Below are 54,370 nucleotides of genomic sequence, written 5' to 3' on the forward strand. Positions count from 1 at the left end.
ACCGCATCATGCTCAATGTCGACCGGGTGATGCGCACCGATTATGTCATCAGCGACCTGCAACCGACCTATTTCGTGATCGAAAGCTTCGCCGATCTCTACCGCCAGACGGTCGAGCGCGATTTCGACCGGCTCTATCGCAGCCTGCCGGCGGGGTTCACCTATGCGAACTCAGCGGTGATCGATGTCGACAATGTGCTGCACCGGGGAACGCAGGAATACCACCTGCGCGGCGGGCGCGGGAGCGGGGCGGTGCCGGTTTAAACCTTCACCCGCTTGCGCGTGAAAATCGCGTGATAGAGCACCAGCGCGGCCCCGCTCGCCGCCAAGGCCACTCCGAGGCTCAGAAACGAGAGGCTGCCGATCATGGTGCCGTCATTGGCGATCTCGCCCGCCACCACCGACACGACCATCCCCAAGGCGACCTGACGCAGGATGCTGCCCGGCGCCTCGGTCCGCGCGAGGATCGAGGCCAGCCAGCCCAGAGTTGCCCCCAACACGATCAGCACCAGCAACGCCATTGTGATTCAAGTCTCCGAGAGGTGGTCCGGCGCGCGTTGATCGCCTGCCGGTTCGACTCCCTAACCAGCGGCACGCCCGACGGTTCCAGAAAAGTGCTCTATCCGAGCGTGAGCCAAGCGAGGCCCGCCGCGCCGAGCACGATGCGGTACCAGGCGAAAGGCGCAAAGCCGATCTTCGTGACCACCGCGACGAACAGCTTCACCACCACCAGCGCGGTGACGAAGCCGACTGCCGAGCCGATGCCGATCAGCTGGAGATCGTCGCCGGTCAGCCCGCTCCCGTGCTTGTAGAGCTGGTAGACGGTCGCCCCCGACAGGGTCGGCACGGCGAGGAAGAAGCTGAATTCGGCCGCCGTCTTGCGGTCCACTCCGAAGGCCATCGCGCCAAGGATCGTCGCGCCCGAGCGGCTGACGCCGGGGATCATCGCAAGGCACTGGACGATCCCGATCAGGATCGCAGTGCGCAAGGGGACGCCCGCGACACCCGGGCCTTCCGCGGGCGGGTTGGCCCAGCGCTCGATCGCGAGGATCGCGATGCCGCCGATGATCAGCGACCAGCACACCAGCACCGCATTGCCGAGCATCGTCTCGATGATGTCGCCGAACGCAAGGCCGAGGATCACCGCCGGGAAGAACGCCACCAGCAGGTTGCGCACGAAGGCGAGCGCGCCTTTCTCGAAGCCGAACAGGCCCTTGGCCACATCCCAGAAGGTGCGCCAGTAGAGCACCACGATGGCGAGGATCGCGGCGGGCTGGATGGCGATGTTGAACACCTCCCACTCGGACTGGTCGAAGCCCAGGAACTCGGTGGCGAGGATGAGGTGCCCGGTCGAGGAGACGGGCAGAAATTCGGTCAGCCCCTCGAGGATGCCGAGCAGGATGGCGGCCAGAGTGTCGGTCATGGGCGCACCGCTTCGACGAGGGCGAGGGTCAAGTCAAACCAAAAGGCCCGCCCGATACTCCGGCGGGCCTATCGGGAGCACGCTGAACGGCCCGCCAACGGACGGGCCGCGAGCGCACGGCGCGAGCCGCAGGCGCCCGGAGCGTAGCGGAGGAACAGCGCCGAGGATGTGCCCGCGGAGGCGGGCACACAAACAAGGGGACCCGCGGCGATAACCGCGCGGGCCCTTCCCCAAATCACCAGATCCGCACGCGCTTTTCGGGCGGCAGGTACATCGCGTCGCCCGGCTTGACGCCGAAGGCCTCGTACCATTCGTCGAGCTGGCGCACGACGCCGTTGACGCGGTATTCCTCGGGGGCGTGGGGATCGGTGCGCAGGCGGTTGCGGTAGTTCTCCTCGCGCTGGGTCGAACGCCACACCTGCGCCCAGGCGAGGAAGAAGCGCTGGTCGCCGGTCAGGCCGTCGATCACCGGCACCTCCTTGCCCTTGGTCGCGAGCTTGTAGGCGCGGTAGGCCATCGACAGCCCGCCGACATCGCCGATGTTTTCGCCCAGCGTGAAGCGGCCGTTGACGCAGGTCTTGCCCTCGTCGAACGGGCAGAAGGCGTTGTATTGCGCGACCAGCGCATCGCCGAGCTTGTCGAAGGCCGCGCGGTCGGCGTCGGTCCACCAGTTGCGCAGCGCGCCCGTCGCGTCGGACTTGGAGCCCTGGTCGTCGAAGCCGTGGCCGATCTCGTGGCCGATCACCGCGCCGATCCCGCCGTAATTGACCGCGATATCGTTGGTGAGCGCGAAGAACGGCTGCTGGAGGATGCCCGCGGGGAAGACGATCTCGTTCTTCACCGAGTTGTAATAGGCGTTCACCGTCTGCGGCAGCATGCCCCATTCGGTCCGGTCGACCGGCGCGCCGAGCTTGGCGACGTTGTCGGCGCGCGCCCATTCGGCCGCCGCCATGCGGTTGGCGATCGGGTCGCCCGCGGTGATCGCGAGGCCCTCGTAGGTCTCGAGGTTGGGGCGGTAGCCGATCTTGGGATCGAAGCTCGCCAGCTTGGCGTGGGCTTCCTTCTTGGTTTCGGGGCTCATCCAGGTGATCTCGTCGATCGACTGGCCGAGTGCGGTGCGCAGGTTCGCCACCAGCTCGTCCATCGCCGCCTTGCTCTGGGGCGGGAAGTAGCGCGCGACATATTCCTTGCCGACCAGCTCGCCGATCAGGCCCTCGGTCTCGGCGATGGCGCGCTTCCAGCGGGGGCGCTGCTCGGGGGTGCCCTGGATGGTCTTGCTGTAGAATTCGAAGCGCGCATCATCGAAGCGCTTGGGGAGGACGGGCGCGTTGGCCGAGAGGAACTCCTTGGCCATCCAAGCCTGCAAGGTGGCAGGCGACGTCTCGCCGAGCAGCGCCAGCATGCCGGGCAGGCCAGTGCCGATCTTGGAGAGGGTCGCGGCATCGAGCTTCTGCGCGGCGATCTCCTCGGGCGTCGGCGGCATCAGGCTGACGAGGAAGCCCGGGCTCTTCTCGATCCCGATCTGCTTCAGCATTGCGGCGACCGGCACCTTGCCGCTGATCGCGGCGAGATCATCTGCCGAGAGCAGGTTGTAGGTGAGATCGCGGTTGCGACGCACGGTGCGGTCCCAGGCGACCTCGCGGGCGATGGTCTCCTCGAAGGCATAGACCGATTCCGCCGCGGCGGCCGGGTCCTTGTAGCCCGCCTCGCCCAGCAGGAAGGCGAGATAGGCCTTGTACTTGGCCTGGATCGCGCGGCCCTTTTCGGTGGTGTCGAGGTAGTAGTCGCGGTCGGGCAGGCCGAGTCCGCCGAAGCCGACGCTGGCGATCTGGCGGTCGGGCTGCTTGGCGTCGATGCTCACGAAGGCGCTGACGGGGCTGGCATAGCCGGGCGTGGCCCACAGCTCGGCGAGCTTCTCGAGCGAAGTCGCGCCGTAGATGCGGGTGAGATAGGGGTAGGTCGGGACCAGCCCCTTGGCCTCGATAGCTTCGGTGTCGAGGAAGGTCTGGTAGGTATCGAGGATCCGCTTCTGGTCGGCCGAAAGGCTGGCGGGGTCCTTGCCGGCGAATTCGTCGACCAGCGCCTTGACGTCGGCGGTGCTCTTCTCGCCCAACAACACGAAGGCGCCGATGCGGCTGAATTCGGGCGGGAGCGGGTTGGCGTCGATCCACTTCTTGTTGGCATAGGCGTTGAAGTCGTCGCCCGGCTTGATGTCGGTGGCGAGGTAGGCGGGGTCGTAACCCCATTCGCCGAAGCTGATGGTGGGCAGCTTGGAGCCGGTCGCTTCGGTGCTCTGGAGCGTTTCGGTGGCGTCATCGTGGACGTGGTCATCCGCGAGCGCGGGGGCGGCAAGCGCGAGCAGGCTCGCGCCGATGAGGGCGGCGGTCTTGTGGATCATGTGAAACTCGTCCCTGAGTGTTGGCGACTGGTGTCGGCTGACGGTCAAACTAACGCGGAGACCGGCAAAGGGTTGCGCTTTGTCCGGCGCGTTCGGCTCTTCGTCGATTAGGCAGCGTCGGCGGCGAATTGCAGCCGCGCGAGCCGCGCATAGAGCCCGCCCGCCTTGGTCAGCGCCTCGTGCGTGCCCTGCTCGACGATCCGGCCCTCGTCGAGCACCACGATCCGGTCGGCCGCGCGCACCGTCGCGAGGCGGTGGGCGATCACCAGGGTGGTGCGGTTCTGCATCAGGCCTTCCAAAGCCTGCTGGACGAGCTGCTCGCTCTCGGCGTCCAGAGCGCTGGTCGCTTCATCCAGCAGCAGGATCGGCGCATCGCGCAGCAGCGCGCGGGCGATGGCGACGCGTTGCTGCTGCCCGCCCGAAAGCTGGGTGCCACCCTCGCCCAGATGCGTGTCGAGGCCCTGGGGGAGCGCGCGCAGGAAGCTTTCGGCGTTGGCCGCGCGGGCAGCCTGCCAGATGTCCTCGTCGGTGGCGTCCCACTTGCCGTAGCGCAGGTTGTCGCGCGCATTGGCGCTGAACAGCACGCCGACCTGCGGGACGAGCGCGATCCTCGCGCGGATCTCGGCGGGGTCGGCGCTGGCCAGCGGCACGCCGTCGATGCGGATCGTGCCGCCTTGCGGATCGTAGAACCGCTCGACCAGCTGGAAGATCGTCGACTTGCCCGCGCCCGAGGGGCCGACGATGGCGACGGTCTCGCCCGGTTCGATCTCGAGGGTGAAGTCACGGAGCGCCGCCGCCTCGGGGCGCGCGGGGTAGCGGAAGGTGACATTGCGGAAGGAGAGGCTGCCGCGCGCAGGCTCCGGCAGACGCTCGGGCCGGGCGGGGGGCGCGATCTCGGGCTTGGCCTCGAGCAGCTCCGCCAGCCGGCTCGCCGCCCCCGCGCCGCGCAGGAGGTCGCCATAAACTTCGGTGAGCGCGCCCAGCGCGCCCGCGACCAGTCCGCCGGTCAGCACGAAGGCAGCAATGGTGCCGCCGCTGATCTCGCCCGCCGCCACGGCGAGGGCGCCGCGCCACATCACCATCACCACCCCGCCGAAGACGAGCATGATCACCACGGTCGTCATCGCCGCGCGCAGCAGGATGCGGCGCTTGGCAGTCTCGAAGGTGCCTTCGACGACATCGGCAAAGCGCTGGTTCTCGCGCCGCTCCTGTCCGAAGCTCTGGACGATCTTCATCGCCGAGAGCACCTCGGTGACATAGGCGCCGACGTCGGCGATGCGGTCCTGGCTCGAGCGCGAGACCGCGCGGATCTTGCGCCCGAAGAACACGATGGGAAGGATGATGAGTGGAATGCCGATCAGCAGGCCCAGCGTCAGCTGCGGGGCGAGGTAGACGAGGAATCCGATCCCGCCGATCCCCGTCAGGGTGTTGCGCAGCGCGACCGAGACGGTGGTGCCCACGACGTTCTCGATCACCGCCGTGTCCGAGGTCATCCGGCTCGAGATTTCCTTGGGGCTGTTCACCTCGTAGAAGCCCGGCGAGAGGCGCAGGAGGTTCTCCTGCACCTTCAACCGGATATCGGCCACCACCCGCTCGCCGATCCAGCTCACGAAATAGAACCGCATCGCCGTGCCGAGGCCGAGGATCGCGACGATCATCAGCAGATACTGGAAGGCATGGCCGATCTGCACCGGGTCCGCGCCGCCGGTGAAGGCCTTGTCGATGATGACCTTGAAGCGATAGGGGATCGCCAGCGTCGCTGCCGAGGTAATCACCAGCGCGATCAGCGCGAGGGTGATTTCGCGCGGGTATTGCAGCGCGGTGCCGAACACCATCCGCAAGGGCGCAAGGCTGCGCGACTTCGGCGCAGGTTCGGCAGGTGCCGAGAGCACCGCCGGCGCCGCCTCTGCGAGATCGTCCGGGGACGCGGTTGCGGTGTCTTGGGGAAGATCGGCGTGCATGGTCGCAAGCCTCTAGACCCGCCCGCGCCCAATTTCACGTGCAAAAAGCGAGGCCGCCTTTGTTCGGCCCCGATTGCCCCCTATGCAATTGTGCATTGCACAATAGCGCGCGAAGGCGCATCTTCGCGCGTCAAGGCGTCACGGGATAAGGCGCCGAACCGTTCGTCGCCTAAGGAAACCGATGCTTTATCATGCCTATGAGCTCCAGCGCAGCTGGATGAACAGCGCCAGCGCGCTCGCCTCGATCAGCGCCGGAATGCTCAACAACCCCGCCAATCCCTTCGGCTACACCGGCCTCGGCCCGATGGTCGCCAATGCGCTTGACGTCTTCGCCCACGCGACCGCGCATTACGGCAAGCCCGAATTCGGCATCGACAGCGTCGACATCGACGGCAAGGCTCATGCCGTCACCGAAAGCGTGGTGATGAAGCGCCCCTTCGGCGACCTGCTGCGCTTCCGCGTCGAGGGCACGCCCGCCGACCGCCCGCGCCTGCTGATCGTCGCGCCGATGAGCGGCCACTACGCCACGCTGCTGCGCGGCACGGTCGAGCGGATGCTGGAATCCGCCGAGGTCTACATCACCGACTGGGCCGACGCGCGGATGGTGCCGCAATCGGCGGGCAAGTTCGATCTCGACGATTATATCGACTACCTGATGGACTTCGCCGAGCACGTCCACGGCGAGGCGGACGGCCAGCGCATCCACATGATGGCGGTGTGCCAGCCGAGCGTCCCCGCCTTCGCCGCGACCGCGCTGATGAACCTCCACAATTCGCCCGCCACCCCTGCCACGCTCACCATGATGGGCGGCCCGATCGACACCCGCGAGTGCCCGACGGTCGTCAACAACATGGCGATGCAGCGCCCGATCGCGTGGTTCCGCCAGAGCGTGATCGCCACCGTGCCGCTCAAATACCCGGGCGCGGGGCGGCGGGTCTATCCGGGCTTCATGCAGCTCTCGGCCTTCATGTCCATGAACCTCTCGAGCCACATGATGAGCCACTACGAGATGTTCAAACACCTCACCGTCGGCGACGAGGCCTCCGCGCAGGCGACCAAGGATTTCTACGACGAATACCGCTCGGTCTGCGACATGACTGCCGAGTTCTACCTCCAGACCGTGGAAGAGGTGTTCCAGAAGCACTCGATCCCCAAGGGCGAATTCCGCCACAAGGGTGAGCTGGTCGACATCACGCAGATCACCGACACCGCGCTCCTCGCCATCGAGGGCGAGCGCGACGATATCTCCGGCCTCGGCCAGACCAAGGCGGCATTGAAGCTGACGCCGAACCTCGCCGACGAGAAGAAGCGCTACTACATGGCCGAGGGCGCCGGGCATTACGGCATCTTCAACGGCTCGCGCTGGCGGACGAAGGTTGCCCCGGTGGTCGAGGAATGGATCGCCGCACACGCGGGCTGAGGCGCAGCGCAAGGCGCGCGACGGCTTGACAGGTGTCTTAGACAGTCAATACACTCCGGCCCGCAACCGGGAGAGAGTGTGACATGCGCAATCTGGCACGAATGACGGGACACGCTCTGGCGGCGGTGGCCCTACTGGCGGCATCCTTGCCCGCGGCGGCCGAAAGCGCCGCGCCTGCGGCCCCCGCGGCGACCCCCGCGAAGGAAGACCTGCGCAAGCTCGCCGATGCGGTGCTGGCCGAAAGCTATGCGGCCGACGGCCCGGGCGCGGCGGTCGTCGTCATGCAGGGCGGCAAGATCGTCTACACCGGCGCGCGCGGGATGGCCGACATCGCGGGCGGCAAGCCGATCACGCCCGACACCGTGTTCCGCCTCGGCTCGATCACCAAGCAGTTCGCTGCCGCCGTGATCGTCCAGCTGGCGCAGGAGGGCAAGCTCTCGCTCGACGATCCGCTCTCGAAGTTCCTGCCCGTTTACCCCCAGCCGGGCGCCTCGGCCACCGTGCGCCAGCTGCTCCAGCACACCAGCGGCATCCAGTCCTACACCGAAATGCCCGGGGTGATGAACCCGGTCAGCACCGCCATCCCGCGCACCACCGAAACGCTGGTCGCCCTCTTCAAGGACGCGCCTGCCGTGAGCAAGCCGGGCGAAGTCTGGGCTTACAACAATTCGGGCTACGTCCTGATCGGCGCCATCATCGAGAAGGTTACGGGCAAGGCGTGGCACGAGGCATTGGAGGAGCGCATCACCCGCCCGCTCGGCCTCGCCTCGATCCGTGACGGCGTGGCGGGCGAGGCCGCCAATCCGGCGATGGCGCAGGGCTATACCGGCGAGGCGACCGCCGCGGCGGCGAAATCGCAATATATCCACATGAGCGCGCCGGGCGCGGCAGGCTCGCTGATCGGGACGGTCGGCGATCTGGCGAAGTGGGCGCAGGCGCTGCACCACGGCAAGGTGGTCGACGCGGCGCATTACGCGATGATGATCGCGCCGACCCAGCTGCCCGCAGGCGAAACCGCGCCCTATGGCCTCGGCCTCGGCCTCAACCCGCTGCGCGGCCATGCAGCGGTGGGTCACAGCGGGGGCATTTTCGGCTTCGAGACCGACAGCATCTACCTGCCCGAGGCCGACGTCTTCGTCGCGGTCTTCGCCAACAGCGACGAGCCGCGCACCGGCGCGGGCGTGGTGATGCGCCGCATCGCCGCCGCCGCGATCGGCGATCCCTACCCCGCCTTCACCCGCACCGCGCCCGATCTCGCCGCACTCGAGCCGTTCTTCGGCGTCTATCCCGTCACCGGCGGCGGCGAGCGGCGGTTCTATGCCAAGGACGGCAAGCTCTACAGCCAGCGTTCGGGCAGCCGCGCGCTCGAGGTGTTCGCGGGCGGCGACAACCGCTTCTTCTATGGCCCCTCCACCCTCAGCTGGTTCGCGCTCCGCCGCGATGCCGACGGCACGCCGGTGATGGACTTCGCCCCCAATGGCGAGACCCCGCTCCAGACGGCGAAGCGCGCAGGCCCGATCCCGCCCGAAGCGGCAGCGGTCGCCGTGCCGCGCGAAGTGCTCGAGCGTTATGCCGGAAGCTATGCGCTGGGGCCCTTCACGCTCACCATCGCCTTCACCGCCGACGGCACCGGACTCACCGGCCAGCTGACCGGCCAGCCGCCGATCCCGCTGATCCCGACCGGCGAGGGCGAGTTCAAGGCCGATGGTGTCGAGGCGCGCCTGATCTTCGAGGGCAGCGAGGGCCCCGCGACGGCGGTGACGCTCGACCAGGGCGGGATGAAGCAGCGCGCCCCGCGCAAGGGCGACTAGCCGAACACCCGCCTGCCGTGCGTCACGCGGTCGGCCATCGCCATCGTCGTCAGCTGCGCGTTGACGCGGATGCAGCTCGGCATCACGCTTGCGTCGCACACCAGCACGTTTGCGGTGCCGTGGACGCGCTGGTCGAGATCGACCACGCCCTTGGCCGGATCGGCGTTGATCGCGTTGCCGCCATGCGGGTGGCTCGATGACAGGACGACATCGTCGGGCTCGCGGATCGCCTGCTCGAAGAAGGCATCGATCTCGGCGTGGGTCATGCCCGCATGGAGCGTCTGCCCCTTGAGCAGCGCGGGATAGACCTCCAGCGCGCCCCCTGCGAAATGCACCTTCGACAGCAGCGCCAGCGCGCGGCGCAGCACCGCAAGGTCGGCCTCCTTCAGCTTGAAGTCGAGCTTGCCGCCCTTGATCTCGCCGCGCCGGTCCGCCGGGAACAGCGCGCCTGCCGATGCGAGGCGGTTGTAGTTCAGCATCCGCCGGAAATGCTCGTCGAACCAGCCCGGCACCAGCGAGGACATGCTCATCGGCGGCTGGAAATGGCTCTCGATCAGGAAGTCGCCGCGGTCGATGAAGGTCGCCATCTGGTCCTCGTCCCAGGCGATGACGTCGCCCGGCATGAGCGCGGGGACCGGGCAGGCGATGTTGAGCGAGATGTTCTTGCCCGTCCCGCGGATGCCGCTCGCCGAGAGGATGTTGGTCGAGGCGATGGTGCCCGCCGCGACCACCACGCCCTTGGTCACGCGGATCACCTTGCTGCGGTAGTCGGGCAGCACGACCTTGACCGAGCTTGCCACCCGGCGCCCCTCGCCGTCGCGCGGGCCCCAGCCGATCTCGGCCACCTCGGCCTCGGCGAGGATGCGCGCGGGCCGCGCGGCGGTGACTGCGCGGTGGAGGAAGCTCTCGGGCATGGCGCGCTTGCGGCCATAGGGGCAGCCGGTGTTGCAGTAGCCGCAGGAGATGCAGGCGTTGGGCTCGGTCTTGGAGCCCCAGTTCTTGCGGAACCACCCGGCGATGGCGCGCTGGTCGAGCGGTTCGGTGGAGCCCGCCTTGTAGGCATCCCACCCCGCCAGCAGCCGCGTCCCGTTGTTGCGCCCGAGCCGCCGGTCGATCTCGTGGACGCCGAGCACCGTCTCGACCCGCTCATAGGCGTGTTCGAGTGCGTCCTCGGCAATCGGCGCGCCGAGCCCGGCCCAGGTGGCGAGGACGTCGTTGGCGTCAGGGTGCGTCTCGCCCTCGGCTGCGAGGCGCAGACAAATGCCGTTGTTGATGACCGTGGAGCCGCCCACGGTGCGCCCCTGAAAGACGATGATGTCGCGATCCCGCGTAGTCTGGATCGCGCCGTCCTTGAACAGGCTCGATGACATCCACTTCTCGTGCGTGGTGATCTGCGAGCTCGGGAGATAGGGCCCCGCCTCCACCACCAGCACTTCATATCCCTGCGCCGCGAGGTTCGCCGCCGCGACTGCCCCGCCCGCGCCCGAGCCGATCACCACCACCTCGACCTCGTCGGGGATGGCATCGGGGTGGACGAAGGCGGAGGCCGGAAGGTCATTGCCGGTGAACTCGGCAATCGCCGGATCGTCAGGCGTGCCCGCGCGGGTGCGGTGGCAGGGCAGGGTATAGCCGATCGCGTCCAGCACCGGATTGTCGCGGTTGGCGTCCTCTTCGGCCTGCTGATCGGGGTTCGGGCCGGGCGCGGGGAGCCAGTGGCCGTAATAGCCCGCGTAGACGATGCCGCGGATGCGGGCCATGTCCTGGAACAGGTCGACGCGGCTATTCTTGAGCCGCCGCTGGACGCGCCACACCCGGAAGCTGCGCGGCGCGAAGTGCCAGACCGGCCCGCCCAGCACCACCCAGGCGGCGAAGACCGAAAGCCCGGTGTTGAACGGTGTCTTGCCGCGAATATTGCCGAACATCGTCTGCAGATTGTCGACCACCTGCTGCGGCGTGATCGCCATCTGCGACGGCTCGACCAGCATGGTCTCGGCGAGCCTGCGCCAGATCGAGGCGATGAACGGATTGAACGGCTTTTCCTGCATGATGCGATCCCCCTGTTGCCGTCCCCTGCTACCCCGTTGGAACGGCGGAGAATTGTATGCCTGCGCCGGGTTGCGGCGGCAATGGGGGGAAAGGCGGAGGGAGAAGGCGGACGTCCGTTTGGGGAGCCAGCCCCCGATCACCACCTCGTCACCCTGGACTTGACACGGACGCTACCCCTGACCGCGCCCGCGTTCCTGCACGGCCATGCGGCGGGCTTCGACTTCTTCGGGGGCGACCGCGCTGTTGGCGGCTGACGAGCGCCGGGCTTCCATGGCCAGCCCTTCGCCGAAGCTCGCCGCATAGCCATCGTCAATCAGGCGCTTGTAGCCCGAGAGGAAGGCGGGATCGATGCTCGCCATGTCGGCGGCAAGCTTGCGGGCGAGGGGCAGCAATTCGTCAGGCGCCACCACGTGGTTGACGAGGCCCCAGCCCCGCGCCGTCTCGGCATCGAGAAAATTGCCGGTGAAGGCGAGTTCCTTGGCGCGGCTGATGCCGATCATGCGGGAGAGCTTCTGCGACAGCCCCCACCCCGGCACGATCCCGACCCGCGCATGGGTGTCGGCGAAGCGGGCGTTGGTGCTCGCCACCAGCACGTCGCAGGCGAGTGCGACTTCAAAACCGCCGGTGATCGCGACGCCATTTATGGCCCCGATCACCGGCTTGCGGCAGAGCTCGATGGCCTTGACCGGATTGTCGGCGGGATCGGTGGCATTGGCGCTGCCCAAGGCGCCTTCCTCGCTGCCCAGTTCCTTGAGGTCTAGCCCCGCGGTAAACGCCCGCTCGCCCGCGCCGGTGAGGATCACCGCGCACACATTCTCGTCGGCATCGACTGCGCGCATGACCTCGGCGAGGCGTTTGCGCAGAGCGCGGTTCAAGGCGTTCATCGCTTGCGGGCGGTTCAAGGTGACGGTCGCCACCGCGCCGTCCACTTCGCACAGGATCACATCGTCCGACACTACACCCTCCAATCGATCGTGCCGCGCCCGTGCTCCTCCAGAAAATCATTGGTCTGGCTGAAGGGGCGCGAGCCGAAGAAGCCGTTGTGCGCCGATAGCGGACTGGGGTGGGCCGAGGCGACTATCAGATGATGGGAATTGCGGGCGAGGGCGGGGACGCGGCTCGCCTTCTTCTTCGCGTGGCTGCCCCACAGGATGAACACGGTCGGCTCTTCCCGCGCTGCGACCGCCGCGACGCAGGCGTCGGTGATCGCGTCCCACCCACGCCCGGCATGACTGCCCGCTAGCCCCGCCTCCACCGTCAGCGTGTTGTTCAGCAGCAGCACGCCCTGCTTCGCCCACGGCGTCAAATCGCCGGTCTGCGGGCGCGGCAGGCCGAGGTCGCTCTCCAGCTCCTTGTAGATGTTGACGAGGCTCGGCGGCGGCCTGACCCCCGCCTGCACCGAAAACGCCAGCCCATGCGCCTGTCCCGGCCCGTGATAGGGATCCTGCCCGAGGATCACGCAGCGCACCTCTTCCAGCGGGGTCAGCGCCAGCGCGGCGAGGCGTGTCCCGCGCGGCGGATAGACCTGCTTGCCCGCCGCTTCCTCCGCCTTGAGCCACCCGCCCAGCTTGCGCGCCTCGGGGGTCGCGAGAACCGGCTCCAGCACGGGCCGCCAGCTTTCGGGGAGGGTCTCGGACATGGCCGGCACGCTAGGCCACCCGCGAACCCCGCGCTACTCGGCCCTTCCCCTCTTTCCCCAATGCGCGTAGGGCACGGGCCATGGCTGTGCATTTCCACGAAGAAGACCTCCCCGCAGGCGTCCTTGCCGGCACCGCGGCGCTCGCGGTCGATACCGAGACCATGGGCCTCATCACCCACCGTGACCGTTTGTGCGTGGTGCAGATCTCCGACGGGACGGGCGACGAGCATCTGGTGCGCTTCAATCCCGGCAGCCGCTACGATGCGCCGAACCTGAAGGCGATCCTCGGCGATCCGTCGCGCGAGAAGATCTACCACTTCGCCCGCTTCGATCTCGCCGCGATCCACCACTACCTCGGCGTGATGGCGGGGCCGGTGTTCTGCACCAAGATCGCCAGCAAGCTGGTGCGCACCTATACCGACCGGCACGGCCTCAAGAACCTCGTCGAGGAGCTGCTGGGCGAATCGATCTCCAAGCAGCAGCAGTCCTCCGACTGGGGCGGGCCGGTGATCACCGAACCGCAGCGTGATTACGCTGCAAGCGACGTGCGCTATCTGCACCGCCTGCGCGCCGAGCTCGCCACCCGGCTGGAGCGCGAGGGGCGCACCCAGATCGCGCAGGCCTGCTTCGATTTCCTGCCGACCCGCGCGCTGCTCGACATCGCCGGCTGGGCCGAGAACGACATCTTCAGCCACATGTAAGGACGCCTCAGGCACACCCCCGATCATGTCCCCCGAGCAAGCCATCGAAACCTCCGAAGCCCGCGCGCTCCGCAGCCGGCGGCAGACGCTGGCCGCGCCCGGCGGTTCGCACGACCGGATGGTGCGCCTGCTCGCGCGGGTGCTGCCGATGGGGGTGGGGGTGATCGCCGCACTGATGGTGATCACGCCCTTGAGCCCCCGCGGCGAGGTCAGCTTCCTGCTCGATCGCAACAAGGTCGCGCTGATCGACGAGCGCCTCTCGGTCGACAATGCCATGTATCGCGGGCGCGACAATCAGGGGCGGCCATTCTCGCTGCTGGCGGGCGAGGCGGTGCAGCGTTCGAGCGCCGAGGGGCTCGTGCGGATGCAGGACCTCGTCGCGCAGCTGCTGCTGACCGAGGGCCCCGCACGCCTCAGCGCCGAGGGCGGGGTCTATGACATCGACAAGGAGGTCGTCGCGGTCAACGGCCCGGTGCGCCTCGTCGCCTCGGACGGCTACCGCATGACCGCGAGCGGCGTGTCGGTCGACCTGAAGTCGCGCACCATGCGCGGGGCCAACGGGGTCGAGGGCGCGATCCCCGCGGGCACCTTCTCCGCCAACAGCCTGAGCGCCGATCTCGCCGCGCGCACGATCACGCTCGAGGGCAATGCCCGCTTCACCATGATTCCCGGCCAGTTGAGGATGCCGTGATGCCTGACACCACCAACACCCGCACCCCGCTCGGCCGCCTCGCCCTTGTCTGGGGGATCGGCGGCTTCGCGCTCACCGCGGCGCTGGCAGGGGGGATGAACCTCGCCGCGCAGGGCATCGCCCGCCACGATTCGCGCGCGCCGGTGACCTATGATGCGGGCAAGTTCGTGCTCGACGACAAGGCCAACCAGGCGATCGCCACGGGGGGCGTGATCGTCACCCAGGCGGGGCTGCGGGTGCAATCGGACCGGATGCTGGTGAACTTCACCGACGCGGGCGGCCAGCTCGAGATCCAGCGCATCACCGCCACCGGCGGCGTGGTCATCACGCGGGGCGACGAGCGCGCGAGCGGCGACAATGCGGTCTATGATTTCAACCGCCGGATCATCACCATGGCCGGCAATGTCGCGCTGCGCCGGGGGAGCGACACGCTGAACGGCGGACGGCTGGTGATCGACCTCGACAGCGGGCTATCGACCGTCGACGGCAGCGCGGCGGGGGGATCGAGCGCGGGTCCGGGCCAGCCCTCGGGCCGCGGCCGCGTCACGGGAACCTTCGCGGTGCCGCAGGGCGACAAGAAGAATTAGAGCGCAAGCCGCGATGTGGTTCCTCAGCCACACGATCGACCCCCGCACCGGCAGACCGCAGCCGTCCGGCGCGTGGCTGTCGCTGCGTCTGGCAGCCATTGCCTGCTGGGGCATGGCCATCCTCGTGGCCGGCATCGCGGGCATCGACTTTGCCCGGTGGGGCCCCCGCGATGCGCAGGCCATGTGGCTCACCTTGGCGGCCATATTCGTCGCCTTTGGATATGGGCCGCACGCCGTGCTGACCTACCGGCAACGTCGCTACCGTGAGGCTGTGGCGGCCTACGAAGCCGCGCTCGCCGGCGCCACCCTGCCGGGCTGAGGCGCTCGCCTAGAACGCGTTCTTGTGGCGCAGCACCATCACGGTGCGCAGCGCGATCTCGATATCGCCCCTGAGCGACCAGGCCGCGATATATTCGAGGTCGGACTGAAGCCGGTCGGTGAGGTCCTTCTCGACCTCGGTCGCGCCGCGATGGCCGCGCACCTGCGCAAGGCCGGTGAGGCCGGGCTTGAGGCAGTGGCGCTGCCAGTACTTGCGGTCGATATCCCAGAAATACTTGTTGTTCGCCCGGCTGCCGAGCGCGTGCGGGCGCGGGCCGACGATCGACATGTCGCCCTTCAGCACGTTGAACAGCTGCGGCAGCTCGTCGATGCTGGTGCGGCGCATGAAGGCACCGATGCGGGTCACGCGGTCATCGTCGCGCGAGGCCGAGCGGGCGCCGTCGTGATCGAGCTTCTCCTCGCGCATCGAGCGGAACTTGAACATGTCGAAGAACTGGTTGCCGCGGCCGAGGCGGCGCTGGATGAACAGCACCGGGCCGCCATCCTCGAGCTTGATCAGCAGCGCGACCACCAGCAGCACCGGCGACAGCGCGATCAGCCCGCCGAGCGCCGCGACGACGTCGAAGGCGCGCTTCAGGATGCGCGCGCGCAGGCCGAGCGGGCCGGTCGAAACCACCAGCGTGGTGCGGTCGAGCATGTCGTAGCGATGCACCCCGACCGCGCCCAGCTCGTGCGCCGGTTCGCTGACGATCTCGCCATAGACCCCGGCGCACTTGAGCAGGAAGGCCCAGTCCTGCCGCCGCTCGCGCGGGCAGCTCACCACCACCTGGTCCTGGTTTCGCAGCAGCGTGCCGAGCCGGTCGAGCATGAAGGGATCGTGGCTCGAGGGATCGAGGTTGTAATCGGCCGCCGAGATCCGCTCCGCGCCTTCAAAGGCAAAGCCCGAGCCGCCGTCGTCGATCACCAGCCGGTTGCTCACCTTCCCGCCCCAGCGCGCGGCGATGATGATCGCCACCACCCGGCGCATCGCCACCAGCAGCAGCGCGACCAGCATGAGGCCGACCGTCGTCACCCCGCGCGAGAAATCGTCGTTGGATTTGGTGTAGAAGCCGACAAAGTTCACCAGCGCTGCCGAAATGGCGAGCGCGATCAGCGCCTTGCGCGCAGCGAAAGTCCAGCTTTCGAGCGCCTTTACACCATAGGCACCATTATAAAGCGCGATCGTGAAATAGGCCGGCAGCATCACCTGCGCGGTGATCATCGCGCGGTTCTGGGCCCACATCCCTTCCCAGATCAGCGCGGACAGCGCGAAGCAGAAGTGGAACACCACCCCGTCGACCAGCAGCATGGTCGCATAGGCGCGCAGCCGCCGCCGCTCGAGCGAGGGCGCAATCCGACTCTCCACCGATTGATGGCGGATCGCTTCCAGCAGTTTCGGCGTGGTAGCGCGGTTCATGGAAAGCCCTTACCCCCAGAGGTGCGACCCTTCACGGTTCATGGTTTACATCAGGTTTATGACATACAAAAAGACATTTTGTGCGACTGCGAAGCGCAGCCTGTCACATTTTGCTACCGCTTCGCAGCAAATCGGCCAATTTCCGCCAGTTCCTGCGCCAGCAGCAGCTCCGCGGCCTGGCTGTTGGCGATGAGGTTGCGGTGCAGCAGCGTGAGGCGCGGGATCAGCCGGTCGAGCCGCGTCTCGCGTGCGCCGCGTGCGGCGGGCTGGGACCAGCGCTTGTACTGCTGCGCGATATCGCGCTTCTCGCGGAAGAAAATCCCAAGTCGCATCTCGGCGCCCTTGTCGATCTGCTCGAAGCTCCCGCGCGGGCCGAGGAAGGCGGCGATCTGGGCGAGTTGCCCTGCGCGCCGCTCCAGCGCCAGCGCCACGCCCACGGGATTGAGCCCTAGCTCGCGCATCCGCCGGACCTCGCCCGCGATCTTCCCGGTCTCGCCGCTGAGCACGGCATTGACCAGCGGCGCGAAGCCGTCCTCTTCCGTGGCCGCGCCGATCGCGGCGTGATCCTCGGGGGTGGCGGGGCGCGGTGCCTGGGGGTCGGCGTCGACATAGAGCGCGAGCTTGTCGATCTCCGACTGGGCGAGCCGCACATCAAGCCCCGCCGCCCGCGCAATGCGTTCGGCAAGGTCGCCGCCCAATCGCAGCCCCGCCGCATCCGCCATCGCCCGCACCGCTTGCGCGGCGTCCTTCAGCTCGGGCTGGTAGAACATCGCGACCAGCGCATCCTTGCGCTTTTCGAGCAGCTTGGCGGTGCGCGACTTGTCGGTCGCCGAGGTCGCGACGACGATCACCGGCGCGGCCTCGCCAGCGCCTGCCTCGCCGGTCTCGATCAGGATCTGGAGCGCGTCATGCGCCTCGTCGCCGCTGGCGCGCACCCAGATGTGGCGCGCGCCGCCGAACAGCGAGGACGAGCGCGCCTCGTCGCCCAGCAAGGCGGGATCGGTCTTGAGCTGCGCGCCGGTCAGCTCGATCCGCTCGCCCGCGTCGGGCAGCGCGGCGGCAAGGCGCTGCGCGGCGGCGCTGGCCCCGGCCTCGTCGGGCCCGCAGAAGAAGAAGATCCGGCAGGATGCCGCACCCGCCGGGACTCCGCGCAGAAAATCCTTCTGGGTCGCCTTCACGGCTGCGCGGGACGCTGCGACCGCATCGTCAGGGCGACCTGCGTCGCCATCTGGTCGGCGACTTCGAGCGCGAGGTTCTCGAGCGCCTTCTGCTCGGCGGCGATGGTGGCATATTCAGATGAGACCACGTCGATCCCAGCATCGGAGCCCGCGGTGGCATCGAGCAGCACCGCCCCGCTCGCCAGATCGACCAGCTGGTAGCGCGCGCGCAGGATGCGGCGTTCGCGGCTGATGGTGTCGTCGTTGAGGACGCCGAGAGCCTCGAGCGAATCGTCGAGGCGCACATCGAGCCGGTATTGCGGCGTGGCCTGACCCGCCACCCCGAGCCGCGCTTCGAGCGCGTTCTTGACCAGCCAGCCGCCACGTCCCTGGATCGCGGGGATATCGACCGCCGCCAGCCCCTGAGCCGAAGCCGACTGCGCACCGCCCGCATACATCGGCGTAAGGCCGCAGGCGGTGAGGGCGAGCGAGGCCGCGAGGGCGAGTAGAATCCGCATCAGGTGACGATATTCACCAAACGGTCCGGCACGACAATCACCTTGCGCACCGCCGCGCCGTCTAGCGAGCGCTGGAGGTTGGCCGAGGCCAACGCGAGCGCCTCGAGATCCTCCTTCGAGGCCCCCTTCGGCGCGGTGACGGTGTCGCGCAGCTTGCCCATGTGCTGGATCGCGATGGTGACCTCGTCATCGACCAGCAGCGCCGGGTCGACTTCGGGCCAGCCGGATTCGGCGACGAGGCCGGTGCCGAGCCCGTAGGTCGCGCGCGCTTCCTCGGCCAGGTGCGGCATCATCGGCGAGACCAGCACGGCGAGCTTGCGGATCGCGTCGGAGCGGGTGGCGGACAGCGGCGCCTTCTCGACCGCGCCGACCAGTTCGTAGATGCGCGCGACGGCCTTGTTGAAGCTCAGCGCCTCGATATCCTCGGCCACTGCGGCGACGGTCTGGTGGAGCTTGCGATCGAGCGCCTTGTCGTATTCCGCATCGGCCCCCACGCCGCCCGCGCCCGCCTGCCCGAACAGCCGCCACAGCCGCTGGACGAAGCGCGCGCAGCCCTCGATCCCGGCGTCCGACCAAGGCAGATCGCGCTCGGGCGGGCTGTCGGAGAGCATGAACCAGCGCACCGCATCCGCGCCGTGGCGGGCGATGATCGCATCGGGATCGACGACGTTCTTTTTCGACTTCGACATCTTGATGACGCGGCCCACCTCGACCGGCGCGCCGTCCGCCAGCAGCGTCGCGCCGTCGGAGGTGCGGTCGACTTCCTCGGGGCCGAAGAACACCGGCACACCGCGCGCCTCGTCGATGCGGCTAAAGGTCTCGTGCGTCACCATCCCTTGCGTGAACAGCGCGGCGAACGGCTCCTGCACGGCGATCTTGCCCGTATGCGCCAGTGCCCGCGTCCAGAACCGCGCATAGAGCAAGTGCAGGATCGCGTGCTCGATGCCGCCGATATAGTGCTGCACCGGCATCCACTTGGCGACTTCCTCGGGGTCAAAAGGCCGGTCGGCGGGCTGGCTGGCGAAGCGCAGGAAATACCACGAGCTGTCGACGAAGGTGTCGAGCGTATCGGTCTCGCGCCGCGCCGCTTTGCCGCATTGCGGGCAGTCGACGTGCTTCCATGTCGGGTGGCGTTCGAGCGGGTTGCCGGGGATGTCGAAGCTGACATCCTCGGGCAGGGTCACCGGGAGCTGGTCCTTGGGCACCGGCACCACGCCGCACGCATCGCAATGGATGAAGGGGATCGGCGTGCCCCAATAGCGCTGGCGGCTGACGCCCCAGTCGCGCAGGCGCCACACGGTGCGCCCCTCGCCCCAACCGCCGCTTTCGGCGCGGGTGATGACTTCGGCCTTGGCCGCCTCGACGGTCATCCCGTTCAGGAAATCGGAGTTCACGATCACCCCGTCACCCGCCTCGGCCTCGCCCTTGAAGGGCGCATCGGCCTGCGCGGGATCGGCGGAGACGACGCGCAGGATCGGCAGGTCGTATTTGGAGGCGAATTCGAAGTCGCGCTGGTCATGCCCCGGCACGCCCATGACCGCGCCGGTGCCGTATTCCATCAGCACGAAGTTGGCGATGAAGACCGGCAACTCCGCGCCCGTGAACGGGTGCTTCGCCGTGATCGGCGTGCGATACCCCAGCTTCTCCGCCGTCTCGAGCGCGGCGGCCGTGGTCGCGCCCTTCTTGCACTGGTCGATGAAGGCGGCGACTTCCGGGTCACCGGCCAGCCCCTGGGCGATCGGGTGATCGGCGGCGATGGCGCAGAAGCTCGCGCCGAAGATCGTGTCAGGGCGCGTCGAATAGACCGCCAGCCTACCGCCGTCAGACAGATCGAAGCTGAACTCCAAGCCCTGCGACTTCCCGATCCAGTTCTCCTGCATCAGGCGAACCTTCTCGGGCCAGTCCTCGAGGCTCCCGAGCCCCTCCAGCAGATCATCGGCAAAGTCGGTGATCTTGAGGAACCACTGGTTCAGTTTGCGCTTCTCGACCTCCGCGCCCGAACGCCAGCCCTTGCCGTCGATCACCTGCTCGTTGGCGAGCACGGTCATGTCGACCGGGTCCCAGTTGACGGTCGATTCCTTGCGGTAGACGAGGCCCGCCTCGTACAGATCGAGGAACAGCGCCTGTTCGTGGCCGTAATATTCGGGATCGCAGGTGGCGAATTCGCGCGTCCAGTCGAGCGCAAAGCCGATGCGCTGCAACTGCGCCTTCATCTGCGCGATGTTCGCCCGCGTCCAGCCGCCGGGGTGCACGCCCTTTTCCATCGCGGCGTTCTCGGCCGGCATCCCGAAGGCGTCCCAGCCCATCGGGTGCAGCACCTCGAACCCGCGCATCTTCTGGTAGCGCGCGAGCACGTCGCCCATCGTGTAGTTGCGCACGTGGCCCATGTGGATGCGCCCCGAGGGATAGGGGAACATCTCGAGGATATAGCTCTTGGGCTTCTCGCTCGCGGAGTCGGCGGTGAAGGTGCCCGCATCCGTCCAGGCACGCTGCCAGCGTTCATCGGCGACCGAAGGGTCGAAACGGGTGTCAGTCATGGGAACCTGTCCGGTGGAGCGGAATTACGAAGCGAGGGCCTGACGACGCAGGTCGCGGGCCTTGGTGAGGATGATGTCCTCGAGCTTCTGCACCGTCGCCGCCTGCACCGGGGCTTCGACCCAGTTGCCGCTCTCGTTGACCTGACGGCTCGCCGCGACCCGCAGCGCGTCGGCGCGCAGGTCCTGGTCGAGGATCGTGATGGTCAGCTTCACCCGCTCGCCGGGGTTGGCCGGATTGGCGTACCAGTCGGTCACGATCACCCCGCCCGCGCTGTCGGTCTGGAGCAGCGGCGCGAAGCTCACCGTCTCGAGCGCGGCGCGCCACAGATAGGCGTTGACCCCGATGGTGTTGAGCTGCGCGGCGGCGAGTTCGGTGCGCGGACGATCGCGACCGCCGCAGGCGGCGAGGCCGACCAGCGCGGCGGTGAGCACGGCATAGCCGATGGTGCGGCGAAGAAGGGCGGTTTGGGCGCGTGTCACTGCCGGATCATCCTCAATCAATAGTCTCGGGCCCGCTCTATAGTGGCAAGCCCCCTTGCGGCAAGCACGAAGGCGTTTTGCCCCGGCGCCCGGCCCGCCCGCCGGCACAAGCGCCCTGCGGGCTTTACCGGGGCTGAATTGCAAGGGCGCGCAAGGCTTTCTGTGTGCATGGTGCCACAGGTCGGCAAGGAATCCGGCCCGATCAAGGCAAGATCATTGCAAGCCCTTGACCAAGGCCTACACATGTTTGTGGAAAGCGGTGCGACTCATCCAGTGTTAAGGTCGCATCTGCTTGGGCTGCTATCGAAGCGGCACGGTAACGGGACGAAGAATCGAAAAATGGCACGCAAGGTGGACAGGTTGGCAAACGGGGCGCGGGCGCAACGCTCGCTGTCGCTGCTTGCCCTGTCCGGCGCGCTTGCGCTGGCCTTGCCCAGCGCCGGTCTGGCGCTTGCGGGCAAGTTCGCGCCCGGGCAGACCGCCGCGCTGTCTGCCGCGATCACCGATGCCGGGCGCGATGCGCTGGGCCTCGGGAGCTTCACCCCCGCCTCGGTGGACCCCGAACTCGCCGCCCGCGTCGCCGACAAGGCCCGCGCGCGCGGCGTGCATTTCACCCCCGCCAGCGCCCCGCCGATCAGCGGCCAGCGCACGGTGACCGTCGCGGTGCGCGTGGATGACGACACGGTGCGCGCGATCTCGGTGCGCAAGGCCCTGGATGCGGTCCCGGGCCGCGGCACCGCCGCGCTCGCCGGGCTCGACGCCAGCAAGTTCCAGCTCGGCGCGGCGCGCGGCTACAAGAGCTTCGCGCGCACGGTCGACCTTTCGGCCAATGTCCAGAAGCTGGCTCTGCCCGATCTCGCGCAGTTCGAGCCTTCGCGCCCCAAGGCCGAGCAAAAGCCCTCGCGCCTCCAGCCGCGGATCGAGCTTGAAGACCGCCAGATCGCGGGCCGCTCGCCCAACACGCTCGATTCGACCGCGGCGCAGACCGTGGGCGTGGGCGGCAGCTTCCGCCTCTCGCCCAACCTCAACGTGACCGCGGGCGTGCGCTACTCGCAGGAGCGCGAACGGCTCGATCCGCTGACCAATTCGGTGCAGGACAGTCAGGCGGTCTACGTCGGCACGCAAATCAAATTCTAAGCCGCGACCGCGCCTGACACGCGCGCGCCAAGCCCTTCCCATCGCATAGCTATTCCCCGCTTTCCCTAGCGGAATGCGCCCGCTAGGTTGCGCCCCGAGGGACATCGCGAAAGGGGAATTGCCATGGGCCGGGTAGCCATCGTCACCGGGGGAACGCGCGGAATCGGGGAGGCGATCTGCAAGCGGCTCCAGCGTCAGGGGCACACGGTCATCGCCAACTATGCCGGCAATGACGAAAAGGCGCGGGCCTTCTCGGAGGCAACCGGCATCCCCGCAAGGCGCTGGGATGTGGGCGATTACGAGGCGACCCAGGCCGGATGCGCCGCCGTCGCCGAGGAGTTCGGCCCGATCGACATCGTCGTCAACAACGCCGGCATCACCCGCGACGGCACGCTCCACAAGATGAGCTTCGAGGACTGGAACGATGTCATGCGCATCAACCTCGGCGGGTGCTTCAACATGGCCAAGGCGACCTTCCCCGGCATGCGCGAGCGCGGGTGGGGGCGGATCGTCAACATCGGCTCGATCAACGGGCAGGCGGGGCAATACGGCCAGGTCAACTATGCCGCCGCCAAGAGCGGCATCCACGGCTTCACCAAGGCCTTGGCGCAGGAGGGCGCGAAGTTCGGGGTGACGGTCAACGCGATCGCGCCGGGCTATATCGACACCGACATGGTCGCCGCCGTCCCCGCCCCGGTGCTCGAGAAGATCGTCGCCAAGATCCCGGTCGGGCGCTTGGGCATGGCCGAGGAGATCGCGCGCGGGGTGGCGTTCCTGACGAGCGAGAACGGCGGTTTCATGACCGGCTCGACCATGAGCATCAACGGCGGCCAGCATATGTACTAGCAAGGGCAGGCGAGCAGCGAAGCTGCGAGCCGGCGCCGAAGGCGGCCCGCCGCGCGGCCAGCGGGTCGGCGGCGAAGCCCGCCGATCCCGTCTGACGTCAGCCTGCGGCTTTGCCGCAGGCCCCTCGCCGAACCCATCTGACCCCCGCCTTCGCGGGGGCAGGCAGCCTGCGGCTTCGCCGCAGGCCCCCTCAGCCCCCTCACCCCGCACCCTTGCCAGAGGCCACTTCCCCGCTAAACTCCCGCCAGACAGGGGGCACCACATGGCACTGACCGAAGCACAACGCGACCTCCGCCGCGCCCATGTGAATGGCGGCGCCGGCGTCATCGTCTCCGGCCTCGCCTGGCTTGCGGCGGGGGCGACCTTCCTCGCTGCCGGGCCCAAGCCTGCCTTCGTCACCCTGTTCATCTGCGGCCTCGCCATCGCCCCGGTGGCGCAGCTGGTGGGCAAGTTCGTCTTCAAGGCCCCGCCGTCAGGCCCCGGCAAAAAGCTCGAGTGGATCGCGATCGCGACCGTGCCGGTGCTGCTGGCGGGGTTCTTCTTCGGCTACCTCAGGCTCCCGGCAGAGCCCCACGCCGCGATCCCCTTGGTCGCGATCGGTGTGGGGCTGCGCTACCTCGCCTTCCCGGCGATGTATGGCGGGGCGGTGTTCGCAGGGCTGGGCGCGGTGTTCATCGCGGCCGGAGCGGCGGGGCTCGCCGCGCCCGAGAGCGTGGCGGCACCCGCGACGCTGGGCCTCGCGCTGGTCGAACTCGCGGTCGGCACGATGCTCGCGAGGCAGTGGCGCGGGACGGCCTGAGCCCTCAGTCGATCACGATCCCCGCCACCTTCCACGCGCCATCCTCCGACGCGAGGCTGACGCTCTCGGTCTGGGTCGTGCCGCCCGCATAGGCCGAGCGGAACTTGACCAGCCGGTAGCCGGCGGGCGGGGCGGGGACAAATTCGTTACTCGTGACGTCGCGGGTCAGCACTGCGCCGAGCGGCGGGCGCAGGCGGGCGGAGACGTCGGTCCATGCCTTGAGGGAGTTGAGGCGGCGGAACTCCGCGCCGGTGGCGGCGTAGCTCTCGGCCCATTGCCCCGCGTCGATCAGTTCGAGGAAGCGCTCGGCCGAGCGGGCGGCGGCGTCAGCCTCGCTGCGGGTGGCGGACGGGGCTTCCGGCCCGGCGACGGTCTCGGTCACCGCGCCCGGAGCGAGGACGGCGAGGGGCCCTTCCGCGACAAAGGGGGCAGGCAGGAACAGGGCGGCGAGAATCAGCGACATGGCGGTCACTCCCACAAGGATGAAGGCAGGGCGTATGCCTGCCGGCCGCCGGGTGGCGGATGCCGTCATCCCTGCCGCCCCGGCCCCCGCGCCTGCATCCCCCAAAGGCTTGTCCCCCAGCGTTTCGGGGTTCGGCTCGCCCTCCGCCGCGAGCAGTCGCCGCGCCGCCTCGCGGCTGCTGGTGACGCCGAGCTTGCGCCGCGCCTCGCGCAGACGTTCGTTGACGGTGTGGACCGAGAGGCCGAGCTCGCGCGCCGAGGACTTGGCGTCGTGCCCGCGCAGCAGCAGGCGCAGCGCGTCTTTCTCCCTCTCGTTGAGCGCATCGGGGCCGGTGGTCATGGCGGCAAAGGTAGGGCGCACCCCCGCAAGCGGCCACCCCGAATTATTCGTAGGGTCGCAAGGTCCGCACGGCCGGGCCAGAATCGACAAGCCACCGGCCCCGCTCCCCGTTAGGCTCCCGCGCCGAAGGAGACTGCCGATGACCGACCGCATTCTGGTGTTCTACGGCTCCTACCGCCGCGACCGGCAGGGGATCCGCCTCGCCGACTATTGCGTGCGCCAGCTGAAGGCGCGCGGGAGCGATGTGGAGCTGATCGACGCGCAGGCGGTGGGCCTGCCGATGCTCGACCGGATGTACAAGGAATACCCCAAGGGCGAGGCGCCCGCGGCGATGGAAGCGCTCGCCGGGAAGATCCGCAAGGCCGACGCCTTCCTGTTCGTGGTCGGCGAATACAACTGGAGCGTCCAGCCGGGGCTCAAGAACCTCACCGACCACTTCCTCGAGGAATGGTTCTGGCGTCCCGCCGCCATCGCCAGCTATTCCGCCGGGCGCCTCGGCGGGGTGCGCGCGGCGCTGGCGTGGCGCGACATCCTCGGCGAGATGGGGATGGTGGTGGTCTCGAGCACCATCGCGGTCGGGCCGGTGAAGGACACGCTCGACGAAGACGCGCAGCCGACGGGCGACGGCGGGAAGTCGCTCGAACGCCAGTTCCCGCGCTTTGCCGACGATCTCGCGTGGTGGACCGCCGCCGCCAAGGCGCAGCGGGAGAAGGCCAAGCCGCCCTATTGAAGCGCAGTCAGCACCCCGCGGCGGCGCACCTGCGTCCGCAGCACCCAGATCAGCCCCGCGCACACCGCCGCCATCGCGGCGATGCCGTAGAGCCCGGCCGTAAAGCTCCCCGTCTTGTCCTTGAGCGCGCCCCAGGCGAAGGGGGTGAAGAACGCCCCGATCTGCGCGATGGTGTTGATCGCCGCCGCGCCCACCGCCAGCTCGGCCCGGGTCATCACCTCGGGCCAGGCCGAGGACAGCAGCATCTGCACGCTCGGCGCGGCGATGGCGAAGGCGAGGTAGAAGGCGACGATCACGAAGGCCGGTCCCCCCAGCGCGATCACCAGCAACGAGGCCGCGATCACCGCCGTGCACCAGAAGGCGTAGATGAAGCGGTCGCCGCGCCTGTCGGCGGTGTGCCCGAGCCACAATATCGTGACCGCACCGATGATCCCGCCCGCCGCCACGGTCCAGCCCACCGCGTCGCGCCCGAGGCCGCCGACGGCGGCGAGCACCATCGGGGCCGAGAGCGTGAAGGTGATGTTCGCGCCGATCAGCAGGAAACTGAGCGCGCCGTTGAGCTGCACCTTGGGATTGCGCAATGCGGCAAGGACGTTGTGGCCCGGCGGGTCGCCGATCTGCTGCTGCTCGCGCGCGAGTTCGTCCTCGATCCAGTCGCGCTCGGCCGGGGTGAGCCAGCCGACGGTCGCTGGCCGGTCGGGCAGGAAAGCGAGCACCACGAAGCCCACCAGCACCGTCGGCAGGCCTTGCGCGAGGAACAGCCATTGCCACCCCGCCAGCCCCGCCAGCCCCTCGAGATCGAGCAGCCAGCCCGACACCGCCCCCATCACCAGCGAGGCGAGCGGGACGGCGATGAAGAACCGGCTCACCGCGCGGCTGCGGTGGCAGGGCGGAAACCAGCTCGAGAAATAGTAGATGACCCCCGGATAGAACCCCGCCTCGGCCACACCCAGCAGGAAGCGCAAGGCATAGAAGGTCTCGGCGTTGGTGACGAACATCATGCCCGCCGAGAGCAGGCCCCAGGTGATCATGATCCGCGCGATCCACTGGCGCGCGCCGTAGCGCACCAGCAGCAGGTTCGAGGGGATCTCGAACAGCGCATAGCCGAGAAAGAACAGCCCTCCGCCCAGCCCGTAGACCGTCGCGCTGAAACCGAGATCGGCGTTCATGTCGGCCGCCGCAAAGCTGACGTTGACGCGGTCCATATAGGCAAAGAGGTAGGCGAGCAGGATCAGCGGAATGATCCGCCACATGGCCTTCTTCATCGCCGAAGCGCCGATGGCCGCCTGTTCCTCGTCCGCTGCCGCCATCGCCTGTCCCCCTTCGGTAAAGTTACCCTCCAAGGGGAAAAGCGTCAATCAAAGGGGCCCTTTCCGGAGGTGGGGGCAGGTGACAAAGGTTTAAGGGCTTGGAGCCTAAGCATTCTCCATGTCGGCGCACTTCGATGTCAGCAAAATCAGCTTCTTCGGGCTGGACGAATGGTCCGTCGGGGTCTGTGCCTGGCGCGGATGCTGCATCGAGGTTTTCGCGCGGGCCGAGCATTCCATCGCGGATTGTCTGCGGACGCTCGCCGGTGCCGGAATGCCGCTGGCAAAGGAGGCCCTCAATCCTTTCGCGGGCAACCGCATCAAGGCGCTGCGGACCTGCATCGCCGAGCAGGACTTCGGTGGCCATGGCAAGGCAGCGCTCAAACGGATCGAGGAGTGGGAGCGCATCTACCAAGTCCGCGCCCCGCTGGCGCATGCCGAGATCAAGGCCACGGCGCAGGGCATCAGCGTCAGTCACATAACCTTCGACGGCAAGGCCGAAACGCGGCACCCGGCGAAGAGCTATACGCGGCTCGAGATGCTCGAAATCCTCGCCAATATCGAGGGCGCACAGAAGCTGCTTCACCATCAACTGGGTCAGATCAAGGCGCTTGCGCTGAAGAAGAGGCCAAGCCCCGGATCAAGTCCGGGGTGACGGAGGGGCGGTAGAGCGGCGGAGCGCTAGCCGCTCATCCGCCCTTGCTCTTCGCCACCATCGCGTCCCATTGCTCCCACGCGATCGCGCGTCCGGGGTAGGCGACATTCGAAAAGGGCCAGTCGCGGGCGAGCCATTTTTGGGTCCAGGCGTAAAGCTCGGCGTCGAAGCCCGCCTCATATTCGGCGGCTGTCACCCACATCACAACTTGCGCGTCGTGGCCGGGGGCCTTGCTCGGATAGACATAGACGCAGCCGCGCTCGCGCGTGCCGTCGGGGGTGAGGACGGCGTAGGCGAAGGATTCGCGCCGTGCGAAACGCCCCGCTTCGGTCTCCATGTCGATAGCCGCGTCGTTCAAGGTGATCTTGTCGTTGGGCCAGCCGGTCGAGCGGGTGAAGGTCGCCTGCAAATGCGCGATCGAGGACATGTAGGCGCGGTAGTCGATCTCGGTCAGCGCGGGGCCCAGCGGCACGAGCTTGAAGCCCGGCCCCTCGATCAGCGTCGGCACGGCGAAATCGGGGGCGATCCACGGGGCGGGGGCGGCGGATGCGGCGGGGGTCTGCGCCTCAGCGGCCCAAGGTGTCGTTGCCACCAGCAGCGCGGCTGCCGCCATCCCCATCGCGCCGATCTGCCGCATCGCTTCGCCCCCTTTCGCATAGCCCCGCCACGCGATTTTCCTACACCGCACAAAGCGGCTAAAGGATGGGCGGCTCTTTCCCTTCGTGAACCCCGCGCTTGCCCATGGCAATTGCGCGAATGACGCAATTCGCGGTGTCGGCGACGCACCTGCGCGCCGCGGAATCATGTGAACTTCGGAATCGCCCCGCAAGCTCCTGAAATGCAGAGTGAATTCCTGTAGGAATGCAGGTTTTGCAATGTGAACTTCGTGAACTTCGCCCGCGCCCGCGCCCGCCTCAGCCCCGGTACAGCCCGTCGATCCGCTCCTGATAGCGCTCGCGGATCTTGTGACGCCGGATCTTCATGCTCGGCGTCATCTCCTCGTTCTCGATGGTGAAGGCCTCGTCGGCAAAGGCGAACTGGCGGACCTTTTCGATCACCGAGAGGTCGGCATTGGTCCGGTCGACCGCGGCGCGCACCGCGTTCTTGAAGGCAGGCAGCTCCTGCAGCGCCTTCAAGTCGAACTTCTCGCCGTTCGCCCGCGCCCATTCGAGCGCCCATTCGGCATCGGGCACGATCAGGCCCACGACATAGGGCCGCTTGTCCCCGCTCACCATCGCCTGCGCGATCTCGGGCTGGAGCGTCAGCATCCCCTCGACCTTCTGGGGCGCGATATTGTCGCCCTTGTCGTTGACGATCATGTCCTTCTTGCGGTCAGTGATCTTGATCCGGCCCTTGTGATCCAGATGCCCGATGTCGCCGGTGTGGAGCCAGCCGTCCTGCAAGGTGCGCGCGGTCTCGGCGTCGTTGCGCCAGTAGCCGTGCATGACGAGCTCGCCGCGCACCAGGATCTCGCCATCCTCGGCGATCCGCACCTCGACCCCGCGCATCGCCGGGCCGACGGTGTCCATCCTGAGGCCGACGCTCGGCCGGTTGCAGCTGATCACCGGCCCGGCCTCGGTCTGGCCGTAGCCTTGCAGCATGGTGAGGCCCATCGCCTCGAAGAAGTTGCCGACTTCGGGGTTGAGCGGCGCCCCGCCCGAGACCATCGCCTTGATCCGCCCGCCGAATTTCTGGCGGATCTTGGGCCGCAGCGTCTTCTCGACGAGGAAGTCCATCGGCCGGTCACGCAGGCGCTTCTTGCCGTCGCGCGCGTTGCCCGCGATCTTGAGCGCGTTGTCCATCATGAAGTTGGCGACCTTGCCCTGCTTTTCGACCTGCTTCATGATCCGCGTGCGCAGCACCTCGAACAGACGCGGGACGACGACCATGATGGTGGGGCGCGTCTCCTCGATGTTGGAGGCGAGCTTCTCGAGCCCTTCCGAATAGAAGATCTCCGCGCCGACCCCGATGGGGAGATATTGCCCGCCGGTGTGCTCGTAGGCGTGGGAGAGCGGCAGGAAGGAGAGAAAGCGCTCGTCCTTGATGCCGAAGTCGGTGAGCAGGATCTCCGCCGCGCCCGCGACGTTGCACAGGATCGAGCCGTGGTGCTGCATCACGCCCCGGGGGGCGCCGCCGGTGCCGCTGGTGTAGATGAGGCAGGCGGTGTCCTCGCGCGCGATGCGGGCGATGCGCGCGTCGACCGCAGCGCGCGCGGCGGCGGCGTCTCCGGTGACGAGGCTCGCCCAGTCGTGCCATTCGAAGCTGCCCGATTGCTGGCGCTTCAGGTTCTCGAAGCCGATGACGTGCTCGACCAGCCCCGTCTGCCCGATCGCGCCGACCAGCGGGGCGAGCAGCTTCTCGTTCGAGACGAACACCGCGCGCGCGCCCGAATTGTCGAGGATGTGCGCGTGATCGCGGCGGGTGTTGGTGGTGTAGGTGGGGACGGTGATGCACCCGGCGGCCATCACCGCGAGGTCGGCGATGCACCACTCGGGGCGGTTTTCGGAGACCAGCGCGACGCGGTCACCATCGGCAAGGCCCATCGCCCGCAGGGCCTCGGCCATGAGGCACACCTGCTCGGCCGCCGAGCGCCAGGTCTGTGTCACCCACTGGCCGCCAGTCTTGTGGCCGAGGAAGGGGGCGTCGCCCTTCTCGTCGGCGCGCTTGAGGAACAGCTCCACGAGGTTCTGCGCGTTGTCGATGTCCTGCAAGACCTGCGGGTCCGCGGGGTTGGCGACCGCGCGGGCAGAATGGGGCAGCGTGGGGGAATGCACTGGCAAAGGCTCCTGATCCCTTCGAGACATTGTCCGGGGCTCAAGGTGCGACCCCGCTTGAGGCCCTGATTAGAGGGTGCGGGCCGTAGCGGCAAGCACCTGCGACCGGCTTGTCAGGGGGTGACGACGCTGACGAGACGCGGTTCGGTCGCGACTTCCCAGTTGCCGTCGGCGCGGCGGCCCAGCGCATTGGCCTTGATCGGCGCCGCCCCGGCGCGGATGCCCTTGTGGCCGAGCCGCTCGAGCTCCGCCTGCATGGCGACGAGCGCGGTGCCCTCCTCGATCAGCAGCGCGTCGCCGAAGGCCATCGCGAAGGGAAGGGCGAGCGCGTCCTGCGCGCCGAGCTTGAAGTCGAGCACCCCGATGATGCCGCGCGCGACGGTGACGGGGATCGTCGGCCCGCCCGCCGCACCGATCACCAGCACCACCTTGCCGCCCTCGTCGTAGACGATGGTCGGCGCCATCGAGGAGCGCGGGCGCTTGCCGCCCTCGACCCGGTTGGCGACGGGCTTGCCGCCTTCCTCGGGCGTCAGAGTGAAGTCGGTCAGCTCGTTGTTGAGGTAGAAGCCGCGGAAATGCAGCCCCGATCCGAAGGCGCCCTCGATGGTCGAGGTGTAGCTGACCGCGGTCCCGGCAGCATCGACCACGGCGAAGTGGGTGGTGCCGTGCTCGGGCTCCTCCGGCCCGTCCCCGCGGGCGAGCGGCGCGCCGGGGGGCACGCCGGGTTCCGCCTTGGCGATGGTGCTCGCCGGATCGATCAGCGCCGAACGCCTGGCGAGATAGGCGCCGTCGACCAGACCCTCGGTCGGCACGTCGACGAAGTCGCTGTCGCCCGAATAGAGCTCGCGGTCGGCATAGGCGAGGCGCTGGCTCTCGATGAAGAGGTGCCAGAACACCGGGCTGTCGGGGCCCAATGCGGCAAGGTCGAAGCGTTCGAGCTGGCCGAGCATCTGCGCCACCGCGATCCCGCCCGAGGACGGCGGCCCCATGCCGCAGATCTTGTAGACGCGGTAGCGGATGCAGACAGGCGCGCGCTCCTTCGCCGTGTAGCCGGTGACGTCGGCGGCGGTCATCTTGCCGTCCTGCGGGGTGGCGGCGGCGACATGCCCGGCGAGCGCGGCGGCGGGAGCGGGGCCGTAGAAGGCCTCCGGGCCCTTGGCCGCGAGGATGCGGAAGGTGGCGGCGAGCTCCGGCACGCGCACGGTCGAGCCGACCGGCAGCGGCTCGCCATCGGCGCCGAAGAACACCGCGCGCGCCGCATCCGACTTGTCGGCGCGGCCCTTGTTGCCCTTGAGCGATTCGAACAGCCGCTGGTTCATCACGAAGCCATCCTCGGCGAGCGCGATGGCGGGCTCGAACAGCTTGGCCCAGGCGAGCTCGCCATGCGCGGCGTGCGCCTTGGCGGCGAGCGCGAGATTGCCCGGCACCCCGACGCTGAGGCCCGAGAAGACGCGGGGTTCGCGCGGGAGCACCTTGCCCGCAGCGTCGAGGAAGCGGGTCGGCGTGGCGGCGGCCGGAGCGGTCTCGCGCCCGTCATAGGTGACCAGCGAACCGCTCGCGGCATCGCTGCGCACCATGAAGCCGCCGCCGCCGATGCCGGAGCTCTGCGGCTCGACCACGGTCAGCGCCAGCATCACTGCGATGGCGGCGTCGGTCGAGGAGCCTCCAGCTGCGAGGATCGCCTCGCCCGCCGCGGTCGCGCGCGGATCGGCGCTGCTGACGGCGCCTGCCTGCATCGGGACAGCTTCGGCCTTCGCCGTCGTCTGGGTGGTGGCGCAGCCCGAAAGGACGAGGGCGAAGGGGGCGGCGAGGGCGAGGAGAATGCGCATGGCCGAGGGTGCTATTCGCTTCCCACCGCTTCGGCAATGCTGGCGAAGCCGTCGCGCCGCATCAGGCCCTCCAGCCCGCGCGCGATCCGCGCGCCGAGGCCGGGGCCTTCATAGACCATCGCGGAATAGAGCTGCACGAGGCTGGCACCCGCGCGGATACGCTCCCACGCGTGCTCGGCAGTGGCAATTCCGCCGACGCCGACGAGCGGAATTGCACCCCGGGTCGCCTTGCGGAAGTCGCGCAGGCGCTGGGTGGCGAGGGTCCGCAGGGGCGCGCCCGAGAGGCCGCCGGTCTCGCCCGCATGGTGCGAGCGCAAGGCGGGGCGGCTGATCGTGGTGTTCGACACGACCAGCGCGCCCAGCTGCTTGTCGATAGCTATGCGGGTGATGGCGTCGATGTCCGCAGGCTCGAGATCGGGCGCGACCTTGAGGAAGATCGGCGGCGTGACGCCCGCCTCGGCGCGCGCGGCGATCACCGCGTCGATGAGGCCGGTGAGCGCGCTTTCATCCTGCAATGCGCGCAGGCCCGGGGTGTTGGGGCTGGAGATGTTGACGCACAGGTAGCTCGCGTGCCGAGCCATCATCCGCGCCATCACGGCATAGTCGGCGATGCGGTCGGCGGAGTCCTTGTTCGCGCCGATATTGACCCCGACGATGCCGGACCGGCCCGCCCGCGCCTGCAATCGCGCCAGCGCCGCCGCGCCGCCGCCATTGTTGAACCCCATGCGGTTGATGACCGCCTGATCCTCGACCAGCCGGAACAGCCGCGGCTTGGGGTTGCCCGCCTGCGGCAGCGGCGTGATCGAGCCGACCTCGGTAAAGCCGAAGCCCAATCCCAGCAGCGCGTCGGGCACCTCGGCATCCTTGTCGAAGCCCGCCGCGACCCCCACCGGATTGGGGAAGGCAAGCCCCGCCACCTCCACCGCCAGCGGTCCGGCTGCGGCAGGCGCGCGGGCCGGCAGCGCCGCCAGCGCTCGCAGCGCCAGGCGGTGCCCGGTTTCGGAATCGAGCGCGAAGACGGCGGGTCGGATCAGGCGGAACAGCATGGCCTCGCGCCTATGCGAGCGCGGCGCATGTGTCGAGCCTGATGCAGATTGGCGCAGACTTACAAGTCTTCCGGCCCTCCCGCACGCCTCCCTGTCGCTTGCATACAATCCGCCCACCGAATCCCCGTTTATTGCCCCCTTGCGACCCGAAGGGCTCGGAGCAGCAATGCTAAGAGTTCCTCAACTCAATGGGCGGTCTTCCCGACTGGGACGGCCGCCCTTTTTTATCGCGCCGCCTGTTTTATCTGACATTTGACGCCTTCGCGAATTGTGGCATGACGCCTGCCAGTTCGTCATGGATGCCCCCGCTGCCCCCAATGCTGCATTGCCGGAAGATCGCGAGGCCCTGACCGCGGCCGCGCTGATCGCGGTCGACTACATCGCCCCGCCCGAGCCGCTCGCGCCCTTCGTCACCACGCTCTACCACTTCCGCTGCGACGAGCCGGTGATCCGCGACATCCAGCCCGCCGCGATCGGCAATCTGTGCTTCTTCCCGCACGGCAAGGGCGAGATGCTGTTCGCTGCCGGGCACCGCGATCCCAACCACGAGGTCGGCCTGCTGACCCCGCTCTCGCGCGCGGCACCGATCGTGGTCGCGGGCCCGTTCCATGCCTTCGGCGCGGCGCTGACGCCTGTGGGCTGGGCGGCGCTCACCGGGCTCCACGCGGGCGAGCATCGCGACCGGCTGCTGCCCGCGGGCGCGGTGCTGGGGCCGGGGATCGACACGCTCGGGCAGGAGCTGCTCGCCGCCTACCGTGCCGGGGCCATAAGCGGGCGCGAGTGCGCGCTGGCGGTGGGCGGCTTCATCGGCGCGAACCTCAAGCGCGTGAACCCGCGCCACCTCGACCTCATCGCGGCGACCGGGCAATGGCTGGCGGCCTCCTTCAACCCCGATGTGAGCGCGCTGGCCGGGACGGCGGGCTATTCGGCGCGGCAGGTGCAGCGGCTGGTCGAGCGCTATTTCGGCCTTCCCCCGCGCGCGCTGGCCCGCAAATACCGCGCGCTGCGCGCCGCCGCGCTGCTCTCGGCCCCGCAGCTGTCGCTGGAAGACGAGGCCGAGATCGCCGAGGCCTTCTTCGACCAGTCGCACATGATCCGCGAGATCGCGCATTTCGTCGGCCGCACCCCGGCCCGGCTCGGCGATGCCTCGACGCCCTACCTCGCCGAGATGATCGACGCCCGCAACCTGCGCGAGCTGGGCGGCTGAGCGCCCTGGCATTCATGCGACTGGACAAGCCGCAAGGGGTGCGCAAGACAGGGCGAGGGGGCCATCATGCCCCGGGTCGCGCAAGAAGCCAGAGCAGGGGGGCCTCCGGTTGACGGGGGTGGGGTTGGTTGCCGTTTCGTACAAGCATGATCGCGCCGCCGGCCGGGGCAGAGGGGCTGGTCCACACCTTCTACACCATCGAAACCAGCGCGGAGAAGATCGAGGAGGCGGTCCCGGCCTATTCCGCGCAGCTGCTGGTGATGGTGCGCGGGCGGGTGCGTTTCACCTTCGCCGACGGCACCACCGGCACCTCGGCGCGCGTCTTCATCAACGCGCCCCAGATGCGCGCCGCCCGCGCGGTGCTCAAAGGGCCGGTGCTCCAGATCGGCGCCTCGCTCACCCATACCGCATGGCAGCGGCTGTCCAATCTGCCCGCGGACGAGGTGCACGACCGGCTGCTCCCGGCCCGGGCGGTGCTGCGCCCGGAGCAGATCGCCGCGCTCGAGGCCGCCGCCGAGGATTGCCGCGCGGGGCGGATCGCGCCCGGGGATGTCTGCGCCGTGCTCACCGAGGTGATCGCCGCGGGCCCCTATGCCCTGCGGCCCGATCACGAGGCGGTGGTCGAGGCGATCGGGCGCTGGCTGGCGAGCGGTTTCGATCCCGCATTGGCCGATCTCTATGCCGGCGTCGGCGTCTCGCCGCGGCAGGCCCAGCGCATCTGCCGGCGCTTCTTCGGGGTTGCCCCGGCGCAGGTGCTCAAGCGCTTCCGCGCCCTGCGCGCGGCGATGCTGCTGTCGCAGCCGGGGATCAGCCGCGAGGTGCACGACCAGCTGATGGCGACCTTCTTCGATCAGGCCCACCTGATCCGCGACATCCGCCGCTACACCGGGCGCACGCCCTCGCAGTTCCGGCGCGAGACGCTGGCCGACGAGCTGCTCGATCCGGCCGCGCATGGCGATGCCGGAGCGCCGCTCAAACCCGCCGCCGAATGAGGCATTGGCGGCTTGTAATGCGAGCGAAACGCTCCTAATTGCCAATTCGGACTGATTCCGTCCGAATTGAGAACCGCTCGCAATATGCGCCTGTCGAACCTTGCCGATTATGCCGTCATCACGATGTGCCAGGCCGCCCTGCACTGCGGCAGCGGGCGGGTGAGCGCGGCGGAGCTTGCGACCGAGACCGGGCTGCCGGTGCCGACGGTGCAGAAGCTGGTCTCGAAGCTGACCGCGGCGGGCCTCTTGCGCTCTGTGCGCGGCGCGCATGGGGGTCTCCAGCTCGGGCGTCCGGCGGCGGCAATCACGGTCGCGGACATTGTCGAGGCGATCGAGGGCCGCATCGCGCTCACCGCCTGCATCGACCACACCCCCTGCGATTTCGAGAGCGGGTGCAACATGAAGCCGCACTGGCCGATCATCAACAACGCGCTGCGCGGCGCGCTGGCGGGCATCACCCTCGCCCAGCTGCGCGGCCCGGTCGCCCCTGCGACCACCCCTGAGGACCATCTGGCATGAGCGACGACATCGAAATCCAGGACCGCGAGGCGCGCGAGGCGGCGGCGAAAGTCGCCGATTACGAACATGGCTGGTCGGCCGAGATCGACACCGAGTTCGCGCCCAAGGGCCTCACCGAGGACACCGTCCGCTTCATCAGCGCCAAGAAGAACGAGCCCGAATGGATGCTCGACTGGCGCCTCAAGGCCTTCCGCCTGTGGCAGACGATGGAGGAGCCCGATTGGGCCAAGATCGGCTATCCCCCGATCGACTACCAAGACGCCTATTACTACGCCGCGCCCAAGAAGAAGATCGAGCTGGACAGCCTCGATGACCTCGATCCCGAGATCAAGCGCGTCTACGACAAGCTCGGCATCCCGCTGGGCGAGCAGGAAGTGCTCGCCGGGGTCAAGGGCGCGAAGAAGGTCGCGGTCGACGCGGTGTTCGACAGCGTCAGCGTCGCCACCAGCTTCCGCGAGGAACTGCTGCGCGCGGGCGTGATCTTCCTCTCGATCTCCGAGGCGATCCGCGAATATCCCGAGCTGGTGAAGAAGTGGCTCGGCAAGGTCGTGCCGGTGCGCGACAACTACTTCGCGGCGCTGAACTGCGCGGTCTTCTCCGACGGCACCTTCGTCTACGTGCCTGAGGGCGTGCGCTGCCCGATGGAGCTCTCGACCTATTTCCGCATCAATGCCGAGAACACCGGCCAGTTCGAACGCACCCTGATCATCGCCGACAAGGGCGCCTATGTCAGCTACCTCGAAGGCTGCACCGCGCCGATGCGCGACGAGAACCAGCTCCACGCTGCGGTGGTCGAACTGGTCGCGCTCGACGATGCCGAGATCAAGTATTCCACGGTGCAGAACTGGTACCCCGGCAATGCCGAGGGCGTCGGCGGCATCTACAACTTCGTCACCAAGCGCGCTCTGTGCCAGGGGGATCGGTCGAAGGTCAGCTGGACGCAGGTCGAAACCGGTTCGGCGGTGACGTGGAAATACCCCTCCTGCGTCCTCAACGGCGAGGATTCTGTGGGCGAGTTCTACTCGGTCGCGGTCACCAACAATTACCAGCAGGCCGACACCGGCACCAAGATGATCCACAACGGCAAGAACAGCCGCTCGACGATCATCTCCAAGGGCATTTCGGCGGGCAAGTCGAACAACACCTATCGCGGGCTTGTGAGGGTCGGCCCGACCGCGAGCGGCGTGCGCAACTTCACCCAGTGCGACAGCCTGCTGCTCGGCGATCAATGCGGCGCGCACACCGTGCCCTATATCGAGGTGAAGAACCCCAGCGCCCAGATCGAGCACGAGGCGACCACCTCCAAGATCAGCGACGAACAGCTGTTCTACGCCATGCAGCGCGGCCTCGGCGAAGAGGAAGCCGTGGCGCTGATCGTCAACGGCTTTGCCAAGGACGTGCTGAAAGAACTGCCGATGGAGTTCGCGGTCGAGGCGCAGAAGCTGCTGGCGATTTCGCTTGAGGGGAGCGTGGGGTGAGAGCTTTCGCTTCCTCCTTGCTGCTTCTCGCGCTGCTTCTGAGCACTGGATGTTCGGGTGAGCGCGAACCTCGCTTGAAAGCCGCAAAAGCGTTTCGCGACGGCGCCGAGCAGTGTTTGCTGGCGGTTCGTGACAAGCGCCTGGATTACGAGCGAGCGGACGAATGCGGCGCACTCCGGGCACTCTCGCAGTCCTACATCAACCTCGGAGGCGACACTGAGGATGAAGAGGCTGACTCCAAGCTAATCGCTGAGCAAGGCCGCACCATGGCTTGGATGGCGAGAGCGATTTCAGCGTCCAACAATCCTGCAATTCGACTCTGGTGATATAATGACCACCCGCAAAACCCTCGCCCTCAACCCCGAGGCTGCCTCTGCCGCCGAAGCCCCCGCGCTCAAGAAGAAAGGCCGCGGGTGGGAGATTTCGGACAAGCGGCTCGATGCGCTGCACGAACAGGCGCGCGAATTGCGCCGCCATTCGTCCGACGCGCACAAGGCGCTCGCCGCGAAGTTCACCGCCGCCGATCTCGGCCGCTACACCTTCAAGCGCCACGCCGTGGTCGGTTCGGCGATCGTCGATTTCAACTGCCACAACCTGGGCCTCGCGCTCGCGATCGACGAGGAGGGGCAGAACGACACCCTCGCCAAGCGCCGCGACAAGAGCCTCGAGAGCGTCGGTATCAAGGTGATGCGCATCGCCGCCGCCGACATCCTCACCGATATCGACGCGGTGCTGAAGCAGCTCACCCAGGTGATGCGCGACCGCATCGCCGAGAAGAAGGAAGCCGCCCGCGCGCACAAGGCGGCCAACCCCAAGCAGACCTATTCGCGCCCCAAGCGCGCCGACACCGGCGACAAGCCCCGGGGGCGCAAGCCGTGACTCTTCCCCTTTCCCGTCATGCTGAACTCGTTTCAGCATCCATCCTGCCTCAAGCGCAGACAGCGCGGGCGGAGAAATGGACCCTGAAACAAGTTCAGGGTGACGAACATGCAGATGGAATTTCTTGAATGCTCGAAATCACCAACCTCCACGCCTCCGTCGGCGACAAGCCGATCCTCAAGGGCCTCACCCTGTCCGTCCCCGCGGGCGAGGTGCACGCGATCATGGGCCCCAACGGCGCGGGCAAGTCGACCCTGTCGAACGTGCTCGGCGGCAAGCCCGGGTACGAGGTGACCGCAGGGAGCGTGACCTTCCGGGGCGAGGACCTGCTGGCGCTCGAACCGCACGAGCGCGCGGCGAAGGGCCTGTTCCTCGGCTTCCAGTACCCGGTCGAGATCCCCGGCGTCTCCAACGTCCAGTTCCTGCGTGAGTCGCTGAACGCCCAGCGCAAGGCGCGCGGGGAGGAGCCTCTGTCGGGCGGCGAGTTCCTCAAGCTCGCCAAGGACAAGGCCGGGCTGCTCAAGATGGACATGGAAATGCTCAAGCGGCAGGTCAATGTCGGCTTCTCGGGGGGCGAGAAGAAGCGCGCCGAGATGGTGCAGATGGGCATCCTCGACCCCGCCTTCGCGGTGCTGGACGAGACCGACAGCGGCCTCGATATCGATGCGCTCAGGATCGTCGGCGCGGGGATCAACGCGATCATGCGCGCGCCGGATAAAGCCGTGCTCCTGATCACCCACTACCAGCGCCTGCTCGACGTCGTGAAGCCCGACAAGGTCAGCATCCTCGCGGGTGGCCGCATCGTCGAGACCGGTGGGCCGGAACTTGCGCTGCGGCTCGAGGCCGAGGGCTATGACGCGGTGATGGCGTGATGCTGATGGCCGCCCTTGCCCTTGCCGCCGCGCAGCCTGCCGCCGAAACTACGGCTGAGCCGCCGGCCGACAACGAGATCACGGTCGTCGCCAACCGCCTGCGCGACTGGGCGGGGCGCTGGAAGCTGCGCAAGGGTGCGATCGCCTGCAAGACCACGCGCTCGACCGGCGACAAGGCCATCGACGCAATCGGCTGCAACGCACTGGTGCAATGCCTGACGCCCCTTGCCCCGCAGTTTTCCGCACTCGAGAAAGCAAAGCTCTCGCAGGAGGAAACCGCGTCGCGTGCACGGGCACTGCATGAAGAGGCAAAAGTCTGGGAGTGCGTGACGGACCGCCGGTCAGATGCCATCGCCGCGCTTGTCGCCGCCCGCCGGAGCAAGCGGTCATGACCCTCGCAACCCTCCCCACGCGCCGCGATGAAGCATGGCGCTATGCCGATATGGACGGGCTGGCGCGGCTTGGCGTCGCGGCGCTCGACCAGTGGCAGGCGATCGACGTTCCCGCTGGCGAGAGCGTGACGCGGTGCCTCGTGGTCGGCTCCGACGCGCCCGAATTGCACCGCTTCCGCGTCACTCTGGGCGAGGGTGCGACGGCGGCGTTCTTCGTCACCAATGCTGGCGGCGATTACACCCGCGTCGAGGTCGAGGTGCGGCTCGCCAAGGGTGCCCATTTCGAATTCGGCGGCGTCACCATCGGCGGGGCGGGGGTCACCCGCGAATTCGTCACGCAGGTCGTCCATGCCGAGCCGGAAGCCACCTCCAACCAGACCGTGCGCGCGGTCCACTGGGCCGGGGCGACGGGCAATTTCCTCGGCGAGATCAAGGTCGCGCGCCACGCGCAGAAGACCGACGCCGCACAGGACTTCAAGGGCCTGCTGCTCGAAGCCGGGGCGAGCGCCAATGCCGTCCCCCAGCTCGAGATCTTCGCCGACGACGTCAAATGCGCCCACGGCGCCACCGTCGGCGCGCTCGAGGAAGCCGCGCGCTTCTACATGATGGCGAGGGGCCTCGACCCCGCCACGGCCCAGCGGTTGCTGGTGCAGGCCTTCATCGGCGACGCCTTCGTGGCGCTGGAGGACGAGGCAGAGCGCGAAACGCTGCTCGATGCCGCGCTGGCGGCGCTGGAGGGGGCGAAGCTGTGAGCCTGATTCTAGCCCTCGCGCTCGCCCAGGCGTCTGCCGTGACCGGCACCGTGCCGCAGCCGAATGCGGAACTCGACGCCGCCCACACCTGCCTGCGCGCCGGTGTGGCCGAGCGACTGATGAGGAAAGAACCCGCCCCGGCCGCCGAAGAACGCTGGGATTGGGCGGTTCGGATCACGGCAGCTTGCGAGGACCGGATCATTGCCGCCGCCAACAGCGGGGGCTCTGTCTATGTCCTGGGCGATCATGCGCATAGCTCGATCTCCAAGCTGGACCTGCTTCGGGCCGAAGCCAACTACTTCGTCGATCGCCTGATCCGCGAGCATTACGAGGCCAAGGCATGAACGCCCCGACCACCATCGAGCGCGACCTGCGCACCGACTTCCCCGGCATGGTCACCCATGACGGCAAGCCCTGGCACTACCTCGATACCGCCGCCACCGCGCAGAAGCCGCGTGCGGTGATCGACGCCATGGCGCGTGCGCTCGGCGAAGATTACGCGACGGTCCACCGCGGGGTCTACACCCGCTCGGCGGAGATGACGCTCGCTTATGAGGCGGCGCGGCGCACCGTCGCGCGGTTCATCGGCGGGCACGAGGACGAGCTGGTCTTCACCCGCGGCGCGACCGAGGCGATCAACCTCGTCGCGCAGACCTGGGGCCGGGCGAACCTCAGGGCGGGGGACCGCATCCTGCTCTCGCTGGCCGAGCACCATTCGAACATCGTGCCGTGGCAGATGGTTGCCGAGGAGGTGGGCGCGATCATCGACGTGTGCCCGCTCACGCATGACCACCGGATCGACCTCGACGCTGCCGAAGCGATGCTGACGGACGCGCACAAGCTTGTGGCCTTCGGCCATGTCTCGAACGTCACGGGCGCGCTGCTCGATGCTCCGCGCGCCGCCGCGCTGGCGCACAAGGTGGGCGCGAAGCTGCTGCTCGACGGGTGCCAGAGCGCGCCGCACATGGGCGTGGACGTGGCGGCGCTCGCTTGCGATTTCTACGTGTTTTCCGCCCACAAGCTCTACGGCCCGACCGGGATCGGGGCGCTGTGGGCGCGCAAGGACATCCTCGCCGCTATGCCCCCCTATCAAGGCGGAGGGGCGATGATCGACCGGGTGACCTTCGCCAAGACCACCTACGCCAGCGGGCCGCAGCGGTTCGAGGCCGGGACGCCCGCGATCACCGAGGCGGTCGCGTTCGCCGCCGCGGTCGACTACGTCGCGGCCATCGGCCCCGCGCGCATCCACGCGCACGAGCAGGCGCTGGTCGCCAAACTCCGCCGCGAACTGGGCGCGATGAATGACGTCACGCTGTTCGGCCCCGCCGACAGCGCCGGGATCGTCAGCTTCGCGCTCGACGACATTCACCCCCACGACCTCGGCACGATCCTCGACGAAAGCAACGTCGCGATCCGCGCCGGGCACCACTGCGCCCAGCCGCTGATGGACTATCTCGGCGTCCCCGCCACCGCGCGCGCCAGCTTCGGCCTCTACTCGACCGAGGCCGATGTCGACGCGCTGCTCGCCGGGATCGCCCGCACCCGCAAGATTTTTGGAAGAGGATGAGAGCGATGGACAGCTCAGCCGAAAAGCCCCCCCGCGCCCGCGTCTCCGACGCCGTGGACACCGAGGAGGCAGCACCCCGCACCCGCGACTATCTCGACGGCTTCCTCGCCGCCAAGCCGCCCGAGGGCCCGGTGGGCGGCGAAGGCAGCGACCTGCAGGCCGACGTCATCGAGGCGCTGCGCGAGATTTTCGACCCGGAAATCCCGGTCAACATCTATGATCTCGGCCTGATCTACGGGGTCGAGGTCGACGAGAACCGTGACGCCACCGTCACCATGACGCTCACAACGCCGCATTGCCCGGTCGCGGAATCGATGCCGGGCGAGGTCGAACTGCGCGTCTCAAGCGTGCCGGGTATCCGCGATGCCGAGGTCAATCTCGTCTGGGACCCGCCGTGGGGCCCGCACAAGATGAGCGACGAGGCGCGGCTCGAGCTAGGGATGCTGTGAGCGACGCCGCCACCCTTGCGATCACCCTCGCGGATTACCGCGATGCGCGCGATGCGGCGGACGTCGTGGCGCTGCTCGATGCCTACGCCCGCGATCCGATGGGCGGCGGCGAGCCTTTGCGCGACGACGTCAGGGCGCGGCTGACCGATGATCTGGCGGCCAATCCGCAGGCCTTCTCGCTGATCGCGCGTATCGACGAGCGCGCCGTAGGCCTCGCCAATTGCTTCATGGGCTATTCGACCTTCGCCGCTGCGCCGCTGGTCAATATCCACGATCTCGCGGTGCTGCCCGAGACGCGCGGGCGCGGCGTAGGCAAGGCGCTCCTGCAAGCGGTCGAGGCCGAGGCCTTGAAGCGCGGGGCCTGCAAGATCACATTGGAAGTGCTGAGCGGCAATCCGGCGCGGCACCTTTATGCGCGCGAAGGCTATGGCGACTACCAGCTCGATCCCGCCACCGGGCACGCGCTGTTCTGGCAGAAGAGGCTCAAATGACCGACACGACCACGACGTCTCGCCCCGCCCCCAAGGCCGCCGTCACGCTCACGGCCAGCGCCGAAGCGCGCATCGCCGAGCTGATGAGCAAAGCCCCCGCTGACGCCATCGGCGTCAAGCTCTCGACGCCCCGCCGGGGCTGCTCGGGCCTCGCCTATTCGGTCGACTACGTCACCACCGAAGCCAAGTTCGACGAGAAGATCCCCACCCCCGGCGGCGTGTTCTACATCGACGGCGCGAGCGTGCTCTACCTCGTCGGCAGCATCATGGACTGGCGCGAGGACGATTTCACCGCGGGCTTCGTGTTCGAAAACCCCAACGCCAAGGGCGCCTGCGGCTGCGGCGAGAGCTTCATGGTGTGACCCCGCCCGATCGTGACGCCCAGCGCATCGCCCAGCGCGGGCGCGAGGTGCAGGCGATCATCGCGCGGATGGAAGGCGAGCGCGCGGCGCTGGAGGCGCAGCTGGCTGACAGCGCGCCCGAAGATCAGGCCCGGATCGAGACCGAAATCCTCCACCTCTCGCTGGCTCTCAGCGAGTTGCGGCGCGGGCACTACGGCGGCGGTTAGTCCGCTTGCGCGAGCCGCGCGATCAGGCGGGTTTCGAGCTCGTCGACCTCGCCATCGGCCTGCACCATCCGGTCGAGCCATTCGCTCTCGTAGGTGGTGATCTTCTCGCCCTCGGCGGCAAGCGCGCCGTAGTCGGGGCCGGAAGGCTGCTTCTTCCCGAACACCTTGCCGAAGTGGTTGCCGACATTGGGCGCCTCGCGCACAACGCGCCCCAGGAAGCCGCCGAGGTTGACGCGGTTGTCAGCGACGAAGGCTTCCAGCTCGCGCTTGCGCTCGTGGCTCAGCTGGGCGCTGGGGAGGGCGAAGCCCTTCATGAAATTGGCGACGCCGTCGAGGAACAGGTCGTCCCACTCGGCTGCGTTCTCGTCGGCGAGGGTCGCGTCCTTCAGGCGGAACAGCATTTCGGCATCGTGGCGGGTGACGGCGGCGGGGCCGTGGCCGCCGCTCGCGAAGATCACGCGGCGCACGATCCGGCATTCGGCCGAGGTGATGTGCGTGGCGCTGAGGTCGCCGCCGTGGCGCGTCGGGCCCTCGCCGTGCAGCACCGCGTGTTCGACCTTGGCGAGGACGTAGTCCTTGAGCCGGTCGGGGGTGTTCTCGGCGCGCTCGAGGATGCGCACCAGCGCCTCGAGTTCGGCCATGCTATCGACCTTCCCGTCACGCTCGACCTGCGCGATCAGCCACTCGGCTTCCTCGAGGTTGCACTGGAGGCGCGGCGGGGTGCCATTGAGGACATGCTCGCCGATCGCCTCGACGAAGAAGTCGACCCATTCGGGGGTGCGGTGGGTGAGCGCCTGGTTGAGCGTGAACAGCGCCTCGGCCTCTTCGCGGGTGATGATGCCATCGCCCCAGCCTTCGCGGCGCAGGGCGAGAAGCTCGTCGGCGGTGATCTGGCCATCGGCGGCAGCGGCCCGCGCGACTTGGAGGAACTGGGTGGTCACGGTGGTCTATCCCCTGTGGTCTTCGCGGGGAGCCATGCCACAGACAGGCTTAAGACCGGGTTACCTTCTCTCGATCTCGCGCAGGCACTCGCCCGGGTCGGCCGCCGCGCCGCCCTGCCTGAGGCGTGCGGCGACGTGGGTCGCGGTCGGCTCTGCGGCAGCGGCGACGGGGTAGAGGTAGATGTCGAGCACGCAGGTGGCGCCGGCGAACTGGAGCTTCCGCGCATCGCCCTCGGCCAGGTCGATGCGGGGGCTGCCGAAGCGCGCGGTGAGCGCGGCGGCGGGCGAGCCGATCACGCCGGAGAGGCCCGCGGGGGCCATCACCTCGGGCACGACGACGATGGTGCTGCGCGGGGTGGCCGGGGCGGAGGGGCGGAAGCCGGGGCGGGGGACCGACGAGGCGGGCTTGCGCTGAGGGGCCGCGCCGCCCGCGCAGCCGCCAAGCGCCGCTGCCAGCAGCGCCGCGGTGAGGAGGGCTGCGGCTCTCACGCCTTGGCTCCGACCCGGCGCAGCACCAGATGCGTCCCCGCCGCCGCGCCGACCAGAGGGGCGACGAGGTTCACCAGCGGCACCGCCATCATCGCCGCCACCACCGCGCCGAGCAGGATGCGCTCGGCCTTGGGCACGGGGTTGGCGCGCTCGTCACCGCAGCAGTGCCGCAGCCACGCCATGTCGGTCAGCTCCCTCCCGAGCAGCACCGCGTTGACCGCGAGGAACACCAGCGCCGGGCCCACCGCGGTGAACACCAGCACCGCCGCCACCGGCAGCGCCAGCAGGTTGTAGCCCAGCGCCCGCATCAGGCCCTTGCTTGCCACCGCCACCTCGCGCGCCAGCGGCAGCGGCTGGGCGCGCTTGGCGAGCTCGGGGTAGTGCTTCGCTTCGACCGCCGCCACCACCTCGTCGGCGAAGAGCTGGAGCACCGCCAGCGCCACCACCCGGAACAGCAGCCAGAATGCGAGGAGGCTCACCGCCAGCCACACCGCGACCACCAGCGGACCCGCCACATCCGCCGGCAGCAGCCCCGCGACCCACGGGCTCTCCCGCAGCCACCCGAGGCCGAACCACATCCCCACGCTCGCCGCCGCGAACACCGCCAGCGTCACCGCGACGCTCTTGAGCCCCACGCCCACGACGGCGCGGTCCGAGAGCTGGCCAAAGGCCTTTACGATGGCGGCGGGAACGGCGGACATGCCCCTTGCGATGCGCACGCCGCCCGCCCAAGTCAACGCACCCGTGCTGCACCGCACACAGATCGCTTGGCGAGGCGCACGAAGGCGGCTAGGCGCACCCGCGCAACACCATCCAAGGAAGCCTGCCCGTGCCCGACACCTCCGAGCCCCGCTACGACGTCATCGCCATCGGCAACGCCGTGGTCGACGTCATCGCCTCCTGCGAGGAGGAGCTGATCACCGAGCTCCAGCTGAACCGCGGCGGGATGACCCTGATCGACGAGGCGCGCGCCGAGGAGCTTTACGAAGCCATGCCGCCCGCGCGCGAGGTCTCGGGCGGATCGGCGGCCAACACGCTGGCGGGGCTCGCCACGCTCGGCCTGCAATGCGCCTTCATCGGCCAGGTCGCCGAGGACCAGCTCGGCAAGGTCTTCCGCCACGACATGCGCGCGACCGGCATCGACTTCGACACGCCCGGACGTGAGGGCGAGCCCGCCACCGGCCGCGTGCTCATCTTCGTGACGCCTGACGGCGAGCGCACCATGAACACCTTCCTCGGCGCGGGCCAGTTCCTGCCCGCCGCCGCGCTCGACGAGGAGCTGATCGCCAGCGGCGCGATCCTCTATCTCGAAGGCTACCTTTGGGACCCCGAAGAGCCCCGCCGCGCGATGCGCCGCGCGATCGAGGTCGCGCGTGCGGCCGGTCGCAAGATCGCCTTCACGGCCTCGGAAAGCTTCGTGATCGACCGCCACGGTGACGATTTCCGCGCGATGATCGAGGAAGGCATCATCGACATCCTCTTCGTCAACGAAACCGAACTCGCGACGCTCACCGGCGAGGCTGACTTCGAGGCGGGCCTCGCCGCGGTCGCCGACAAGGTGCCGGTGCTGGTCGCGACCCGCTCCGAGAAGGGCGCGGTCGCCATCGCCCATGGCGAGCGCGCCGAGGTCGCCGCCGTGCCGGTAATCAAGGTGGTCGACACCACCGGCGCGGGCGACCAGTTCGCGGCCGGCTTCCTCTCGGGCTACGCCAAGGGCGAGCCGCTGACCCGCTGCCTCAAGCGCGGCGCGATCTGCGCCTCGGAAGTGATCTCGCACTACGGCCCGCGGCCGGAAGCGGACATGCTGAAGCTGATGGAAGAGAGACTCTGATTGGTTGCGTGCCCGCCTCCGCGGGCACGTCCTCGGTGCTGTTCCCTTCGCTGCGCTACGGGGCACCTGCGGCTCGCGCCGTGCGCTCGCGGCCGCTAACGCGACCGAACCACCGCTACATTCCCCGTTCGTGTTTGGCGCTGATCGGCCCCGCAGGGGCCGCAAGGGCGACCGCCCGCCCGCAGGCGCCCGGAGGAGCGTAGCGACGGAGGAACAGCGCCGAGGACGGGGGCGCGGAGGCGCCCCCGCTACCAAGGCGCGTTCAGCTTGCCTCCCGGTTTCCTGCTGTTGGAGACACATGAGACACTGTCCAGAGCCGGAAAACCTCCGCTCCTTTGCGCAGGAAACTGGCGCGATGTGGGTGGCTGACGATGGCAAAGAGCGCGCGGCCTTTCTGGGGGCCTCGCGACTTCCCTAACCCATTGCCAGCCCTGTAGGAAAGTGCTTTCGCTCAGCCCGCTGCGGTCGCCCTCGCGCGGCTACTTCGGCGGCACGTATCCCGCCTCGCGCAGCGTCACCATATAGGCCGCGATCTGGTCGATCTGCTTGGCGGTGAGAGTGAAATCCATGTCCTCAGGGTAATTGTGCGCGTCCGCCAGCCAGTCGCCGAGCGATTTCTCCGAGAGCCCCTGCCGGTTGGCGATCGCGGCAAAGCTGGGCGAGGCGGGGTTGGGCGACAGGAAGGGCGGCTCGACCGCATGGCACCCCCCGCAGGCCGCCTCGACAAAGGCGGGCGCGCGCGTGTCGGGCGAGGGAGAGGTCGCCTTGCCCACCATCGGCGGCGGATTGTCGGTGCCGGGCGCCGTGGCGCAGGCTCCAAGGGTGGCAAGCGCGGCGAGCAGCAGGGGGCGGTGGGTCATGCTGGCCTTGTGGGCCTGCCGCGTCACGGCGTCATTGATCGGGATCAATTTTGCGGGCCCGCCCGCTTCTGCCACCCGGCGGCAATGACCGCTTTCAGGGCAAGGCTTCGGCAAAGTGAATGACCGGAGGTGGGTGGGGAGCGGACCTTTATCGTTTGGAGATGCGGAAATTCATGGCCGCGCTAGATGGTCGCGCGCCTCCGCCTCATCCATTGGTGCTTGGGGCTCCAATTCTGTTCGGCAGAAACCCACGGCCTTGGTTAGTGGCATGTAGCCCCATACGGCTTGAACCAGGACTGCTTCGTCGAATGCGCTGTTGTTGTCGCGATCAAAATCGGTCCGCCGCATCAAAAGGCGTACTTGCGGCCCAAACGGCGCGTCTTTTAGTTGTGAAGAGCCTCCGAACACATCATTGAAAAATGACCAAGAACTATAGGCTGAAAAAAGGTCTGACGGATCCTCGGTGAAGACCAATTTCTCCTTCGTAGCTTCAGCTTGACCAGTTGCAGGATTGAGATATCCGCGAGGGCCGGAGTAGCGCAGGGCAAAGCTGTATTCTCGCCCCTCGACACTTTTGACGGTGCATTTAAGCGCTCGGCCGGGTTCAGTCAGCTGTTCGGCCAATTCCTGCTGAGACCTTGGGGCCGATCCCATCGAGATACCCGGCGGCGCGCCAGCAGGTGGCTGCAATGTCTGGCCGTTGGCGGGCAGAGAGATTGCTGACATGAGCAGTGCCGCAGCGGGACGAATAATCATCGAAAACTCCGTCGGATTATCCCCTATCGGATCACCATTTGGACTGATCCCGGAAAGGCCGCAACGGGGTCGATAGCTGAATGACCGCTATTCTCGGGAGACGCGGGAAAGCAGCCGCTAGGCCGCCTGCTCCCGGGCCACTTCGCGCCAGCCGATGTCGCGGCGGCAGAAGCCGCTCGGAAAACTGATCGCGTCGACGGCGGCATAGGCCCTCGCCTGCGCCTCGGTGACGCTCGACGCGCAAGCGGTGACGGCGAGCACTCGCCCGCCGTTCGCCGCCAACGCGCCGTCCTTCAGCGCGGTGCCGGCGTGGAAGACCTTGGCGCCCTCCGCCTCGGCGTCGTTCAGCGCGATGGTGCCGCCCTTCTCGGGGGTGCCGGGGTAGCCCTTGGCGGCCATCACCACGGTGAGCGCGGTCGCGTCAGCGAGGGCGATCTCGGTGCCCTCCAGTGTCCCTTGCGCGCAGGCGAGGAGGATCGGCACGAGGTCGCTCTTCAGGCGCATCATCAGCACCTGGCATTCGGGGTCGCCGAAGCGGGCGTTGTATTCGATCAGCTTGGGGCCGTCCGCCGTCAGCATCAGACCTGCGAAGAGCACGCCCTGATAGGGGTTGCCCTCCGCGCGCATCGTCTCGACCGTGGGTTCGATGATTGCGGCCATGACGCGGGCCTGCAATTCCGGGGTCAGCACCGGAGCGGGGGAGTATGCCCCCATGCCGCCGGTGTTGGGGCCGGTGTCGCCGTCGCCCACGCGCTTGTGGTCCTGCGCGCTGCCGAAGGGGACGATCGCGGTGCCGTCGGTGAGCGCGAAGAAGCTCGCCTCCTCGCCCTCCATGAACTCCTCGATCACCACCTGCGCGCCCGCGCTGCCGAACCCGCCCCCGAACATGTCGGCGAGCGTCTCCTCGGCCTCGGCGAGGGTGGCGGCAATCACCACGCCCTTGCCCGCCGCGAGGCCATCGGCCTTGAGCACATAGGGCGCGGCAAAGCGGGCGAGGGCGGCGCGGGCTTCCTCAAGACTGGAGGTACGCACATAGCCTGCCGTGGGAATGCCCGCGCGCTGGCACAGGTCCTTGGTAAAACCCTTGGAGCCCTCGAGCTGCGCCGCGGCCTGCGAGGGGCCGAACACCGGCACGCCTGCGGCCCGCAGCGAATCCGACAACCCGTCCACCAGCGGTGCTTCCGGGCCGACGACCACGAGGCCGATGGTGTGCTCGCGACAGAAAGCGATCACCGCGCCGTGGTCGGTCACCTCCAGCGCGACCAGCTCGGCCTCCTCGGCGATGCCGGGATTTCCGGGGGCGGCGTAGAGCTTTGCGAGGCTCGGGGATTGCGCCAGCTTCCACGCCAGCGCATGTTCGCGGCCTCCCGAACCAAGAAGCAGGATATTCATGGCGCCTCCGCCGACCAGTGATGATGATGCGGGGCTCGTAGCCCGAGAGCGACAGGGCGACAACGCCCAGCCGCTCACCATCAGCGAGATATCCGCGCTGCTGAAGCGCACGGTCGAGGATCGCTTCGGCTTCGTGCGGCTGCGCGGCGAATTGTCGGGGGTGAAGCGCGCCGCCTCGGGGCACTTCTATTGCGCCCTGAAGGACGAGGGCGCGGTGATCGATGGCGTCATGTGGAAGGGCAACGCGGCGCGGCTGAACTTCCGCGCCGAGGACGGGCTGGAGGTGATCGCCACCGGCAAGCTCACCACCTATCCGGGGCGCTCGAAATACCAGATCGTGATCGACAGCCTCGAACTCGCGGGCGAGGGCGCGCTGCTGGCGCTGCTCGAGAAGACCCGCGCGCGGCTGGCCGCCGAGGGGCTTTTCGCGCCCGAGAAAGAGCGCCGCCTGCCGTTCCTGCCGCAGGTGATCGGGGTGGTCACCTCGCCCACCGGAGCGGTGATCCGCGACATCCTCCACCGCCTCGCCGACCGCTTCCCTTCGCATGTGGTGGTGTGGCCGGTGCTGGTGCAGGGGCAGGGCGCGGCCGACCAAGTGGCCGCCGCGGTGCGGGGGTTCTCCGCGCTCCAGCCCGGAGGCCCCGTCCCGCGCCCCGACGTGGTGATCGTCGCGCGCGGGGGCGGGTCGATCGAGGACTTGTGGAGCTTCAACGAGGAAGTGGTCGTGCGCGCCATTGCCGAGTGCTCGATCCCGGTGATCAGCGCCGTCGGGCACGAGACCGACACCACGCTCGCCGACTACGCTGCCGACCGCCGCGCGCCGACGCCCACTGCCGCTGCCGAGATGGCGGTGCCGGTGCGCGCCGACCTCGCCTTCACTCTCACCGATCTCGCTGCCCGCCAGCGCCGCGCGGTCTATCGTCCGGTCGAGCTCGGCCGCGAGCGCCTCGCCGCCCGCGCACGCCTGCTGCCGCGCCTGGAGAACCTGCTCCAACCCCAGGCCCAGCGCCTGGACGAGCTCGCCGAGCGCCTGCGCCGCGGGCTCGGCGACCGTTCGGCGAAGGGGCGCGAGCGGCTCGCGGGGGCGGCGGCGCGGCTCTCTCCCAGCCTGCTGTCCCGCGCCGCCGGCGAAGCCCAGCGGCGGCTCGAGCGCGCGCGCCTCTCGCCAGCGCTGGTCGAGCGGCCCTTGCGCGAGGGTGCCCAGCGCCTCGCCGCGCTCACCCGGGTGATGAGCCAGCTCCACCCGGAGAAGCCGCTCGAGCGCGGCTATGCCATCATCCGCGACGCTTCGGGCAAGGCACTCACTACCCGCGCCGAAGCCGCAGGCGAGGCGCGCCTCCTCCTGCAATTGCGCGACGGCACGCTGGCCGCCATCCCCGAGGGCGCGCCGCCCGTGCCTCCGCCCGCCCCGCGCAAGCCCGCAAAATCATCGCCATCCCCCGCCCAAGATGATTTGTTCGGTTAGCCACTCAGTGCTATCAGGGGTGCCATGCTGATGACTCCCTCCGACAAGGTCGCCAAGCTCTACTACGGGCCCTCCAGCTTCCGCGTGCTGCGGCCGGGGAGCCATGTGCTGTGCGCGGTGACGGGCGAGGCGATCCCGCTCGCCGAACTGCGCTACTGGAGTGCCGAGCGGCAGGAGGCCTATGCCTCCCCCGAGATCGCGACACGCCGCCTGCTCGGCCTCGCCTGACCTCCTGACGAAATGACGGCCAAGGCCCCCCGCGGGCGACGCTGGCGGCTGGCGCTGATCGCTGGGGTAGTCCTCGCGCTGGCGCCCGGCACCTTCCTGCGGACCCCGATCGGCACCCGCACCGACCGCGCCGAGGTGACGGTCACCCCCCGCCCCGAACGCACCGGAGTCTCGGGCGAGCTCCAGCTCACCGGCGTGTGGGAGCTGACCTCGCCCCACGGCTGGTTCGGCGGCTTTTCCGCGCTGGCTGCGGGGGAGGGGCAGGCGCTGGTCGCGGGGACCGACCGGGGGTTCCTGCTCGATCTCGACCTTGCCGGCCCCGCCCCGCGCGCGGTGCCCGGCAGCTACCGCTTCGTCGGCATCACCAACCGCAAGCGCGAGGAGATCGTCGACCTCGAATCGCTCGCCCGCGATCCTGCCACCGGCACGCTGTGGACGGGGTTCGAGGGCGAGAATCTGGTAATGCGCCTCGCCCCCGGAGCCCCGCGCCGCGAGTGGATACCCCCGGCGATGAAGGAGTGGAGCTACAACAGCGGGCCCGAGGCGATGACCCGGCTTGCGGGTGGCCGGTTCCTGGTGATCGCGGAAGGCGCGCGGCGGGATAATGACGCCCTGCACCAGGCCCTGCTGTTCCCGGGCGATCCGCTGGAGGGGAACGCGCCGATCGCCTTCGACTTTGCCCCGCCCGCCGGTTTCGACCCGGTCGACGCCACCCAACTGCCCGACGGGCGGGTGCTGATCCTGCTGCGCCGCGTGGCCTACACGATCCCCGCCGCCACTTTCGACACCGCGATCGCGATCGCCGACCCGGCGGAGATTCGCGCGGGCGCGACATGGCGAGGGCGGGTGATCGAGCGGATGGAGGGCGGCATCTTCGCCGACAACTTCGAGGGAATCGCCTTCGTCGCCTCAGCCGATGACCCGAAGCGCGGCGCGGTGTGGTTGATTACCGACGACAATTTCTCGGTGTTCCAGCGCAGCCTGCTGATTAGACTCGGTTGGCCAGGAGAGGCTCCGACCAAGCCCGCCCCATAACGAAAAAGCGCCCGGGCCTACCCGAGCGCTCTTTGATTCGCCTACCCCGAGGGGAAGCCGAAGTTACGCGGCGGCCTGCGCCTTGATCAGCTCACGCTTCACCTTCTGCGCATTGGCCGAAAGCTTGTCGTCGCTGGTCTTGAGCAGCCAGTTGTCGAGCCCGCCATTGTGCTCGACCGAGCGCAGCCCGTGGGTCGAGACGCGGAACTTGAAGCTGCGCTCGAGCTTTTCGCTCATCAGCGTCACGTTCTGCAGGTTGGGCAGGAACACGCGCTTGGTCTTGTTGTTGGCGTGGCTCACATTGTGGCCGACCTGGCGGCCCTTGCCGGTCAGTTCGCAGATGCGCGACATGGTGTGTCTCTTCTCGTAAGGATCGGGGCCGGGCACGGGCCCGGACAAGGAAAGCGGCGCGCATAACGGGACAAGGCCGAATCGTCAAGCCGATTGCGCCTGCCACCCCTGCGCCGCGTCCATGTGGGTAATCCATGTAATGGCTGCAAGGCCGCCTGTCGCCTGCATTCCGCCACCGACCTGGCGGGGGAGCTGCCCGCGTGGCCAGGCGATAAGGAGACAAGAACCATGAAGCGCATCATCATCACCACCCTCATCGCCCCCTTGGCAATCGGGCTTGCAGCGTGCGATGTCGACCAGACCAAGGAAGCCGAGCTGCCCGAGGTCGAGGTCAAGGGCGGCCAGATGCCCGAATACGACGTCGAGCCTGCCGAGGTCGAGGTCAAGACCGAGAAGAAAACGATCGAGGTTCCCACTGTCGATGTCAAACAGCCCGATGCCGAAGGGACGCCCGCAACCGGCGACGAGTGATCCTGCGCGGGTGCGCGGGGCATGAGCGACGCGGGCTTCCGCAGCTTCATGCCCCGCGCGCTCGCGCTTGCCCGCGACGCTGCGGCGGCGGGCGAAGTGCCGATCGGCGCGGTGGTGGTGAAGGACGGCGCCGTCATCGCCGAAGCGCACAATTCCCCCCGCGCCGACCACGATCCCACCGCCCATGCCGAGATCCTCGCGATCCGCCGCGCCGCGCAGGCGCTGGGTGACGAGCGGCTGACCGGCTGCGAGCTGTGGGTCACGCTCGAGCCTTGCGCGATGTGCGCCGGCGCCATCGCCCATGCCCGCATCGCGCGGCTCTACTACGCCGCGAGCGACCCCAAGGGCGGCGCGGTCGAGCACGGGGCGCGGGTGTTCGACCAGCCCCAATGCCTCCACCGCCCCGAGGTCTATACCGGCATCGGCGAGGCCGAGGCGGCGGAATTGCTGCGGGGGTTCTTCCGGGAGCGGCGCTAGGGCGCGTGCCGGGCCCGCTGCGATAACCGCAAGATTAGATATGTTATAACATTGTATAGTGTCCTCCGGCCTGATAGCGCTGGCGATCTTGTGCGCCCGGACGGCGCGCAGTCCGCTGTCCGGAGGCCGCATGATCCCCAGCCACCTGCTCCTGCCCTCATTGCTGATGGCCGCCGCCAGCCCCGCGGTTGCCGACGCAGGGGCACAACCCGCGCCCGCCCCCGCGGCCGAACCGCAGCCCGCGCCTCCGCCCGAGACCCCCGCCCCCGGCATCGCGCTGGTCAACCGCTCCGAGGAGAACGTCATCACGCAGGCATCCGACGCCTTCGGCACCAGCGTGGGGGACGAGACCATCGGGCTCTACAGCGGCGGCAATGTCCGCGGCTTTTCCGCCTTCGCCGCGCAGAACGTGCGGATCGAGGGGCTCTATTTCGATTCGCAAGGGGCCTTCAGCGATGCCGTGCGGGCCGGATCGAGCATCCAGGTCGGCATCTCGGCGCTGGGCTACCCCTTCCCCGCGCCCACGGGCATCGTCGATTTCGCCCTGCGCCGGGTGGGCGACAAGCCGGTGGTCAGCGCCCGCACCGGCCTTGGCGACTTCCTCGCGCCCTTCGTCTCGGTCGACGCCGCCCTGCCGCTCGGCGGCAGTCTCGATCTCAACATCGGCACCGCCATCGAGGAATTCGCCTATCCCGACGCAGCCGATTTCTGGTTCGTGCGCTATGGCGGGGTGATGCGCTGGCGGCCCGCCGAGGGCGTGGAGCTGACCGGCTTCTACAGCCGCTACGACTATTTCGACGAGGAGCAGACCCCGGTGATCTTCACCGCCGGAGCCTTCCTGCCCCGCCGCATCGCCCGCAACCGCTTCTACGGGCAGGAC

Annotated in this window: 59 protein-coding genes (2 of these 59 cut by a window edge); 34 read left to right on the forward strand and 25 right to left on the reverse strand. The window is 68.5% G+C overall.

Annotation, left to right across the window (positions count from 1 at the left end):
• Positions 1–263 carry the 3' end of a phenylalanine 4-monooxygenase gene (gene phhA / locus PFX90_RS09605; protein WP_285712213.1) on the forward strand. It extends 676 nt beyond the left edge of the window, so the window shows 263 of its 939 coding nt (coding positions 677–939); the start codon falls outside the window, past its left edge; its stop codon occupies positions 261–263.
• Here phhA and PFX90_RS09610 read toward each other — a convergent pair.
• The 4 genes from PFX90_RS09610 to PFX90_RS09625 form a co-directional block, all read right to left on the reverse strand.
• The gene (locus tag PFX90_RS09610) at positions 260–520 is read right to left on the reverse strand and encodes a hypothetical protein (protein ID WP_285712214.1); all 261 of its coding nucleotides are present in this window, start codon (positions 518–520) and stop codon (positions 260–262) included. The genes phhA and PFX90_RS09610 overlap by 4 nt on opposite strands.
• Positions 521–618: 98 nt before the next feature.
• Positions 619–1,422: an undecaprenyl-diphosphate phosphatase gene (locus PFX90_RS09615; protein ID WP_285712215.1), complete on the reverse strand. Its 804-nt coding sequence runs from the start codon at positions 1,420–1,422 to the stop codon at positions 619–621.
• 235 nt (positions 1,423–1,657) lie between these two features.
• Positions 1,658–3,820: a M13 family metallopeptidase gene (locus PFX90_RS09620; RefSeq protein ID WP_285712216.1), complete on the reverse strand. Its 2,163-nt coding sequence runs from the start codon at positions 3,818–3,820 to the stop codon at positions 1,658–1,660.
• A 107-nt stretch (positions 3,821–3,927) separates the two neighbouring features.
• Positions 3,928–5,781, reverse strand: a complete 1,854-nt coding sequence (locus PFX90_RS09625; RefSeq protein ID WP_285712217.1) for an ABC transporter transmembrane domain-containing protein — start codon at positions 5,779–5,781, stop codon at positions 3,928–3,930.
• Positions 5,782–5,962: 181 nt separating this feature from the next.
• On the opposite strand from PFX90_RS09625, the gene PFX90_RS09630 reads away from it, so the two are divergent.
• Positions 5,963–7,201: a polyhydroxyalkanoate depolymerase gene (locus tag PFX90_RS09630; RefSeq protein WP_285712218.1), complete on the forward strand. Its 1,239-nt coding sequence runs from the start codon at positions 5,963–5,965 to the stop codon at positions 7,199–7,201.
• Positions 7,202–7,302: 101 nt separating this feature from the next.
• A complete protein-coding gene (locus PFX90_RS09635) occupies positions 7,303–9,012 on the forward strand; it encodes a serine hydrolase (protein WP_285712219.1) in 1,710 nt (569 codons plus the stop codon).
• On the opposite strand, the gene PFX90_RS09640 is transcribed toward PFX90_RS09635, so the two are convergent.
• The 3 genes from PFX90_RS09640 to ung all read right to left on the reverse strand — a co-directional run bounded on the left by PFX90_RS09640 (position 9,009) and on the right by ung (position 12,697).
• A complete protein-coding gene (locus tag PFX90_RS09640; protein WP_285712220.1) occupies positions 9,009–11,057 on the reverse strand; it encodes a GMC family oxidoreductase N-terminal domain-containing protein in 2,049 nt (682 codons plus the stop codon). The two genes, PFX90_RS09635 and PFX90_RS09640, sit on opposite strands and share 4 nt — an antisense overlap.
• 171 nt (positions 11,058–11,228) lie before the next feature.
• Positions 11,229–12,014, reverse strand: a complete 786-nt coding sequence (locus tag PFX90_RS09645) for an enoyl-CoA hydratase (protein ID WP_285712221.1) — start codon at positions 12,012–12,014, stop codon at positions 11,229–11,231.
• Positions 12,014–12,697 (reverse strand): uracil-DNA glycosylase, encoded by a 684-nt coding sequence (gene ung, locus PFX90_RS09650; protein ID WP_285712222.1) that lies wholly within the window; start codon positions 12,695–12,697, stop codon positions 12,014–12,016. The genes PFX90_RS09645 and ung overlap by 1 nt, the downstream gene beginning before the upstream one ends.
• An 80-nt stretch (positions 12,698–12,777) precedes the next feature.
• Here ung and PFX90_RS09655 point away from each other — a divergent pair, with 80 nt between their 5' ends.
• Genes PFX90_RS09655 through PFX90_RS09670 form a run of 4 tightly spaced genes read left to right on the forward strand, consistent with a single transcriptional unit; the run spans position 12,778 to position 14,995 of the window.
• A complete protein-coding gene (locus PFX90_RS09655) occupies positions 12,778–13,398 on the forward strand; it encodes a ribonuclease D (protein ID WP_285712223.1) in 621 nt (206 codons plus the stop codon).
• Positions 13,399–13,423: 25 nt separating this feature from the next.
• Complete coding sequence (gene lptC / locus PFX90_RS09660) at positions 13,424–14,089, forward strand: LPS export ABC transporter periplasmic protein LptC (protein ID WP_285712224.1); 666 nt, start codon at positions 13,424–13,426, stop codon at positions 14,087–14,089.
• Positions 14,089–14,676: an LptA/OstA family protein gene (locus PFX90_RS09665; protein WP_285712225.1), complete on the forward strand. Its 588-nt coding sequence runs from the start codon at positions 14,089–14,091 to the stop codon at positions 14,674–14,676. The genes lptC and PFX90_RS09665 overlap by 1 nt, the downstream gene beginning before the upstream one ends.
• Positions 14,677–14,689: 13 nt before the next feature.
• A complete protein-coding gene (locus tag PFX90_RS09670; RefSeq protein WP_285712226.1) occupies positions 14,690–14,995 on the forward strand; it encodes a hypothetical protein in 306 nt (101 codons plus the stop codon).
• A 9-nt stretch (positions 14,996–15,004) separates the two neighbouring features.
• Here the strand turns inward: PFX90_RS09670 and PFX90_RS09675 are convergent, their stop codons facing one another.
• From PFX90_RS09675 to PFX90_RS09695, 5 genes are all read right to left on the reverse strand, one after another.
• Complete coding sequence (locus PFX90_RS09675) at positions 15,005–16,411, reverse strand: sugar transferase (RefSeq protein ID WP_285712227.1); 1,407 nt, start codon at positions 16,409–16,411, stop codon at positions 15,005–15,007.
• A gap of 113 nt (positions 16,412–16,524) precedes the next feature.
• Entirely contained in the window at positions 16,525–17,589 is a 1,065-nt protein-coding gene (holA, locus tag PFX90_RS09680; RefSeq protein WP_285712228.1) for a DNA polymerase III subunit delta, read from the reverse strand.
• Positions 17,586–18,086, reverse strand: coding sequence for an LPS assembly lipoprotein LptE (lptE, locus tag PFX90_RS09685; RefSeq protein WP_285712229.1), 501 nt, complete (start codon positions 18,084–18,086; stop codon positions 17,586–17,588). Before lptE ends, holA begins: the two co-directional genes overlap by 4 nt.
• Entirely contained in the window at positions 18,086–20,623 is a 2,538-nt protein-coding gene (gene leuS / locus PFX90_RS09690; RefSeq protein WP_285712230.1) for a leucine--tRNA ligase, read from the reverse strand. Before leuS ends, lptE begins: the two co-directional genes overlap by 1 nt.
• Before the next feature lie 24 nt (positions 20,624–20,647).
• On the reverse strand, positions 20,648–21,103 hold the full coding sequence (locus PFX90_RS09695; protein WP_285712231.1) for a DUF3576 domain-containing protein: 456 nt from the start codon (positions 21,101–21,103) through the stop codon (positions 20,648–20,650).
• A 339-nt stretch (positions 21,104–21,442) separates the two neighbouring features.
• On the opposite strand from PFX90_RS09695, the gene PFX90_RS09700 reads away from it, so the two are divergent.
• The 3 genes from PFX90_RS09700 (at position 21,443) to PFX90_RS09710 (ending at position 23,885) form a co-directional block, all read left to right on the forward strand.
• A complete protein-coding gene (locus PFX90_RS09700) occupies positions 21,443–22,240 on the forward strand; it encodes a hypothetical protein (protein WP_285712232.1) in 798 nt (265 codons plus the stop codon).
• Between the two features lie 123 nt (positions 22,241–22,363).
• Positions 22,364–23,086 carry an acetoacetyl-CoA reductase gene (gene phbB / locus PFX90_RS09705; protein WP_285712233.1) on the forward strand — a complete coding sequence of 241 codons (723 nt, stop codon included), beginning with the start codon at positions 22,364–22,366 and terminating at the stop codon, positions 23,084–23,086.
• Positions 23,087–23,348: 262 nt separating this feature from the next.
• On the forward strand, positions 23,349–23,885 hold the full coding sequence (locus PFX90_RS09710) for a DUF7010 family protein (RefSeq protein WP_285712234.1): 537 nt from the start codon (positions 23,349–23,351) through the stop codon (positions 23,883–23,885).
• A gap of 4 nt (positions 23,886–23,889) precedes the next feature.
• Here PFX90_RS09710 and PFX90_RS09715 read toward each other — a convergent pair whose 3' ends face one another.
• On the reverse strand, positions 23,890–24,687 hold the full coding sequence (locus tag PFX90_RS09715; RefSeq protein ID WP_285712235.1) for a helix-turn-helix domain-containing protein: 798 nt from the start codon (positions 24,685–24,687) through the stop codon (positions 23,890–23,892).
• A 139-nt stretch (positions 24,688–24,826) separates the two neighbouring features.
• On the opposite strand from PFX90_RS09715, the gene PFX90_RS09720 reads away from it, so the two are divergent.
• Positions 24,827–25,417: an NADPH-dependent FMN reductase gene (locus PFX90_RS09720; protein WP_285712236.1), complete on the forward strand. Its 591-nt coding sequence runs from the start codon at positions 24,827–24,829 to the stop codon at positions 25,415–25,417.
• On the opposite strand, the gene PFX90_RS09725 is transcribed toward PFX90_RS09720, so the two are convergent.
• Positions 25,411–26,727, reverse strand: a complete 1,317-nt coding sequence (locus PFX90_RS09725; protein ID WP_285712237.1) for an MFS transporter — start codon at positions 26,725–26,727, stop codon at positions 25,411–25,413. The two genes, PFX90_RS09720 and PFX90_RS09725, sit on opposite strands and share 7 nt — an antisense overlap.
• Before the next feature lie 118 nt (positions 26,728–26,845).
• Here PFX90_RS09725 and PFX90_RS09730 point away from each other — a divergent pair, with 118 nt between their 5' ends.
• Complete coding sequence (locus tag PFX90_RS09730; RefSeq protein WP_285712238.1) at positions 26,846–27,379, forward strand: hypothetical protein; 534 nt, start codon at positions 26,846–26,848, stop codon at positions 27,377–27,379.
• A 34-nt stretch (positions 27,380–27,413) separates the two neighbouring features.
• Here the strand turns inward: PFX90_RS09730 and PFX90_RS09735 are convergent, their stop codons facing one another.
• From PFX90_RS09735 to PFX90_RS09750, 4 genes are all read right to left on the reverse strand, one after another.
• Positions 27,414–28,016, reverse strand: coding sequence for a twin-arginine translocation pathway signal protein (locus tag PFX90_RS09735; protein WP_285712239.1), 603 nt, complete (start codon positions 28,014–28,016; stop codon positions 27,414–27,416).
• Between the two features lie 277 nt (positions 28,017–28,293).
• On the reverse strand, positions 28,294–30,090 hold the full coding sequence (locus PFX90_RS09740) for an AMP-dependent synthetase/ligase (protein WP_285712841.1): 1,797 nt from the start codon (positions 30,088–30,090) through the stop codon (positions 28,294–28,296).
• A 176-nt stretch (positions 30,091–30,266) separates the two neighbouring features.
• Positions 30,267–31,982, reverse strand: coding sequence for a gamma-glutamyltransferase (ggt, locus tag PFX90_RS09745; RefSeq protein WP_285712240.1), 1,716 nt, complete (start codon positions 31,980–31,982; stop codon positions 30,267–30,269).
• Between the two features lie 11 nt (positions 31,983–31,993).
• Positions 31,994–33,028, reverse strand: a complete 1,035-nt coding sequence (locus PFX90_RS09750; RefSeq protein ID WP_285712241.1) for a quinone-dependent dihydroorotate dehydrogenase — start codon at positions 33,026–33,028, stop codon at positions 31,994–31,996.
• Positions 33,029–33,323: 295 nt separating this feature from the next.
• Between PFX90_RS09750 and PFX90_RS09755 the strand changes: the two genes are divergently transcribed.
• The 15 genes from PFX90_RS09755 (at position 33,324) to PFX90_RS09825 (ending at position 43,194) form a co-directional block, all read left to right on the forward strand.
• Complete coding sequence (locus PFX90_RS09755) at positions 33,324–34,235, forward strand: helix-turn-helix domain-containing protein (RefSeq protein ID WP_285712242.1); 912 nt, start codon at positions 33,324–33,326, stop codon at positions 34,233–34,235.
• Between the two features lie 146 nt (positions 34,236–34,381).
• The gene (locus PFX90_RS09760) at positions 34,382–35,227 is read left to right on the forward strand and encodes a helix-turn-helix domain-containing protein (RefSeq protein ID WP_285712243.1); all 846 of its coding nucleotides are present in this window, start codon (positions 34,382–34,384) and stop codon (positions 35,225–35,227) included.
• A gap of 84 nt (positions 35,228–35,311) precedes the next feature.
• Positions 35,312–35,746 carry an SUF system Fe-S cluster assembly regulator gene (locus PFX90_RS09765; RefSeq protein ID WP_285712244.1) on the forward strand — a complete coding sequence of 145 codons (435 nt, stop codon included), beginning with the start codon at positions 35,312–35,314 and terminating at the stop codon, positions 35,744–35,746.
• Positions 35,743–37,224, forward strand: a complete 1,482-nt coding sequence (gene sufB / locus PFX90_RS09770; RefSeq protein WP_285712245.1) for a Fe-S cluster assembly protein SufB — start codon at positions 35,743–35,745, stop codon at positions 37,222–37,224. Before PFX90_RS09765 ends, sufB begins: the two co-directional genes overlap by 4 nt.
• 17 nt (positions 37,225–37,241) lie before the next feature.
• Positions 37,242–37,550, forward strand: coding sequence for a hypothetical protein (locus PFX90_RS09775; RefSeq protein WP_285712246.1), 309 nt, complete (start codon positions 37,242–37,244; stop codon positions 37,548–37,550).
• 4 nt (positions 37,551–37,554) lie between these two features.
• Entirely contained in the window at positions 37,555–38,103 is a 549-nt protein-coding gene (locus PFX90_RS09780) for an endonuclease domain-containing protein (RefSeq protein ID WP_285712247.1), read from the forward strand.
• Positions 38,104–38,231: 128 nt separating this feature from the next.
• A complete protein-coding gene (gene sufC, locus PFX90_RS09785) occupies positions 38,232–38,975 on the forward strand; it encodes a Fe-S cluster assembly ATPase SufC (protein ID WP_285712248.1) in 744 nt (247 codons plus the stop codon).
• Positions 38,975–39,367, forward strand: a complete 393-nt coding sequence (locus tag PFX90_RS09790; protein WP_285712249.1) for a hypothetical protein — start codon at positions 38,975–38,977, stop codon at positions 39,365–39,367. Before sufC ends, PFX90_RS09790 begins: the two co-directional genes overlap by 1 nt.
• Complete coding sequence (locus PFX90_RS09795) at positions 39,364–40,119, forward strand: SufD family Fe-S cluster assembly protein (RefSeq protein WP_285712250.1); 756 nt, start codon at positions 39,364–39,366, stop codon at positions 40,117–40,119. Before PFX90_RS09790 ends, PFX90_RS09795 begins: the two co-directional genes overlap by 4 nt.
• Before the next feature lie 38 nt (positions 40,120–40,157).
• A complete protein-coding gene (locus tag PFX90_RS09800) occupies positions 40,158–40,463 on the forward strand; it encodes a hypothetical protein (RefSeq protein ID WP_285712251.1) in 306 nt (101 codons plus the stop codon).
• The gene (locus PFX90_RS09805; protein ID WP_285712252.1) at positions 40,460–41,686 is read left to right on the forward strand and encodes an aminotransferase class V-fold PLP-dependent enzyme; all 1,227 of its coding nucleotides are present in this window, start codon (positions 40,460–40,462) and stop codon (positions 41,684–41,686) included. Before PFX90_RS09800 ends, PFX90_RS09805 begins: the two co-directional genes overlap by 4 nt.
• 5 nt (positions 41,687–41,691) lie before the next feature.
• The gene (locus PFX90_RS09810) at positions 41,692–42,135 is read left to right on the forward strand and encodes an SUF system Fe-S cluster assembly protein (protein WP_285712253.1); all 444 of its coding nucleotides are present in this window, start codon (positions 41,692–41,694) and stop codon (positions 42,133–42,135) included.
• A complete protein-coding gene (locus PFX90_RS09815) occupies positions 42,132–42,626 on the forward strand; it encodes a GNAT family N-acetyltransferase (RefSeq protein ID WP_285712254.1) in 495 nt (164 codons plus the stop codon). The genes PFX90_RS09810 and PFX90_RS09815 overlap by 4 nt, the downstream gene beginning before the upstream one ends.
• Entirely contained in the window at positions 42,623–42,988 is a 366-nt protein-coding gene (locus PFX90_RS09820) for a HesB/IscA family protein (RefSeq protein WP_285712255.1), read from the forward strand. Before PFX90_RS09815 ends, PFX90_RS09820 begins: the two co-directional genes overlap by 4 nt.
• On the forward strand, positions 42,985–43,194 hold the full coding sequence (locus PFX90_RS09825; protein ID WP_285712256.1) for a hypothetical protein: 210 nt from the start codon (positions 42,985–42,987) through the stop codon (positions 43,192–43,194). The genes PFX90_RS09820 and PFX90_RS09825 overlap by 4 nt, the downstream gene beginning before the upstream one ends.
• On the opposite strand, the gene PFX90_RS09830 is transcribed toward PFX90_RS09825, so the two are convergent.
• Genes PFX90_RS09830 through PFX90_RS09840 form a run of 3 tightly spaced genes read right to left on the reverse strand, consistent with a single transcriptional unit; the run spans position 43,191 to position 45,325 of the window.
• Entirely contained in the window at positions 43,191–44,135 is a 945-nt protein-coding gene (locus PFX90_RS09830) for a hypothetical protein (protein WP_285712257.1), read from the reverse strand. The two genes, PFX90_RS09825 and PFX90_RS09830, sit on opposite strands and share 4 nt — an antisense overlap.
• A gap of 60 nt (positions 44,136–44,195) precedes the next feature.
• On the reverse strand, positions 44,196–44,624 hold the full coding sequence (locus tag PFX90_RS09835) for a hypothetical protein (RefSeq protein WP_285712258.1): 429 nt from the start codon (positions 44,622–44,624) through the stop codon (positions 44,196–44,198).
• A complete protein-coding gene (locus PFX90_RS09840; protein ID WP_285712259.1) occupies positions 44,621–45,325 on the reverse strand; it encodes an EI24 domain-containing protein in 705 nt (234 codons plus the stop codon). Before PFX90_RS09840 ends, PFX90_RS09835 begins: the two co-directional genes overlap by 4 nt.
• A gap of 128 nt (positions 45,326–45,453) precedes the next feature.
• On the opposite strand from PFX90_RS09840, the gene PFX90_RS09845 reads away from it, so the two are divergent.
• A complete protein-coding gene (locus tag PFX90_RS09845) occupies positions 45,454–46,455 on the forward strand; it encodes an adenosine kinase (protein WP_285712260.1) in 1,002 nt (333 codons plus the stop codon).
• A gap of 479 nt (positions 46,456–46,934) precedes the next feature.
• Here PFX90_RS09845 and PFX90_RS09850 read toward each other — a convergent pair whose 3' ends face one another.
• The 3 genes from PFX90_RS09850 to purD all read right to left on the reverse strand — a co-directional run bounded on the left by PFX90_RS09850 (position 46,935) and on the right by purD (position 49,463).
• On the reverse strand, positions 46,935–47,315 hold the full coding sequence (locus PFX90_RS09850) for a cytochrome c family protein (RefSeq protein ID WP_285712261.1): 381 nt from the start codon (positions 47,313–47,315) through the stop codon (positions 46,935–46,937).
• A 171-nt stretch (positions 47,316–47,486) separates the two neighbouring features.
• Positions 47,487–48,071: a hypothetical protein gene (locus tag PFX90_RS09855; protein WP_285712262.1), complete on the reverse strand. Its 585-nt coding sequence runs from the start codon at positions 48,069–48,071 to the stop codon at positions 47,487–47,489.
• 117 nt (positions 48,072–48,188) lie between these two features.
• The gene (gene purD, locus PFX90_RS09860; RefSeq protein ID WP_285712263.1) at positions 48,189–49,463 is read right to left on the reverse strand and encodes a phosphoribosylamine--glycine ligase; all 1,275 of its coding nucleotides are present in this window, start codon (positions 49,461–49,463) and stop codon (positions 48,189–48,191) included.
• On the opposite strand from purD, the gene xseA reads away from it, so the two are divergent.
• The 3 genes from xseA to PFX90_RS09875 are packed head-to-tail and all read left to right on the forward strand — an operon-like array spanning position 49,462 to position 52,191.
• The gene (gene xseA / locus PFX90_RS09865) at positions 49,462–50,928 is read left to right on the forward strand and encodes an exodeoxyribonuclease VII large subunit (RefSeq protein ID WP_285712264.1); all 1,467 of its coding nucleotides are present in this window, start codon (positions 49,462–49,464) and stop codon (positions 50,926–50,928) included. The genes purD and xseA overlap by 2 nt on opposite strands.
• Before the next feature lie 24 nt (positions 50,929–50,952).
• Entirely contained in the window at positions 50,953–51,156 is a 204-nt protein-coding gene (locus PFX90_RS09870; RefSeq protein WP_285712265.1) for a DUF2093 domain-containing protein, read from the forward strand.
• A 12-nt stretch (positions 51,157–51,168) separates the two neighbouring features.
• Positions 51,169–52,191 carry an esterase-like activity of phytase family protein gene (locus PFX90_RS09875; protein WP_285712266.1) on the forward strand — a complete coding sequence of 341 codons (1,023 nt, stop codon included), beginning with the start codon at positions 51,169–51,171 and terminating at the stop codon, positions 52,189–52,191.
• Between the two features lie 63 nt (positions 52,192–52,254).
• Here the strand turns inward: PFX90_RS09875 and rpmB are convergent, their stop codons facing one another.
• A complete protein-coding gene (gene rpmB, locus PFX90_RS09880; protein ID WP_017664445.1) occupies positions 52,255–52,542 on the reverse strand; it encodes a 50S ribosomal protein L28 in 288 nt (95 codons plus the stop codon).
• 228 nt (positions 52,543–52,770) lie between these two features.
• Here rpmB and PFX90_RS09885 point away from each other — a divergent pair, with 228 nt between their 5' ends.
• From PFX90_RS09885 to PFX90_RS09895, 3 genes are all read left to right on the forward strand, one after another.
• Positions 52,771–53,013 (forward strand): hypothetical protein, encoded by a 243-nt coding sequence (locus tag PFX90_RS09885; RefSeq protein WP_285712267.1) that lies wholly within the window; start codon positions 52,771–52,773, stop codon positions 53,011–53,013.
• Between the two features lie 21 nt (positions 53,014–53,034).
• Positions 53,035–53,490 (forward strand): nucleoside deaminase, encoded by a 456-nt coding sequence (locus PFX90_RS09890; protein WP_285712268.1) that lies wholly within the window; start codon positions 53,035–53,037, stop codon positions 53,488–53,490.
• 130 nt (positions 53,491–53,620) lie between these two features.
• Positions 53,621–54,370: the start of a TonB-dependent receptor gene (locus PFX90_RS09895; RefSeq protein WP_285712269.1), read on the forward strand. The gene runs 1,254 nt beyond the window's last position; the window shows 750 of its 2,004 coding nt (coding positions 1–750); the start codon lies at positions 53,621–53,623; its stop codon lies off the right edge, out of view.

It is taken from the genome of Erythrobacter oryzae (genome assembly GCF_030271515.1).
Classification (GTDB): domain Bacteria; phylum Pseudomonadota; class Alphaproteobacteria; order Sphingomonadales; family Sphingomonadaceae; genus Erythrobacter; species Erythrobacter oryzae.

Bases quoted from the DNA above. Each gene is read 5' to 3' on its own strand.
- PFX90_RS09665 (WP_285712225.1), top strand. From the start codon at position 14,089: ATGCCTGACACCACCAACACCCGCACCCCGCTCGGCCGCCTCGCCCTT.
- sufB (WP_285712245.1), top strand. From the start codon at position 35,743: ATGAGCGACGACATCGAAATCCAGGACCGCGAGGCGCGCGAGGCGGCG.
- PFX90_RS09765 (WP_285712244.1), top strand. From the start codon at position 35,312: ATGCGCCTGTCGAACCTTGCCGATTATGCCGTCATCACGATGTGCCAG.
- PFX90_RS09715 (WP_285712235.1), bottom strand. From the start codon at position 24,687: ATGACCACCGGCCCCGATGCGCTCAACGAGAGGGAGAAAGACGCGCTG.
- PFX90_RS09850 (WP_285712261.1), bottom strand. From the start codon at position 47,315: ATGACCCACCGCCCCCTGCTGCTCGCCGCGCTTGCCACCCTTGGAGCC.
- PFX90_RS09780 (WP_285712247.1), top strand. From the start codon at position 37,555: ATGACCACCCGCAAAACCCTCGCCCTCAACCCCGAGGCTGCCTCTGCC.
- PFX90_RS09655 (WP_285712223.1), top strand. From the start codon at position 12,778: ATGGCTGTGCATTTCCACGAAGAAGACCTCCCCGCAGGCGTCCTTGCC.
- PFX90_RS09760 (WP_285712243.1), top strand. From the start codon at position 34,382: ATGATCGCGCCGCCGGCCGGGGCAGAGGGGCTGGTCCACACCTTCTAC.
- PFX90_RS09840 (WP_285712259.1), bottom strand. From the start codon at position 45,325: ATGTCCGCCGTTCCCGCCGCCATCGTAAAGGCCTTTGGCCAGCTCTCG.
- PFX90_RS09820 (WP_285712255.1), top strand. From the start codon at position 42,623: ATGACCGACACGACCACGACGTCTCGCCCCGCCCCCAAGGCCGCCGTC.
- PFX90_RS09725 (WP_285712237.1), bottom strand. From the start codon at position 26,727: ATGGCGGCAGCGGACGAGGAACAGGCGGCCATCGGCGCTTCGGCGATG.
- PFX90_RS09885 (WP_285712267.1), top strand. From the start codon at position 52,771: ATGAAGCGCATCATCATCACCACCCTCATCGCCCCCTTGGCAATCGGG.
- PFX90_RS09625 (WP_285712217.1), bottom strand. From the start codon at position 5,781: ATGCACGCCGATCTTCCCCAAGACACCGCAACCGCGTCCCCGGACGAT.
- PFX90_RS09750 (WP_285712241.1), bottom strand. From the start codon at position 33,028: ATGCTGTTCCGCCTGATCCGACCCGCCGTCTTCGCGCTCGATTCCGAA.
- PFX90_RS09620 (WP_285712216.1), bottom strand. From the start codon at position 3,820: ATGATCCACAAGACCGCCGCCCTCATCGGCGCGAGCCTGCTCGCGCTT.
- PFX90_RS09795 (WP_285712250.1), top strand. From the start codon at position 39,364: ATGACCCTCGCAACCCTCCCCACGCGCCGCGATGAAGCATGGCGCTAT.
- ggt (WP_285712240.1), bottom strand. From the start codon at position 31,982: ATGCGCATTCTCCTCGCCCTCGCCGCCCCCTTCGCCCTCGTCCTTTCG.
- PFX90_RS09735 (WP_285712239.1), bottom strand. From the start codon at position 28,016: ATGCGGCAGATCGGCGCGATGGGGATGGCGGCAGCCGCGCTGCTGGTG.
- ung (WP_285712222.1), bottom strand. From the start codon at position 12,697: ATGTCCGAGACCCTCCCCGAAAGCTGGCGGCCCGTGCTGGAGCCGGTT.
- PFX90_RS09630 (WP_285712218.1), top strand. From the start codon at position 5,963: ATGCTTTATCATGCCTATGAGCTCCAGCGCAGCTGGATGAACAGCGCC.
- lptE (WP_285712229.1), bottom strand. From the start codon at position 18,086: ATGCGGATTCTACTCGCCCTCGCGGCCTCGCTCGCCCTCACCGCCTGC.
- PFX90_RS09635 (WP_285712219.1), top strand. From the start codon at position 7,303: ATGACGGGACACGCTCTGGCGGCGGTGGCCCTACTGGCGGCATCCTTG.
- PFX90_RS09720 (WP_285712236.1), top strand. From the start codon at position 24,827: ATGACCGACCGCATTCTGGTGTTCTACGGCTCCTACCGCCGCGACCGG.
- PFX90_RS09640 (WP_285712220.1), bottom strand. From the start codon at position 11,057: ATGCAGGAAAAGCCGTTCAATCCGTTCATCGCCTCGATCTGGCGCAGG.
- lptC (WP_285712224.1), top strand. From the start codon at position 13,424: ATGTCCCCCGAGCAAGCCATCGAAACCTCCGAAGCCCGCGCGCTCCGC.
- PFX90_RS09855 (WP_285712262.1), bottom strand. From the start codon at position 48,071: ATGATTATTCGTCCCGCTGCGGCACTGCTCATGTCAGCAATCTCTCTG.
- PFX90_RS09805 (WP_285712252.1), top strand. From the start codon at position 40,460: ATGAACGCCCCGACCACCATCGAGCGCGACCTGCGCACCGACTTCCCC.
- rpmB (WP_017664445.1), bottom strand. From the start codon at position 52,542: ATGTCGCGCATCTGCGAACTGACCGGCAAGGGCCGCCAGGTCGGCCAC.
- leuS (WP_285712230.1), bottom strand. From the start codon at position 20,623: ATGACTGACACCCGTTTCGACCCTTCGGTCGCCGATGAACGCTGGCAG.
- phbB (WP_285712233.1), top strand. From the start codon at position 22,364: ATGGGCCGGGTAGCCATCGTCACCGGGGGAACGCGCGGAATCGGGGAG.
- PFX90_RS09615 (WP_285712215.1), bottom strand. From the start codon at position 1,422: ATGACCGACACTCTGGCCGCCATCCTGCTCGGCATCCTCGAGGGGCTG.
- PFX90_RS09890 (WP_285712268.1), top strand. From the start codon at position 53,035: ATGAGCGACGCGGGCTTCCGCAGCTTCATGCCCCGCGCGCTCGCGCTT.
- xseA (WP_285712264.1), top strand. From the start codon at position 49,462: ATGGCGCCTCCGCCGACCAGTGATGATGATGCGGGGCTCGTAGCCCGA.
- PFX90_RS09790 (WP_285712249.1), top strand. From the start codon at position 38,975: ATGCTGATGGCCGCCCTTGCCCTTGCCGCCGCGCAGCCTGCCGCCGAA.
- sufC (WP_285712248.1), top strand. From the start codon at position 38,232: ATGCTCGAAATCACCAACCTCCACGCCTCCGTCGGCGACAAGCCGATC.
- PFX90_RS09730 (WP_285712238.1), top strand. From the start codon at position 26,846: ATGTCGGCGCACTTCGATGTCAGCAAAATCAGCTTCTTCGGGCTGGAC.
- purD (WP_285712263.1), bottom strand. From the start codon at position 49,463: ATGAATATCCTGCTTCTTGGTTCGGGAGGCCGCGAACATGCGCTGGCG.
- PFX90_RS09675 (WP_285712227.1), bottom strand. From the start codon at position 16,411: ATGAACCGCGCTACCACGCCGAAACTGCTGGAAGCGATCCGCCATCAA.
- PFX90_RS09670 (WP_285712226.1), top strand. From the start codon at position 14,690: ATGTGGTTCCTCAGCCACACGATCGACCCCCGCACCGGCAGACCGCAG.
- PFX90_RS09810 (WP_285712253.1), top strand. From the start codon at position 41,692: ATGGACAGCTCAGCCGAAAAGCCCCCCCGCGCCCGCGTCTCCGACGCC.
- PFX90_RS09700 (WP_285712232.1), top strand. From the start codon at position 21,443: ATGGCACGCAAGGTGGACAGGTTGGCAAACGGGGCGCGGGCGCAACGC.
- PFX90_RS09710 (WP_285712234.1), top strand. From the start codon at position 23,349: ATGGCACTGACCGAAGCACAACGCGACCTCCGCCGCGCCCATGTGAAT.
- PFX90_RS09875 (WP_285712266.1), top strand. From the start codon at position 51,169: ATGACGGCCAAGGCCCCCCGCGGGCGACGCTGGCGGCTGGCGCTGATC.
- PFX90_RS09610 (WP_285712214.1), bottom strand. From the start codon at position 520: ATGGCGTTGCTGGTGCTGATCGTGTTGGGGGCAACTCTGGGCTGGCTG.
- PFX90_RS09870 (WP_285712265.1), top strand. From the start codon at position 50,953: ATGCTGATGACTCCCTCCGACAAGGTCGCCAAGCTCTACTACGGGCCC.
- PFX90_RS09755 (WP_285712242.1), top strand. From the start codon at position 33,324: ATGGATGCCCCCGCTGCCCCCAATGCTGCATTGCCGGAAGATCGCGAG.